The organism is Streptomyces sp. SID13666 (assembly GCF_010548325.1).
In the GTDB taxonomy this organism is placed as follows: domain Bacteria; phylum Actinomycetota; class Actinomycetes; order Streptomycetales; family Streptomycetaceae; genus Actinacidiphila; species Actinacidiphila fildesensis.
This window is the reverse complement of record NZ_JAAGLX010000031.1, coordinates 1-56,295: the sequence shown is the minus strand read 5'-3', so window position 1 is coordinate 56,295 and position 56,295 is coordinate 1. Positions and strand designations below refer to the sequence as shown.

The window sequence follows — 56,295 nt, the reverse complement described above, 5'->3', positions numbered from 1 at the left end:
CACCGCCCTGTGGCTGTCCATCGTGGGATTCGGCTTCGGCTTCGCGGTGGTCCCCGCCATGACGGCGGCGCTCAGCGCACTGCCCGCGGACCGGGCGGGCAGCGGCTCGGGACTGCTGAGCACCGTACGGCAGGTGGGCGCCGCGATCGGGATCGCGCTGCTCGGCTCGCTGCTGGTCGGCGCCTACGCCGACCGGCTGCCCGCCGGGGCGCCGCACGCCGCCGCCGACTCCGTGGTCGCGGCCCACGTGGTGGCCGGCAGGCTCGGCGACACCCGCCTCGCGGCCGCGGCGGACGCCGCGTACGTGCACGGCATGACGACGGTCCTGCTGGTCTGCGGCCTCACCGCCCTCGTGGCGGCGCTGCTCACCGCGACACTGCTCCCCAGGACCGGTGCCGACGCCACCACCGGGTCCGGAACCGGAACGGACGGCGAGGCGCTTTCCGAGACGGGCGCCGAGACGGGTGCCGAGTCGAGTGCCGGGGCGGGCGCCAAGGCCGGAAACACATCCGGGGCCGTACCGCCGGTGGCCGCGCTGCCCGCCGATGCCGGACAATGACGGGCATGTCCGCACGTACGACGGCCGCCCCGACCACCGCCCCCTCCGGCACGCCGAAGATCGGCCTGCGGGAGCGGAAGAAGATCCAGACCCGCCAGGCGATCCGCAGGGCCGCGTACCGGCTCTTCGACGAGCAGGGCTACGACGCCACGCCCGTCGACCGGATCGCCGAAGCCGCCGACGTCTCCCCCAGCACCGTCTTCCGGTACTTCCCCACCAAGGAGGACATCGTCCTCACGGACGAGTACGACCCGCTGATCGAGGCGGCGATCCGGGCCCGGCCGGCCGACGAGTCCCCGCTCCGGGCGATCCGGCACGCCTTCCTGGAATCGCTGCGCGCCGTCTGCGAGGACCCGCAGGAACGGGCGGACCTCAGCGCGCGGGCCCGGCTGCTCCGTGACGTGCCGGCCGTCCGCGCCCGCTCCATGGAGAGCATGTCGGCGACCGGCCGGATCCTCGCCGGCGTCCTCGCCGAGCGCACCGGGCGCCCGGTGGACGACCTGGAACTGCGGATCTTCACCGGGGCGGTGCTCGGCGCCTTCCAGGAGGCCACCATGCACTGGGGCGAGCACGACCAGCAGGGCGAACTCCTGGACGTCGTCGAACGCACCCTGGACGTGCTGGAGCGCGGCCTCACCCTCTAGGCGGTCTCACGCTCCGGGCGTGTTTCCCACCGACGCGGCCAGTGCGGCCGGATCGGTGGTCGGGGCGTCGCACACGAAGTGCCGGCAGACGTAGGCGGCCGGGCGGTCCCCGACGAGCGGGCGCTCGTGCAGCAGGGGGAACTCGTCGCTGCCGGGCGCGCCGGGCGCCACCACGGCGCCGGGGGCGGTGGCCAGCAGCGCCGTCCGGTGCAGGGCGGCAGTGGCCGGATCGTCGGGCGCTCCGACCACGGCGATCTCGCGGGGGCCGTCCAGGGCCGCCTCGGCGACGGCGAGCCCCCAGCCGATGAAGCGCGGCGCCCGCGGCGCCAGCGCCCCCACGACGCCCAGGGCGCGCTCCGCGGCCTCGCGGTGGGCGCTCGACCCGGTGTGGGCGGCGTACGACAGCAGCGCCCCGGCGGCGGCGGTCCAGCCGGACGGGGTGGCGTTGTCGGTGGGGTCCTGGGGGCGGCGGATGAGCGTCTCGGCGTCGTCGGCGGTGTCGTAGAGCGTTCCGTCGGGGGCGGTGAAGTGGTGCAGCACCGAGTCGAGGAACAGCCCGGCGAAGTCCAGCCAGACGCCCTCGGCGGTGACCGCGGCGAGCGCGAGGAAGCCCTCGGCGACATCCGCGTAGTCCTCCAGCACCCCGGAGTTGTCACCGGCGACGCCGTCGCGTGACGTGCGGGCGAGGCGGCCGGAGTTGTCCATGTGGACCCGCACCAGCACGTCGGCCGCGTCCAGGGCGGCCCTGACCAGGTCCGGGCGGTCGAAGTACGCGCCGGTCTCGGCGAGCGCCGCGATGGCCAGGCCGTTCCAGGCGGCGACGACCTTGTCGTCACGGCCGGGCCGCGGCCGCTCCTCGCGCGCCGCCAGCAGCCGCTCGCGGACCGACGCGACACGGTCCGCGTCGCCGGGCGCGCCGTCCGCCGCCAGTTGCAGTACGGAGGCGCCCTCCTCGAAGGTGCCCTCCGGTGTCACACCGAAGTGCGCGGCGGCGAACGCCGCGTCCTGCTCGCCGAGCGCCTCGCGCAGCTCCGCGGGCGTCCAGGCGTAGAACGCCCCCTCGGCGTGCGTCCCGTCCGCGCGATCACTGTCGGCATCGAGGGCGGACGCGAACCCGCCTTCGTTCGTGCGCAGTTCGCGCACCATGAAGTCGGCGGTCTCCAGCGCGACGCGGCGCGCGAGCTCCGAGCCGGTGGAGCGCCACAGGTGCGCGTAGACGCGGCACAGCAGCGCGTTGTCGTAGAGCATCTTCTCGAAGTGCGGCACGGTCCAGGTGCGGTCGACCGCGTACCGGGCGAAGCCGCCGCCCAGTTGGTCGTAGATGCCGCCGCGGGCCATCGCCTCGCAGCTGTCGGCCGCCATCCGCAGGGCGTCCTCGGAGCCGGTGCGGGCGTGGTGGCGGAGCAGGAACTCCACGGCCATGGACGGCGGGAACTTCGGCGCCCCGCCGAAGCCGCCGTTGTCGGCGTCGTACTCCCGGACCAGACCGGCCAGCGCGGCGTCCAGCTCCTTCGCGCCGGGTGTCACCGACGCCCCGTAGGCGCTCTGCCGCTCGCCGAGGTCCTTGACGATCCGCGCGGCGACCTCGTCCACCTCGTCCCGGCGGTCCCGCCAGGCCGCGTGCACGCCCTCCAGCACCTGCTGGAACGAGGCCATGCCGTGGCGCGGCTCGGGCGGAAAGTAAGTGCCGAAGTAGAACGGCTCGGCGTCGGGGGTCAGGAACACCGTCATGGGCCAGCCGCCCTGCCCGGTCGCCGCCTGCACCGCCTCCATGTAGACGGCGTCGACGTCCGGCCGCTCCTCGCGGTCCACCTTCACCGGCACGAAGTGCTCGTTGAGGTACGCCGCGACCGTCTCGTCCTCGAACGACTCGTGCGCCATCACATGGCACCAGTGGCAACTGCTGTAACCGACGCTGAGCAGCAGCGGTACGCCGCGCTCACGGGCCTCGGCGAACGCCTCGACACCCCACGGCCACCAGTCCACGGGGTTGTCGGCGTGCTGCAGGAGGTAGGGCGATGTCGCGGTGCCGAGTCGGTTCACGGCACCCACTCTGCCACGCGGGGCCACCGGTGGCGCGGCACGAAATCCCGGACCGTCCGACGCCTGGTCCGCCGGCCCTCACGCCAGGCCCTGTTGATCCGGAGCCCGTGAACAATACTTACGCAACCATGACGGATTCCTGCCCGGTTCCGCGCTCCTGACCACTCGCGGAATCCCTGCTTCTGCCGGCGGCGCACCCAACTGTGTGAGTGAAGAAACCTCAGTTCAGGCCGGGTTGAGGCGATGTCAGGGCCATAGGGCCACGGGAGGGCCGGTGCGCACGGCATCAGGCTCTGTGGCCACCGGCCCGTGCAGCGGTGCGCCCAGTCCGGCGCAGGCCGGCAGCGGGCAGGCCGACAGCGCCAGGAGCTGGCGGACCGCGCCCGGCAGCGGCCAGTTCTTGCGGGTCGCGTACCAGGCGAGCAGCGCCGACGCGAGCGCGGCGAAGACGAAGAGCGGCACGGCGGGACCGGCCGACCGGCGCGCCCCGAGCCACCCGGCGGCGACGACGGTCACCAGCAGGCCTGCCCCCAGCACCGCCTGCGCGCGCAGCCGGGCGCTCCGCACACCGCCGTGCTCACGTGCCGCGGTGACCTGTTCGTCCAGGTCGGTGACGGTCAGCTCGCCCCACTCGCCGTCCCGGTGGTCGCGCAGGTAGAGCGTGGCACCGTCCACGATGCCCGCGCCGGCCGGCGAGTCGCCGGGGGCCGGCGGGGAGCCCCCGGACTCGGCCGGCGACCACCGCCGACGCTCACAGAAGGCTGGTCAGCCATGGCGGGGTCCGCCCCTCTCGCTCGACACCTGCGCAGTCAAACACCGCCGCGGCCCCGGCCGGACGGTCGCGAACCCGAGTGAGCAGCGATTGAGCAGGTTCTGAGCTGGGGAGAGACACCCGGCGCAGCACGGCTCCCGCCCGGCCCGGGTCACCACTGACGGCTCGCCAACTCCCGCGCCCGCACACGGGAACAGGGTTGTCGGCCCGCCACCCGAGGTAAGGAGAGGTGGAGCGGCTGAGTGGATCGGCCGGGTATCCACCTCCTGCCCGGCTCCGCCCCGCGAGACCCACCGGAGGACGCCGGTGACGGGTGAGTGACCGCGAAGGGGAGCACCTTGAAAGAAGCGCCAGAGCCGGCGAAGCCGTCCGGGAGGGACCGGGCGGAGGTCGAGAGCCGGCTGAAGCTGGCCGTGGTCGAGGAGGCACGCGGCAGTACGCCGGCGGACGCGGAGCGGCTGCTGCAGCGGGCGCTGGCCTCGCTGGACGAGATCATGGCGCAGGCCGCCGGGGAGTACGCGCTGTATCTGCGCGCCACCGGTGACGGGCCCGCCGGGCAGCCGGGGTTCGCCGGGCGGTTCCCGCGCGGGACGGTGGCCACCGCCGCGATCACCGCGGGCGCGGTCGGGGTGACGGCGTTCGCGGTGGACGTCATCGGCCAGAACCTGTCGGCCGGGGCGTCCCTCACCACCGGGCTGGCCGCCGGGGCGGTCGGAGCGGTGGCCGTCGGACTCAGAGGCACGGCCACGCCCCTTCCCGACTCCCCCGCGGCGGCCGACGACCCGGCCCCGTACCGGCTGCGCTGGCTGGACGCGGTGGAGCAGCGCGGCATCCGGCCCTTCCTCGAACAGCACCGGAGCCGGGCGACGGCGGAGTCCGCCGCCTCCCGGGCCGCCTCCCCCGCCACGGCCAACGGCCGGCACCAGGTTCCGGCGCCGCGCCGCACCGACCGCAGCGCCGCCGCCAGGACCCGGGCCGTGCTGGAGCAGTCGTTCGGCCAACTACCGTCCGCGGACGGGCCGTTCGCCGGGCGCCGCAAGCAGGTCGCGCAGATCGCGCAGTGGGTGCACCAGGCCCGGGTGTCCACGGAGAGCAAGCCGACCGTCGTCGTCCTGCACGGACCGGCCGGCGCCGGGGCGACCACCCTCGCGGTGCGCGCCGCCCGCCAGCTGCGCGACCAGTTCCGCGGCTCGTGCGTGGTGGACCTGCGGGGCGGGGCCCTGGACGAACGCCCGCTGCCGACCCGGGACGCGCTGCTGCACCTGCTCAACCGGCTCGGCGCGCCCCGCGAGCAGCTGCTGTTCCGGGAGCGCCCCAACCACGAGCAGCATCTGCGGCGGCTCGCCGACCAGTACCAGAAGCATCTGACGGGCACGCCGGTGACGATCGTGCTCGACGACGCCTCCGACGCCGAACAGGTGCGGATGCTGGTCCCCGAGCGGTCCGAGGCGCTGGTGCTGGTCACCGCCCGCGAGCCGCTCTCCCTGGACCTCCCCAACGCGTGGGTGCACAGCCTGCCCGTCGGCCCGCTCGGCGCCGCCGACACCCATGAGCTGCTGGGCGAGCTGGCCAGGACCGCGAAGGCGCCCGAGCCCACCTCGGTGGAGTCCGAGCGGCTGCGCGGCCTGTGCGACGGTCTGCCGATCGCGCTGCGGATAGCCGGCGCGGCGCTGCAGGAGCACGGCACGGCCGCCGGGCTCGCCGCCGACCTGGAGGCCTACGGCCCGCAGGAGGCCGTCGAGCGGATCCTCGCGCTGCGCTACCACGACCAGCCCGAGCCGTCCCGGCGGCTGCTGCGCCGGCTCGCGCTCGCCGGGCGGGCCAGCTTCGGCGCGGCGGCCGCCGCCGCACTGCTGGCCACCGACGAGCAGGAGGCCGGCCGCCGGCTGGAGGAGCTGGCGCGGGCCGGACTGATCGAGCACATCCGCGGCAGCCGCTACCGGCCGCACGACCTCGTACGCCGCTTCGCGCACGCGCGGCTGCTCGACGAGGAGGACCCGGCCGAGCGCGCCGCCGCCCATGAGCGGCTGATCCGCAGCTACGCCGAGCTGGCCAACGCCGTGATCCGCCTCGTCGAGGGCAAGACGTCCACCCGGGCCGGGCGCTTCGGCGCACACGGCTTCGCCTCGCTCGAAATGGCGCTGCGCTGGCTCGACGACGAGTCGAGCTTCATCACCGCCGCGCTGCGGCACGCCGAGGGCGTGGACCGCACCGTCGTCCAGGCCCTGCTCGGCGCGCTGTGCGACTACTGCCTGCTGCGCGGCGACCTGTACCGGCTCGGGGAGATCAGCGAGCTGGCGCAGGCGTCCAAGGCCGCCCCGGACGAGGAGCAGAACATCCTGGTGCGGTCGGTGCAGTGGCGCACCGGCATCGCGGCCCGGCAGCTCGGCGAACTCGACAAGGCGCGTTCCACCCTCAGCTCCGTCGTCGACCTGTACTTCGAGGCGCAGCACCCGGCGGGCGCCGCCCGCGCGCTCGGCAGCCTCGGCATCACCCTGCACCACCAGGGCAGCCTGCGGGAGGCGGAGAGCAAGCTCCGCGAGGCCCTGGAGCTGCAGGCCGCACCGGAGCTCGGCGAGGACCGGGCGTGGACGCAGCACGCGCTGGCGGCCGTGCTGCGCGACATGGGCCAGCTCGGCAAGGCCCTGCCGCTGCTCCTGGAATCCCTCGAACTGCACCGGCAGAACGAGAGCGTCAGCGGGCAGGCCTGGGCCCACCTCCAGCTCGGGCAGGTCCATCTGCGGCTCGGCGCGGTCGACGAGGGCGAGGCCGAGCTGCGCAGCGCCGGCCAGTGCTACGCGCTGACCCGCGACCCGCGCGGCGCCGCGTGGACCCGCACCCAGCTCGCCCGCGCCACCCTCCAGCGCGGCAACGCCCAGGAGGCCGCCCGCGAACTGGACGAGGCACTCGTCCGCCACCGGGCCTGCGAGGACGCCCGCGGCGAGGCCTGGACGCTGTACTACCTGGGGCACGCGCTGGAGGAGTCCGGCAACGGCGACCAGGCGCTGCGCACCCTGGAGCGGGCCCGTTCCATGTTCAGCCGGATGCGGGACGTGTACGGGCTGGCCTGCGCCCGCCACCACTCGGCCCGGGTCACCCGCGACCAGCGGGCCGTCCGGACCGGCAACCTCCGCAACAGCGGCTTCGCCCGCCAGCTGCTCCAGGACGCCCGGCAGGACTTCCGGCGGATCGGCGTCGAGCACGGCGAGGCCTGGTCCTGCCTGGAGCTCGCCGTGATCGACGCCGGGAACAACCGTTTCGTCGAGGCCCTCACGCTGCTGGACGAGGCCCGCGAGCTCTTCCACGGCCTCGGCGACCGGCGCGGCCAGGACTGGGCGGTGTTCCTCCGCTGCACCGTCCAGCCCCTGCTGTCCGACGACGGCGCCGGGCAGGCCGCCGACACGCTGCGCGCCCTGCTGGCCGCGCACTACCCGGGCCGGGACCCGGATCTGGAGGAGTACGCCGAGGCCTACACCGTCCTGCTGGAGCGCGGTACGGCCACCCACGGCGGCAGCTGGGAGGCGTGGCGGCTGGGCATGATGCCGCGGCGCTCCGCGCGCATGGTCATGGACCTGCTGCCGGCGGCGCCCTGAGGGCCGCAGGCAGGACAGCCCGCCGGGCCGGTGTGCGGCCGGCCCGGCCGGCGCCCGGGCGCGTGACGAAGCCTGGTGGTCCTGGGACGCCCGGGCGCGTGACGAAGCCTGGTGGTCCTGGGACGCCTGGGCGCGTTACGAAGCCGGGTTGTCCTGGGAGGCCCGGGCGGCGGCCTGCGCCTCCCGGTGTGCCCGCAGACCCCGTGACGGCTTCGGGGCCGCCGCAGCGGGGTCCGGGGCCTCCTCGAAGTCGATCTTCTTGAACTGCTTGCCCATGTTCTTCATCAGCGCCCACAGCGACAGCGCGATCGCCGCGAAGATCACAAAGCCGATGAGACCGGGCGTCACCTTGTTGTTGTCCAGCTCCTGAGCGGCGAGCGGGACGTACTGGGTCAGTGCGTGGGAGGCAATCACGGTACCCATTGTGCGCTAGGCGGTGCGGATGCCCGCGAAGAGGTCGTCCTCGGGCAGTGAGGTGTCCACGAGCGACTTGGCGAGCTCGTAGTCCTCGGTCGGCCAGACCTCCTGCTGGATCTCCATGGGAACGTGGAACCAGGCGCCGTCCGGGTCGATCTGGGTGGCGTGCGCGAGCAGCGCCTTGTCACGGATCTCGAAGAAGTCGGCGCAGGGCACATGGGTGCTGATCTGCCGCTCGGGGCGGTCGAACTGCTTCCAGCGCTCCAGCCACTCCGCGTACGGCGACTCCAGGCCGCGGGAGAGCAGCGCCTCGTGCATGGCGACGGTGCGTGCCTTGTTGAAGCCCTGGTTGTAGTAGAGCTTCTGCGGCGTCCACGGCTCGCCGGCCTCGGGGTAGCGCTCCGGGTCGCCCGCCGCCTCGAAGGCGATCATGGAGATCTTGTGGGTCATGATGTGGTCGGGGTGCGGGTAGCCGCCGTTCTCGTCGTAGGTGGTGATCACCTGCGGCTTGAACTCACGGATCAGCTTCACCAGGGCGCCGGCTGCCTCCTCGACGTCCTGCACGGCGAAACAGCCGTCGGGCAGCGGGGGCAGCGGGTCGCCCTCGGGAAGGCCGGAGTCGACGAAGCCGAGCCAGGACTGCTTGACGCCCAGGATCTCGCGGGCCTCGTCCATCTCCTTGGCGCGGACCTCGTGGATGTGCTCCTCGATATAAGGGTCACCCTGGAGCTTGGGGTTGAGCACCGAGCCGCGTTCTCCGCCGGTGCAGGTGGCGACCAGTACGTCCACCCCCTCGGACACGTACTTGGCCATGGTGGCCGCGCCCTTGCTCGACTCGTCGTCAGGGTGGGCGTGGACGGCCATCAGTCGCAGCTGCTCAGTCAAGGCTGGATCCTCTAGTCATCGGTAGTAGCCCCCTCGTTCCATGTAAAGGGCGCCTCCTATAGTGACCGAAGCGAGGGGGCAATTAATTCCATGGCCCCACCGGAAGGAACGATCATGGCTGCGGTGCGCGAGGGGCTGCCCGAAGGGCGCTACGGACGCGGCGCCGATGCGCGGGCCGACCGGCGACTGAAGATCATCGGCCTGGTGCTGGGCGTGCTGGCACTGGGCGGGGTCGGCTGGTTCGGCTGGCACTCGGTCGCGGGCACGGACGTGAGCGGCGAGGTCATCAAGTCCCGGGCCGTCTCGGACCAGGCCGTGGAAATCCATCTGGAGGTCCGTAAGGACGCCGGAACGGTCGCCGTGTGCACGCTGCGCTCGGTGGACAAGGACCACACTGAGGTGGGACGCATGGACGTGACCATGCGCGACCACAAGAAGCAGGTCGATACCGTGGTCACCATGCGGACCACCCACCGCGGGGAGACCGCTGAGCTGCTCGGCTGCAAGCCGGCGGACCAGGGCTGACCTGCCACGACGACACACTGACGATTTCCCGCTCCCGTGTGGGTGCCGGAATTGTTAAGCTCCAGGTTTCGCCCGGCCACGCGATGGCAAGGCACTCGACGCAGTCCCACGCAGTACCTACGAGGAGCACCAGTGACCCAGACCAGCCAGACCAGCGAGAGCGTCACCTGGCTGACCCAGGAGGCGTACGACCAGCTGAAGGCCGAGCTGGAGTACCTGTCGGGTCCGGCACGCGCTCTGATCATCGCCAAGATCGAGGAAGCCCGCCAGGAGGGCGACCTCAAGGAGAACGCCGGCTACCACGCGGCGCGCGAGGATCAGGGCAAGCAGGAGCTGCGGGTCCGCCAGCTGACCCAGCTGCTGGAGCGTGCCAAGGTCGGCGAGGCGCCGGCCGACACCGGCGTGGTCGCGCCCGGCATGGTCGTGACGATCGCCTTCGACGGCGACCCGGACGACACCATGACCTTCCTGGTGGGCTCGCGTGAGTACGTGAGCGACACCCTGGAGACGTACTCGCCGCAGTCCCCGCTGGGCAAGGGCGTGAGCGGCAAGAAGGCCGGCGAGGACGCCGTCTACGAGCTGCCGAACGGCAAGAAGTCCTCCGTGAAGATCCTCTCGGTCAAGCCGCACCGCGGCTGACCTTCCGGGACACACCTTCCGGGACACACTTTCCGGGACACACCTTCCGGGACACCGCAGAACGGGCTCCCCGCCGTGGGTACGGCGGGGAGCCCGTTCCGCGTTACGGGTCAGGTCAGGCGGTCGTCCGGGTCAGGCGGTCGCGGAGCGGTACTTGCGCACCGCCAGGGTGCGGAACACCACGAGGATCAGGACGGACCAGAGCAGCGACGCCCACACGGCGTGCTGCATCGGCCAGGCGCTGGACTGCGAGACGCCCGGGTTGCCGAACAGCTGCCGGCAGGCCTGCACCGTGGCGCTGAACGGATTCCATTCGGCGATGTGGCGCAGCCAGGGCGTCATGTTGGTGGTGTCCGCGAACGCGTTGGAAATGAACGTCACGGGGAACAGCCAGATCAGACCGCCGGAGGTGGCCGCCTCCGGGGTGCGGACCGACAGGCCGATCAGCGCGCCGATCCAGGAGAAGGCGTAGCCCAGCAGGAGCAGCAGCCCGAAGGCGCCGAGCATCTTGGGGATGCCCTCGTGGACGCGCCATCCGACGATCAGGGCGACGACGGCCAGCACGACGACGGTCAGCATCGTCTGCACCAGGTCGGCGAGAGTGCGTCCGGTGAGGACCGCGCCGCGCGACATGGGCAGTGACCGGAAGCGGTCGATGAGGCCCTTGTTCATGTCGTCGGCGATGCCCGCGCCGGCGCCCGCCGTGGCGAAGGTGACGGTCTGGGCGAAGATGCCCGCCATCAGGAATTCCTTGTACGTGTTGGGGTCGGTGCTGCCGCCGACCTTCATGGAGCCGCCGAACACGTAGGTGAACAGCACCACGAACATGATCGGCTGGATCAGCCCGAAAATGATCATCTCCGGGATGCGGGTCATCCGGATCAGATTGCGCTTGGCGATGACCAGCGAGTCCCGGACGGACTGCATGACCCCGCCGCCGGACCGCGGGGCGAGCGTGGTCGTGGGCTTCGCGTCGATGACGGCCATCACTTGGCCTCCTCTTCCGGTGCGGCGACCTCGGCCTCGTGGCCGGTCAGCGAGAGGAACACATCGTCCAGGGTCGGGCGGCGCAGCCCGATGTCGTCGATCTCGATGCCCCGGGCGTCGAGATCGCGGATGACCTCGGCGAGCAGCTTGGCACCGCCGTCGACCGGGACGGTGATCCGGCGGGTGTGATCCTCGGTCTTGGTGTCGCCCTTGCCGAAGCCGCGCAGGACGCCCTCCGCCTCGGCGAGCCGCTCCCGCTCGTGGACGACGACCTCGACGCGTTCGCCGCCGGTCTGCGCCTTGAGCTGGTCGGAGGTGCCGCGGGCGATGACCTTGCCGTGGTCGATGACGCAGATGTCGTGCGCGAGCTGGTCGGCCTCTTCGAGGTACTGGGTGGTGAGCAGCAGGGTCGTGCCGCCGGCCACCAGGTCCTGGATGACCTCCCACATGACCTGCCGGTTGCGCGGGTCCAGGCCCGTCGTGGGCTCGTCCATGAACATCACGGGCGGCTTGACGACGAGCGCGGCGGTGAGGTCCAGCCGGCGGCGCATGCCGCCGGAGTACGTCTTGGTGGGCCGGTCGGCCGCGTCCGCGAGGTTGAAGCGGTCCAGCAGTTCGGCCGCGCGGAGCTTCGCGTCACGACTCTTCATCTGGTAGAGCTGGCCGACCATCTGGAGGTTCTCACGGCCGGTCAGATACTCGTCGACCGCCGCGAACTGGCCGGACAGGCCGATGTGGCGGCGGACTTCGTTGGGGTGCTTGAGCACGTCGATACCGGCCACGACGGCGTTACCGCTGTCCGGTTGCAGCAGGGTGGTGAGAACCCGTACGGCGGTGGTCTTGCCGGCGCCGTTCGGGCCCAGCAGTCCCAGAACCGTGCCTTCCGGGACGTCGAAATCCACTCCGTCCAATGCCCGTACGTCACCGAAGGTCTTGACCAGACCTTCGGCGTAGATCGCGCCTGGCATGTGACTACTCCCAATCCGGGGATAGGTCTCTGGTGTCGGTGTTCGCGAGGTTCGCGGGCGGCCGCGAGCCGTTTCGGCCGGCGTCCGGGCCCGCACACACAGAGTCCAAACGCGACACATCGCGAGCATGGCGCATGCGATATATCGCGTCAAGACCAGGGTTCCCGAAATCTTCGGGCACCTCGGCCCGGAGCGGACGTCAGATGACCATGTAGCCGGCCCCCAGCAGAGCGGCCTCGACCGCCTCGCAGTGCTCCGGCCCCTTGGTCTCCAGGTGCAGTTCGACCTCCGCCTCCGTGAGTCCCAGCCGCGGGTCGGTCCGCACGTGGCTCACGTCCAGGACGTTAGCGTCCGCCTCTGACAACACCGCCAGTAGCGTCGCCAGCGCACCGGGACGGTCCGTCACCCGCAGCCGCAGGGACAGATAGCGGCCCGCCGCGGCCATCCCGTGCCGGAGGATCCGCTGCATCAGCAACGGGTCCACGTTCCCCCCGGACAGCACCGCCACCACCGGGCCCTCGAAGGAGTCCGGATCGGACAGCAGCGCCGCCACCGGGCTCGCCCCGGCCGGTTCCACGACCATCTTCGCCCGCTCCAGGCACAGCAGCAGCGCGCTGGAAAGAGCGTCCTCGGAAACGGTACGGACTTCGTCGACCAGTTCGCGAATGATTTTGAACGGGATGTCGCCGGGCCGGCCGACCATGATCCCGTCGGCCATCGTCGCCACCGCGCCCAGCGCCACCGGCTCGCCGGCCGCCAGCGAGGGCGGATACGCCGCCGCGCCCGCCGCCTGCACGCCGATCACCTTCACATCCGGACGCAGCGCCTTCACCGCCAGCGCGACACCCGCGGCGAACCCGCCGCCGCCGATGCCGACCACGATCGTCCGCACCTCGGGGCACTGCTCCAGGATCTCCAGGCCCACCGTGCCCTGGCCCGCGATGATGTCCGGGTGGTCGAAGGGGTGGATGAAGACCGCGCCGGTCTCCTCCGCGTACGCCTTGGCGGCGCGCAGCGTCTCGTCCACCACCTGTCCGTGCATCCGCACCTCGGCCCCGTAGTCGCGGGTCGCCGCGATCTTCGGCAGCGGTGCGCCCACCGGCATGAAGACCGTGGACCGCACACCGAGCAGTGACGCGGCCAGCGCGACGCCCTGCGCATGGTTGCCGGCACTCGCGGCGACGACCCCGGCGGATCGTTCCTCCTGCGTCAGGCCGGCGATCCGCACATACGCGCCGCGCACCTTGAACGAGCCGGTGCGCTGCAGGTTCTCGCACTTCAGATGCACCGGGGAGCCGACCAGACCGGTGAGGTACCGGCTGCCCTCCATCGGGGTCACCCTGGCCACCCCGGACAGCATCTTGTGGGCCCCGCGCACGTCGTCGAGCGTGATCGGGTGGGGTACTGCGGGCGCCGCTCTGTCCATGCGCCCAGTGTCCCAGTTCCGGTCCCGTGTCACCGCCGGAGCACGGTTTGTGCGGGATGGGTCTCATGGTGACCCTCTCCGCGTACTCTTCTCCCAACCTCCGCAGGACCGACAGAACGCGAGCTTCCGGCCATGCCCAATCCATCGGAGTCGCCCTCCTCTCCCCCCCTCGACGAGGAGGGGCCCACCGAACTCTTCGAGCGGCTCCAGCACCAGGTCGCTCTCTTCGCCCGGCGCGCGGAGCAGACCCGCCTCGGCGGTGTGGGCAAGGCCCGCAACTCCATGGACCGGGCCGCTTACCTGCTGCTCAACCGGCTCGACCGCGAAGGCCCGATGGGCGTGAAGGCGCTCGCGGAGGGCATGGGCATCGACTCCTCCACCGTCACCCGCCAGGTCGCGCCGCTCGTCGACACCGGCCTCGTCAAGCGCACCTCGCACCCCGAGGACGGCCGCGCCGTCGTGCTCGCCCTCTCGCCGCGCGGCCTCGGCCGGCTCGAAGAGGTCCGCAGCTCCCGGAAGCAGCTGATGGCCCAGGTCACCGAGGGCTGGAGCGAGAACGAGCGGGAGATGTTCTGCGATCTGCTCGGGCGTTTCAACCTGGCGCTGTCCGAGTGGCACGCGACGACGGTGCAGTCGGGACCGGCCGACGAGTAGGTCCCGACGCCCGGGCCGGCGCTCGAGCCGGTCCTGCCCGGCCGCCGCGCGCACCCCGCACCCGCAGAGCTCTTGACCTGAACCGCCTGCTTGACGTCCACTGGCGGCGTGGGCACGCGCCGGGCGGCAGCGGAGTACCAACGGGACGTCGAGTTTCAGGCGTTCACCGCAGGAGCGGCAGGACGGCTTCTGCACGCCGCCACCCTGCTCACCGGTGACCCGGCCGCGGCCGAGAAACTGCTGGGAACCGTCCTGGCGCACACGTACGCGAACTGGTTCCGGATGCGTTCCGAGGACCCGTACGACCAGGCCCGCACCGAGCTCGTACGGCGCTTCGCGTACCGGCCCTGGTGGCGCCGGCCGCACGGCGGGGCGCTGGACCGGCTCACCGCACAGGAGCGGCTGGTGGTCGTTCTGCGGCTGTTCGAGGGCGTCGCCGAGGAACAGGCCGCCGCGCAGCTGGGACTGCCTGTGGAGCGCGTACGGGCCATCTGCAACCGTGCCACGGCCACCCTGCGCAGCCGCCCGGCGCCGGCTCCCGCCCGGTCGGTGACCGAGGCCCGTGCGGCGGCGGAGAAGGCCAGGAAACAGGCCGCGGCGGAGAACTCGCGCGAGAACCCGCCGGGGGGTCCACCCGGGGGATCGGCGGGGGGTCCGCCCGGGGGATCGGCGGGGGGATCGGCGTCCTCGTCGGACACTCCGGCCGAGAGCTCTTCCGCGGCCGACGAGATCCAGGGAGCGGCGTCATGATGCCCCCGGACCGCAAGGAGGAGGAGGTCCGCCGGGTCCTCGACACCCCGCACCCCTACGTCCCCGCCGACCTGGCGGAACGGGCCGCCGAGCGCGGCCGCCGCATCCTGCGGCGGCGCCGCTTCGTGCACCAGCTGCTGTGGCTGCTGCTCGTCGCGGCGATCGTGACGGGCGTGGTGTTCGCGGTGCTGGAGTGGCCCGACCCGCAGCCGCTCGACACCACGCCGCCGGTGGACACCTGGTAGCGGCTCGGCCGGCCACCAGGTGCCCTCACGACGGCTCGGGCACCAGGTGCCCACAGCGACGGATCAGCCGGTTCGGACGGATCAGCCGAGCGCCTGGGTCAGGTCCGCCAGCAGGTCGTCGACCGACTCGATGCCCACCGAGAGCCGTACGAGGTCCGCCGGGACCTCCAGCGCGGAGCCCACCACCGAGGCGTGCGTCATCCGGCCCGGGTGCTCGATCAGCGACTCGACGCCGCCCAGCGACTCACCCAGCGTGAACAGGCCCGCGCGGTTGCACACCGCGACGGCCGCCTCCTCGCCACCGTTCACCTGGAACGAGATCATGCCGCCGAACGCCTTCATCTGCTTCGCGGCGATCTCGTGCCCCGGGTGCTCGGCCAGCCCCGGGTACAGGACCCGCGACACCTTCGGGTGCGACTGGAGCATCTCGGCGATCCGGGTGGCGTTGGCGCTGTGCCGGTCCATGCGCACCGCCAGCGTCTTGATGCCGCGCATGACCAGCCAGGCGTCGAACGGCCCGGCGATCGCGCCCATCGCGTTCTGGTGGTAGGCCAGCTCGTCGCCGAGCGCCGCGTCACCGGTGATCAGCGCGCCGCCGACGACGTCGGAGTGCCCGCCCATGTACTTCGTCGTCGAGTGCAGGACGACATCCGCGCCGAGCGCGAGCGGCTGCTGCAGGTACGGGCTCGCGAACGTGTTGTCCACCACCAGCCGCACGCCGGTGCCGGCGCCGCGGGCGATCTCCGCCAGCGCCGCGATGTCCGTGATGCCGAGCAGCGGGTTCGACGGGGTCTCGACCCAGATCGCCTTGGTGTTCGGCCGCAGCTGCGCCCGCACGGCCGCCGGGTCGGACGTGTCGGCCACCGACCACTGGACGCCCCAGCGCTCGACGACCTTGGCGAACAGGCGGAACGTGCCGCCGTACGCGTCATTCGGGATCACCACGTGGTCGCCGGGCGACAGGATGGTGCGCAGCAGGCAGTCCTCCGCCGCCAGTCCGGACGCGAAGGCCAGCCCGCGCCGGCCGCCTTCCAGTGCCGCGAGGTTCTCCTCCAGCGCGGTTCTGGTCGGGTTGGCGGAGCGGCTGTACTCGTAGCCGCCGCGCAGCCCGCCCACTCCGTCCTGCTTGTACGTCGACACCTGGTAGATCGGCGTCACCACGGCGCCGGTCTGGGCGTCCGCCGCCTGACCGGCGTGGATCGCGAGGGTTTCGAAATTCTGGTGCTGCTGGTCGTGGTCGCTCATTCCGCCGAGCGTAGTCGCCCGGGCCCGGTAACCGCCTGGTCCGGGTGCTGCCCCGCGCCGTATGATCCCGCTTCGAGTTCGAACTCTTGTCCTGTGGGGGGACCTTCTTCAATGGGCGCAACCTTGCGCGCGCTGCGCGCTCTCGTGCTGCTCGCGGGCTTCTACGTCCTCAGTACCGGCCTGCTGGCCGTGCTGGCCGGCGTGTTCGGCGTGATCGTCTACGAGTCCTTCCAGGGGCACCTCGCCCTGCTCTTCCTCGGCAAGCTGCTCGTGGTGCCGCTGCTGCTGACCTTCCCGATCATTCGCAAAGTGTTCATGTTCCGCGGCGGCAAGGGCGACGAGGGCCCCCCGGGGCTGACCGTGGACGACACGCAGCAGCCGGAGCTGTGGGCCGAGGTGCGTGACCTCGCGCGGCAGGCCGGCACCCGCCCGCCCCGTGACATCACCCTCACCGGCCAGGTCAACGCGGGTGTCTCGGAGCGCGCCCATCTGCTCGGCCTGCTGCCCGGACGGCGCCGGCTGTTCCTCGGCGTACCGCTCATGACCGGGCTCGGCGTCCCCCACCTGCGCGCCGTCCTCGCCCATGAACTCGGCCACTACAGCAACCGCGACACCCGCCTCGCCGGCATCACCATGCGCGGCCGGGACAGCGTCGTCCGCACCATCGAGTCCTTCCACGTACAGGCCGCGGCGAACGACAGCGCCTCGCACGCGGTGCTGGCCAGGATCTACACCGGCTACGCCAAGCTCTACATGCGCGCCTCCCAGTCCGTCGGCCGCCGCCAGGAGCTCGCCGCCGACCGTGCCGCCGCACGCATCGTGGGCCGCGACGCGGCGGCCGGCGCACTGCGCGAGATCCCGGTCCTGGACGCCGCCTTCGACTTCTACGTCAGCCGCTACGCGACCCTCGGCTGGGACGTGGAACTGCTCCCGCCCACCGGCGAGTTCTACGGCGGGCTGCGGCATCTGCTGGCCGACCCGGACCGCCGCACCGAGCTGGCGGGACTGCGGGCGGAGCTCCCCGAGCCGGAGCACTCCCCCTACGACTCGCACCCGCCCATCGCCGAACGCGTCCGCCTGCTCGAAGCGCTCCCCGACGACGGTGTGCGCGACGATCCCGACGCACCGTCCGCCCTCACCCTGCTGCGCGACCCGGACGGGGTACTGGCCGCCCTGGAGACCGCGACGCTCGCGGCCGGCGCGGCAAGGATGCGGCACGTCAGCTGGGAATCCCTCGCGAGCCAGGCCGGGCTCGCCGCCTTCCGGGCCGGCGCGCGGCCGCTCCAGCAGGCCGCGGCGGGGGCCGGTCACGCCGCGGAGCGCGGCCTCGCGAGCCTCGACGAGATCCTGGACGCCATCGACGCCGGCCGGCTGTGGGCCATCGCCGACCGGCTCCCCAAATCCCCCGAAGCCGCCGCCGTCACCGGCCGCGCGGCCCGCGAATTCGCCCGGCCCGCGCTGCGCTCGGGCCTGTCCATGCTGACCTGCGTCACCCTCGCCGACGCCGGCAAGGCCGACTGGACGCTCTCCTGGTCCACCCCCGCCCGCCTCACCCTCCCCGACGGTTACGACGAAGCCCTCCCCGAGGCCCTCGACGCCGCCGTCACCGACGACCCCGACACCGGGCCGCTGCGCGAGCTCCTGGCCGGCGCACTTCCCCTCATCCAGGAGCCCTGAACGCATGGCACGACTGCTGTTGCTCATCCCCGTCCTGCTCTGGGTGACCCCCTGGCTCGTCCGGCGCTTCAAGGCGTCCCGAGCCGGAGGCGTGTCCACCACGCCGCCCGAGCCCGGCCTGCTGCCGCAGGATCGGCAGAACACCAAGCGCTCCGGCCCGGACCCGGAGCTGGACGCGGTCCTGGCCGCCGTACGGTCCGGCGACTGGGTGCCCGCCGCGCAGCTGCTCGACGACACCGGTGACGACTGGGAGCGGCGGGACAGCCTCGCGAACGCCCTGGGCAAGGACGCCGCCGATGACGACACCTGGCTGAAGGCCTGGCAGGCCGAACGGCCGGACGACCCGACTGCGGCGGTCGTCGAGGCGTCGGCACTGGTGAGACTGGCTTGGAACATTCGCGGCGGGCTCCTCGCGAGCCAGACCACCCAGCAGCAGTTCCAGGGGTTCCACGGCGTTCTGCTCCGGGCTCAGACCGCGGCCCGCGAGGCTGTGCGGCTGGCTCCAGAGGACCCCTGCGCGCACATGAGCGAGCAGTGGGTCGCGATCGGTCTCGGCTACTCGCACAAGGAATTCCGCGCGCTGTGGGCGGAGATCGACAGCCGGGCGCCGCACCACTTCTCCGCGCATCTCTCGGCTCTTCAGTACTGGTGCGCGAAGTGGCGGGGCTCCGAGCAGCTGGCGAACAGCTTCGCGGCGGACGCGGACGCGGACGCGGACGCGGTCGCCGCGGCCCCGGCCGGCAGTCTGCTGACGGTGCTGCCGCTGATCAGCTGGTTCGAGCACCACAACAGCGACGCGGTGGACAAGGACTACCGCACGCCGGAGATGAGGTCCCTCGTCGACGCCCTGCTGGCCGATGTGGCCGCCGCCCCGGCCGGCCACCTGAAGCTGCGGTACGCCCGCCATCTGCTCGCGTACTTCCTGTACAAGCAGAACCGTTATCAGGAGGCCGTCGTCGAGTTCCGGCTGGTCGACGGCTGGGTCGACGCCTACCCCTGGCGCAACCACCCGGACCCGGCGAAGTTCTACTGCGCCATCCGGAACCTGTCGTTCGCGCGGGCGAAGTAACCGGCGCACGGAATCCTGCGGCCCGCTCAGACGTTCTCCGAGAGCGAGCCGACCCCGGAGGAGTAACCCCCCATGTTCCTGAACCGCCACAAGAACCACCTGCCCTCCGCCGACGAGGCCCTCAAGGGCCGCCCGGAGCCGGAATTCGACGTGCCCGCGCGGCACACCGTGCTGGGCAAGCAGCTGACCGGCCCGTACCCCGCCGATCTGGCGGTCGTGGACTTCGGGATGGGCTGTTTCTGGGGCGCCGAGCGCAAGTTCTGGCAGACCCCGGGCGTCTGGACCACCCTCGTCGGCTACCAGGGCGGCCACACCCCGAACCCCACCTACGACGAGGTCTGCAGCGGTCTCACCGCCCACACCGAGGCCGTCCGCGTCGTCTACGACCCCGCGCTAGTGTCCTTCGCCGAGCTGCTGAAGGTCTTCTGGGAGTCCCACAACCCCACCCAGGGCAACCGCCAGGGCAACGACTCCGGCACCCAGTACCGCTCCGCGGTCTACACCCACTCCCCGGACCAGCTCACCGGCGCCCAGGCCTCCCGCGACGCCTACCAGCAGATCCTCACCAAGGCCGGCTACGGCGACATCACCACCGAAATCCTCCCGGCCGGCCCCTTCTACCCCGCCGAGCCCTACCACCAGCAGTACCTCGACAAGAACCCCGACGGCTACTGCGGCATCGGCGGCACCGGCGTCAACCTGGACTCCCCCTCGGAGACGAACTGGGGCCGCTCCTGCCCGACCGGAATCGCCCCGGCAGATGGCTGACCCACTCCCGCCCGGCGCGGATGTCGGTTTCGACAGCGAAGCCCTGTCCGCGCTGTGGCGGGAAAGACGGCCGCTGGGCCCGCCGGTCGCGCACCGACTACGAAGCGTCTACAACGACCGGTGGGTGCGCTTCCACAGCCTCCCCGGGGGGAAGCGCTACCCGGAGAACGAGCACGAGTACACCACCGTCCTGGACCGGTACAACACGGTCCTGGACGGGTTGTTCGCCGGCGGCGACGTGTTCGTGGTGACGATGGCTTGGTCAGCACCGCCCGCTGAAGCGGAGCACCCCGCAAGCCGCCGCACAGCAGACCCAGGCGCCTCCCACTGGATGACGCTCACGGACGTGGACGATCCCGACCTCGACTCCGACGTTCACGCGCACCTCTACGTCAGCCGGCGCCCGTGGCAGAGCGGCTGCATCGACACGCTGCTCCGGCACGTGGCGGATGACGAACTGGCCGGCGTGCTCGTAACCGATACGGATCTCCGCCGGATCCACCACCCCTACGACGGCGGGGCCGACGTCATCCTGGCAACGCCCCAGGAGCGGGACGCCCTACGCGACGAGCACAGGAACTGGCTGTCCAGCCATCCCTCAGGCTGCTGAGACGACGTGTTCGAGTACCACGGCTGGATCACGCTCGTAGGGAGTCCCGACCCCGAGGACGAGACTCCCTGCGACGCGTTCCTCGGCCAGGTGCGGACACTCCTCGATCGCATGGACAGTCCCTACCTGGCCGACCTGCGCGCGATGAACGGTCGCTGGATGCTGCACATCGCCGGCCACCCCAACCGTTCCGGACTGCACGGCCCGGAGATCATCGACCTGTTCACGGAAGTCGGCCGCATCGCGCCCGGCTCCTACGGTCTGCTCCACACGTACGACGACGAAGACCCGCAGAACCCCAACGCCTTCCGAGTCCACCGCCTCGCCCGCGGCGCCCTCACCGAGCAACCGGACCCGTTCCTGTCCCCCGTCCGGCCCACCATCGAAGATCCGTGACCACGATCACGGCTGCGCTTGTCCCGCACCACCGCCAACGACCCTCGCGATCCGGACGACCAGCGGTACCTTGACCGCAACGTTGACGGGTACTGCGGGCCGGGAGGCACGGGTGTTTCCATCCCCATCGGAGTCGTCACGACCGACAGACGACCCTCCGTGCTCCGATCCGATCTTCGGCGGCCGCTGGATCCATGAGGCCAATCTGCGGCCGTTCTGCGAGTCGGTTGCGGAGTTCTCAGGCTACCGCTTCGACGACTCGGACTGGGGGGCTATCGAGGGCGCCCTCCCAGGCACGGACGTGGAGAGGCCCGGGGCTGGTACGACTACCCGTTGGCGGGCCGAATACCGCTGACACTGCTGGTCGCGGCCGACCCTGGTTCCTCCGTCGTCTTCGTGCGACTCGAAGGGGAAGCCGACGACCGCACGAAAGCACAGATCGACGCGGCACTCCACATCTTCAGCAGGTACAACGCAAGCTGATTCTGTCAGTGCCAGGCACCAGAATCGTGACTATGGATGTGAGATCTGACTTCGCGTTGAAGTTGCAACTGGAGCGCGTGGCCGAGCAAGCCATCGATCCTGACGTCAAGGACGCGCTTGCATCGGTCTTCAAGCATATGAGCAGCGGAAAGGTCCCCTACAGAGGAGGCCAAGCACTCGTCACCGTACTGAAGAACGTGCGCTCGGCAGCGGCAGCGGCAGACGAGTGGCACATCGTGCGACTGATACAAGACTCTCTGGACTACGCGGAAGGTCGGATCCTCCGACCGGACTTCGAAGAGCGATACCACCTCTTTCAACGGTCGACACAACCGCTGAGCTCGCACCAGGACTTCCTGGCACGAACGATAGCCGCGAGTCTTGCCTTCTTCGCTCAGCTCGGCGATCAGTACCTCAGCGAGTATCCCGACGCGAGCCCGAGCGAGGTGCTTACTCACGTAGGGTCCGTCGCCCGGGACGCCCGTTACATGCAACAGTCGCAGGAGCAACCCAGCCGGTATCGAATAGTCCGTGGCTCTGCCGAGGTGGCCGCGTGGATGGAGCAAGTCCTACGCGAAAGAGTCGATTTGGAAGATCCGGAGAAATCTGCCCGCCACATCGTGATGTCTCCTGGCTCCTTGGCAATTTTGGCAGCGGACGAGGAGGGGCAACTGCTACTCCGGGCCGCCGAGATTCAAAAGCGTCGGAAGGATCTCAAGGCGTTGCGCAAGGTGGTGGAGGATCCGGAGGCGAGTGAGCTCGACTTGCAACGCGCGCTGGACGGTCAGCACTGGATCTTCGGTGGCCAGTTCGCGAGCCAAGCGGTCCAGCGCCGATTGGTACCGGGCGACGAGGTGGATATCCCCCTCATACGCGGGGATGGCGCACTACATATCGTCGAGTTGAAGCGTTCCATGAGCCTGCGCGGCCGCCTGGTCAAGGAACACCGAGGGTGCTGGGTACCGACGGCCGAAGTACACGACGCAGTGAGCCAAGCGGTCAACTACCTTGTCGGCTTGGATGAACACCGACTCCGCATTCGAGATGAACTGGGCATCGAGACTCGGCGAGCAAGCGCACTCGTGTTGATTGGACACCCTGCCGCGCAACCCGTTGTTGCCGAAGACGCGATCAACGAGGCCTTCCGCACCCTCAACACACACATCAGTCGCGTTGAGGTCATGACCTATAAGGAACTGGTCGACAACGCAGAGCGTGCATTGGACGGCTGGCAATGAAGGTACGCGCCACTGAACATGCACCTGCTCCCATGCCTGCGCTTCGCGAACCTGCTCGTGTACGCCGCGGAGGTCTCCTTGCCGACCGCCGTGTCGGGGCCGGGCCCTCGTCGGGTGGCCCGGCCCCGGCTTCCGGCTAGGTCGCCGGGACCCGCTCCGTCACTGTGACGCGGCCCTTGCGGATGGTTGCCAGGCGGGGGGCGCGTTTGGCGATGGCGGAGTCGTGGGTGACGAGGATGAAGGTCAGGCCACGTTCTCTCCAGAGGCCTTCGAGGAGGCCCATGATGTCGTCGCGGGTGGCCTCGTCGAGGTTGCCGGTGGGCTCGTCGGCGAGGAGGACCTTGGGCTTCTTGACGAGGGCGCGGGCGATGGCGACGCGCTGCTGCTGACCTCCGGAGAGCTCGGAGGGCAGGTGGCTCAGACGTTCGTCGAGGCCGACGGACTCCAGGGCCTCGACGGCGAGGCGGCGGCGTTCCGCGGGCTTGACGCCCATGGGGACGAGGGCCGTCTCGACGTTCTCCTGGGCGGTGAGCGTCGGGATGAGGTTGAAGCTCTGGAAGATGAAGCCGATGTTCTCGGCGCGCATCCTGGTGAGCTTGGCCTCGCCGAGCCGGGCGAGGTCGACGCCGTCGAACTCCACCGAGCCCTCGGTCGGGCGGTCGAGGGCGCCGAGCATCTGCAGCAGGGTGGACTTGCCGCCGCCGGTGGGGCCCTGGATGACGAGCTGGTCGCCGTCCTCGATGGTGAGATCGACACCCCGCAGGGCCTCGACGGTGTCCTTGCCGCGTCGGTAGTGCTTGGTGACGCCGGTCAGCTGGTACATGGTCAACTCCCTTGAGACTGAAGGTGGGTGGCTATTCGACGCGGCGCAGGGCGTCCGCCGGGCGGAGCCTGGAGGCGCGCCAGCCGCCGAAGGTGCCCGCGATGAGGCCGCCGGCGACGGCGAGGCCGACCGACAGGCCGATGGTGCCGAGGCTGACGGGAGCGGTCAGCGCGATGTCCAGCGCCTTCGTCGCGGCCTGCCGCCCGGGCCCGCCGCCGAAGCCACCACCACCACCGCCACCGGAGGCGACCGACGCGGTCAGCGTCGGGCTGATGGCGGTGATGAGGTACGCGCCGCCGAGGCCCAGCGCGATACCGAGGACGCCGCCGATGAGGCCGTTGACCAGGGCCTCGCCCATCACCTGACCGGTGACCCGGCGGCTCTTCCAGCCCAGCGCCTTGAGCGTGCCGAACTCCCGCACGCGCCTGCTGACGGCGGAGGAGGTGAGCAGTCCCGCGACCAGGAACGCGGCGATCAGCACGGCGATGGAGAGCCACTTGCCGAGGTTCGTCGCCAGGTCGGAAGCGGTGGCGAGCGAACCGGAGACCGTGGAGGCGAGATCGGCGGAGGTGGTGACCGTCGTGCCCGGGACGTTCTTCTGGATGGCGGACTTGACGCCGTCGATCTGCTGCGAGTCCGTGGCCTTCACATAGACCGTGGTGACCTTGTCCTTGGCGCCGGCCAGCGTCTGGGCCTGCGTCAGCGGGATGTAGACGTTGGCGGCGGAGTCGCCACTGTCGGCGGTCGCGATGCCGATGACCTTGTACTTGACGGCCTTGATGGTGAGCGTGCCACCGACCGCGAGCTTGTTCTCCTTGGCGTAGGAGCTGTCGAGGACGGCCACGGCGGTGTTGGACTGCGCGCTCGTGAAGGACGTACCCGAGGTGATCTTCGAGGAGGTCAGCGGCCCGAGCGCCGGCTTGGCGACGTCCACGCCGTAGACCGAGTAGTTGTTGACGTCGAACTGCGCGCCACCGCCCTGCACCTCACTCGGCGGCTGCGCGCCGCCACCACCGCGCCCGCCGCCGGTGGTCTGGCCCTGCTTGACCTGCCCCCGGTCGAACTGCCCGCTCACCTTCAGCACCCGCAGGCTCAGCCCGCCGACGGCGTCGTCCACCCCCTTCTGCCCGGCGACCTGGGACACGACCGTGCTGGGCAGCGACTCGAAGCCCTGCACCATCACCTGGTCGCTGCTCTGCTCCTTGGAGTCCGTGGTGGCACCGAAGTTGAACTTCGGACGCCCGGTGGCCCCGGTACTGCCCTGCGCGGCGGCGGCCTTGGTGACCGTCATATCGGTCCCGAGGCCGTACAGGGACTGCAGGACCTTGCCCTGCGCCACCTGCATCCCCGCCGAGGCCGAGTTGACGGTGATGACCAGCCCGATACCGAGGGCCAGCCCCAGCGCGATGACCAGCGCGGCCTTTCTGCGACGTCGCAGCTCGCGCCTGAGATACGTAAAGAACATGCGATTCCTCGCCGTTGCCACCCCGGCCAGGATGCGGGGGGATGAATGGGGACGGCGGAAGTACGAGTGGATCGGAGGTCCCTCGTACTCCCGCTGCGCCGTCACGGTAGGAACCAGCGGTGATGAACGGGTGAGGCCGGACTGAGAGCCGGATGAGAAAGGTCAGCGGGCGCCGAGCAGGTGGTCCATCGCCAGCTGGTCGAGCTGCTCGAACGCCATGCCCTTCACCGCCGCCGCCTCGACGTCGAAGTCCTCGAACGACGCCCGGTCGCCCAGCAGATCACTGAGCGTCTCGCCCTCCCCCAGCGTCGGCCGGGCCAGCTCGTCCAGCCGGGACGCCCTGAGCGCCTCCTGCACGACCGGATCGGCACGGAACGCGGCGGCGCGCTCCTTCAGCAGCAGGTAGTTGCGCATGCACCCGGCGGCCGAGGCCCAGACGCCGTCGGAGTCCTCGGTACGCGGCGGCTTGAAGTCGAAGTGCCGGGGCCCCTCGTAACCGGCGGTCTCCAGCAGATCGACGAGCCAGAACGCGTCCCGCAGATTGCCCGCGCCGAAGCGCAGGTCCTGGTCGTACTTGATGCCGGTCTGGCCGTTGAGGTCGATGTGGAAGAGCTTGCCGTGCCACAGCGCCTGCGCGATGCCGTGAGTGAAGTTGAGCCCGGCCATCTGCTCGTGCCCGGTCTCGGGGTTCACCCCGACCAGCTCCGGGTGCTCCAGCTCGTTGATGAACGCGAGCGCGTGCCCCACGGTCGGCAGCAGGATGTCGCCGCGCGGCTCGTTCGGCTTGGGCTCCACGGCGAACCGCAGGTCGTACCCCTGCCCCAGCACATACTCGCCGAGCAGGTCGAACGCCTCCTTCATCCGGTCCAGCGCGACCCGCACGTCCTTGGCCGCCCCGGACTCCGCCCCTTCCCGGCCGCCCCACGCCACATAGACCTGCGCACCGAGCTCGACGGCCAGATCGATGTTCAGGACCGTCTTGCGCAGCGCGTACCGCCGTACGTCACGGTCGTTGGACGTGAAGGCGCCGTCCTTGAAGACCGGGTGCGTGAAGAGATTGGTGGTGGCCATGGGCACCACCAGGCCGGTCGCGTCGAGGGCCTGCCGGAACCGCTTGATGTGCGTCTCGCGCTCGACCTCCGTGGCGCCGAACGGGATGAGGTCGTCGTCGTGGAACGTCACGCCGTACGCGCCCAGCTCGGCGAGCCGGGTGACGGACTCGACCGGGTCGAGGGCGGGGCGGCTGGCGTCACCGAACGGGTCGCGGCCCTGCCAGCCGACCGTCCAGAGGCCGAAAGTGAACTTGTGCTCGGGGGTGGGGGTGAGACTCATGGCGCCGGCTCCTATTCGTAAGACCGTTGAACAAATTAGTATGCGAGGACCGCGATGGGAAGAGAAGGGGGTCGCTCAATGGAACCGACGGTCGTGATCGGGGTGGACAGCTCCACCCAGTCGACGAAGGCGCTGGCGGTCCGGGTGGACACCGGCGAAGTGCTGGCGCGGGCCAGATCGCCCCACACGGTCAGCGAGGGCGGAAGGCGCGAAACGGACCCGGAGGTCTGGTGGCAAGCCCTCAGAACAACCCTCGAAGCCCTATCCCCACACCCGGCCTCGGCCATCTCCATCGGAGGCCAACAACATGGCTTGGTCACCCTCGACGCATCGGGTAAGGCCCTGCGCCCGGCCCTCCTCTGGAACGACGTGCGATCAGCCCCCCAGGCAGAGGCACTCGTCGCACGCTTCGGAGCCAAACACTGGGCCGAGCGCTTCGGCTCCGTACCCGGAGCCAGCTTCACCGTCGCGAAATGGGCCTGGCTGCGCGAGAACGAACCGGCCGTCGCCGCCGCGACCGCCGGAGTGCGCCTGCCGCACGACTTCCTCACCGAACGGCTGACGGGCCAGGCGGTCACGGATCGCGGCGACGTATCGGGAACCGGCTGGTGGGCCTCGGACACCGAGACCTACGACAACGCCGTCCTCACCACCGTCGGCCTCGACGAAGCCCTCCTCCCCCGCGTACTGGCCCCAGGAGAACCAGCAGGGACCACGCTCCCCGGCCTCCCCCTCCCACCCGGCATCCCGGTCGCCTCCGGCACCGGCGACAACGCGGCGGCCGCCCTGGGCCTCGGCCTGACCCCCGGCCGCGCCGCCCTCAGCCTGGGCACCTCGGGAACCGTCTACACCCCCTCGACCAACCGCCCCACCGACCCCACGGGAACGGTCGCCGGCTTCGCGGGGGCACACGGCGGCTGGCTCCCGCTCGCCTGCACCCTGAACTGCACCCAGGCGGTGGACAAGATCGCCGGCCTCCTCAGCCTCACCAGAGAGGCCGTGGAACCCAACCGAACGATCACCCTCCTCCCCTTCCTCGACGGAGAGCGCACCCCCAACCTCCCCCTCGCCTCGGGCACCCTCACCGGCCTGCGCCACGACACCACCCCCGGCCAGATCCTGCAGGCCGCCTACGACGGCGCCACCTACACCCTCCTCGCCGCCCTGGACCTGGTCCTGGCGGTCGACGACCGGCCCTCCGACGAGCCCCTCCTCCTGATCGGCGGCGGCGCCCGCGGCACCGCCTGGCGGCAGACCGTCCGCCGGCTGTCCGGACGAGCGGTCCAGATCCCCGACGCGGACGACCTCGTCGCCCTGGGCGTCGCCGCGCAGGCGGCCGCCCTCCTCACCGGGGAAACACCCACCGACATCGCCGCCCGCTGGGGCACGTCGGCGGGCCCGGTCTACGATCCGATCGAACGGGACGAAACCACGCTGGAATCCCTGAGAGCGGCGCTGACCACCACCTGACGAACGACACGCAGGAGGCCAGGGCCCCCACCCCCCCGGGTGGCTCGAACCGGAGGGGGACGGGTCCGCAGGGGTGGGGTTTCGAAATGCCGCCGAGCTATTTGTGGGCCCCTGGGGGCACCCCCGGCCGAAGGTTGGGGGATCGTGAACAGTCGATTTCGAAGCCCCGCCCCGGAGGGCCCGGCCCCCGCCCCCACAGACCACAGAACGGACCGACCGTGGCAACCGGCACCAACCCCCAAGCCGCCCTGCGCCGCCGCAACCTGTCCGCCGTCGTGCACGCCGTCGCCGCCGGCGACAACATGTCCCGGGCAGCCGTCGCGGCCGAGGTCGGCCTCACCCGGGCCACCGTCTCGACGCTCGTCGACGAACTCATCGCGGCGGGCCTCGTCACCGAGCTGGGCGCGCAGCGCCCCGGCACCGTGGGCCGCCCCGGCACCGCCCTCGCCCTCAGCCCGCGCGGCCCCGCCGGGATCGGCGCCGAAGTGGGTGTGGACCACCTCGCGGCCTGCGTCGTGGACCTGCGCGGCACCGTACGGGCCCGAGCGACCGTGGAGGCCCGCAACCGCGGCCGGGCCGCCGCGCAGACGCTCGGCGAGCTGGACGGACTCGTCCGGCAGGTGACGGAGGAAGCGGTGGCGCTCGGGCTGCGCCCGGCGGGGCTGACCGTCGCGGTCCCCGGCCTGGTGGGGAGGGACCAGCACACGGTTCTGCGGGCACCGAACCTCGGCTGGAAGAACGAACGCACCGAACTGACCGTGGAGAACGAGGCGAACCTAGGGGCACTGGCAGAACTGTGGCTGGCCGGCAGGGAAAAGGTGCTCCCCGCCACCGACACCCCACAAGGCGCCGCCCAAGCCCCCCTCACCGACTTCATCCACGTCTCGGCAGAGATCGGCATCGGCGCCGCCCTCGTCATCAACGGCAGCCTCTTCCGCGGAGCGCGCGGCTTCGCCGGCGAGCTCGGGCACGTCCCCGTCTACCCCGACGGTCCGCGCTGCTCCTGCGGCGCCCGCGGCTGCCTGGAGCAGTACGCGGGCGAGGAGGCGGTGCTGCGCGCGGCCGGCATCGCCCCGGAGCTGCCGGGGCGGCTCAAGGCGCTGCGGACGGCGGCCTCGGACGACGACGCGCCCGCGCTGGCGGCCCTGGAGGCCGCCGGCCGGGCGCTCGGGATCGCGCTGAGCGGCGCCGTGAACCTGCTCGACCCGCAGGCGGTGGTCCTCGGCGGCCCGCTCTCCGAGCTGGCCCCGTGGCTGCTGCCGGGGGTGCGGCGGGAGCTGGGGCGACGGGTCACGGGCGGCGGCGCGCTGGTGGTCGAGTCACGGCTGGGCCGGGACGGGGTGCTGCTGGGCGCGGCGTACAGCGCGGTGCGGGCGGTCCTGGACGACCCGTCCGAATGGACCGCCCGCTAGGGCGTGTTGCGAAAGGAGCGCCGTTCGCCCGGAGGGCGTGGCCCACGGCGTCCGGTGCGTGCGCTCGCAAGGCGGAGGGTCGTCCTCGTACTGGACGTACCCGGACGAGCTCCGACAGCGCAGCGAGGGCGCGTGCCAGACGCCGTGGGCCAGGCGGGACTTTCGCAACACACCCTAGAGAGGGGCCCGCCGGGCCCCCGGCTCAAGCCGGCCGCAGGCAAACCCGCAGGATCAGGAAGTGGCACCCAGCGCGGACCCGGCGGTCCAAGCGCTCCACGTCATGTTCCACCCGTTGAGCCCGTTGTCCGGCTTGATCGTCTTGTCGGGCGAGTTCTTCATCACGACCACGTCGCCGATCAGCGACTGGTCGAAGAACCAGGCACCCAGCGTGTCCGGGTCATTGGCGCCCTTGGCGTCGCTCAGGCCGATGCAGCCGTGGCTGGTGTTGGCCGAGCCGAAGATCGACTTGTTGCCCCAGTAGTTGCCGTGGATGAACGTGCCCGAGGAGCTCAGCCGCATGGCGTGCGGCACGTCGGCGATGTCGTACTCACCCTTGAAGCCGACCGAGTCACCGTTCATCCGCGTCTGCTTGTACTTCTCGGAGATCACCATCTGACCGTTGTAGGTCGGGTGGTCGGCGGAGCCGGCCGAGATCGGGATGGTCTTGATCGTCTTGCCGTCGCGGACGACCGTCATCGTCTTGGTCGTGGCGTCGACCGTCGAGACCTGGGACCGGCCGACGGTGAAGTTGACGTCCTTGTTCTGGACGCCGTAAACGCCGTTGGAGCCCTCGACGCCGTCGAGCTTCAGCTTGACGCTGACGTTCGAGCCGGCCTTCCAGTACTCCTGCGGACGGAAGTCCAGCCGGGTGGAGTCGAACCAGTGGCCCACGACCGTCTGGCCGCTGCTGGACGCCACCTTGATGGCCGACTCGACGGCCTTCTTGTTGGTGACGGCCTTGTCGAACTTGATCGACACCGGCATGCCGACGCCGACCGTGGAGCCGTCCTCCGGCGTGAAGTAGCCGATGAAGCTGTTGCTCGCGGAGACCGTGCCGAAGGTGGAGGTCTCGGTGACGACGCGCCCCTTCGCGTCCTGCGCGGTGGCCGCGACCTTGTACTTCTTGCCGCGGTCGAGGGAGGCGTCCGGCTTCCAGCTGGTGCCGTCGGTGGCTATCGCGCCCTTGACGGCCTTTCCGCTCACGACCTCGGTCATGGCGACCGCGGTGAGTTTGCCGTCGGTCACGGCGATCTTGGTGCCGCTGCTGATGCTCGCGTTGCTCGTCCCCGTCTTCGGGGTGATGGCGATCTTGGCGTCCGAGGAGACGTCGGCGGCGGCCGCGTCGACGTCCGCCTGTGTCTTGCCCTTGTCCGTCGCGGCGGCGCCCTTGTCCGAGCCGCTGCCGCCGCACGCGGTCAGCGCGACCGCGCCGCCGAGCACGACCGCGACGGCCGCCAGGCCGGTGCGGCGCCTGCGCCGCGAGCGCGCGCGCTGGTCGGGCGTCATGCCGTTGACGGGGCCGGTTGCGGTGCCGGGGTCGGGCGACTTCACACAAATCTCCAATGCCTGCGGGCGCACGTTCCCTGCTCGCGTTCCCGCGAGTCCTGCCCGCGTCCCTGCGAGCGACGGATCCGGACGAGATGGATCCGGAAACGAGCCTCATCCATAACCAGAGGAACATGCGGGGCCGGAAGTCCGTTCCCTTTGTCCGGAAAGTGTGTCGAGGCACACGTGCGGAACCCCGGGCCGCGAAACGGCCCGGGGTCGGGGAAAAATGCAGGTCAGACCAGGATCAGGCGGAGCCGGACCGGGATCAGGCCGGCGTGGTGGCCTCCTCGACGTCCTCCTCTGCGGCATCGTCGTCGTCGTACATGTCCCACTCCTCGGAGTCGGGGTCGTACTCGGTGTGCGCGCAGGACCACGAGGCCTGCACGAGTTCGATCCCGGGGACCGTCGTGACCAGGTCGAACGGGTCGATCAGATAGGCCAGCGCCTCGGACTCGTCCTGCTTCACAGCCGCCTCGGCGTGCGTCCGCTCCTCGGCGGGCATCTCCGCGTCGGCGGCGATGTGCTCCAGTGCGGCGGCGGTCACTTCCTGCTGTCCGGTGACCTCGAGAACGAGCTCGACCTGGAGTCGGACATAGCGCGGGCCGCTGTCGCCACGGGGAATCTCAGTAGTGCTCATGCGACGGAGCGTAAACGCCGGAGCGCCAGCTTCCCACCAGGCACACCAGGTCACTAACATCGGCGTCTACGGTCAAGTCGCCGCACCCAATGGGGGATCCGTTGACCTCGCCTCTGGCTTCTCCACGCCCGTTCGTCGCCGCCGCCGCGGCTTCCGTACTGGCAGCGCTGTATTTCGTGCCGTCCGCCACCGCCAGCCCGGATCATGCCCCCGCTTCGCAGGTCAAGGCACCCGTGACGACATCAGGACCGACGACGTCGACGACCGGGACGCTCCATCTCGCGGCCACCGGAACGGTGCACACCACGCCGTATCTGATCGGCGGGGCCGCGTTCCTCGTCGGCGGTGCGGGGCTGGTGCTGAACGCAGGGCGGCGCTCCCGCGCGCAGGCGCTCTGAAGCACCGAGGGACGCACACCCGCGGGTGTGCGCCCCTCGTCATCGTCACGCTCAGCAGCGGCTCAGCAAGCGCTCAGCCATCGCCGCTCAGCAGTCGCGCGGCGCGCGGCGCCGGCCCCGCTGATCCGGCGTCAGGCCAGCGGCCCCGTCACCGATTCGGCCGCCGCGTTGAGCTTTCCGGCCCGGACGAACGCGTACGCGGCCTCCAGGTCGGGCGACAGGAAACGGTCCGGGCCGACTCCGTCGATGCCCGCCTCACGGACCGCCGCCACGATCGCCCGAGTGGCCGGGGCGGGCCGCAGACCGCCCGCGGTGAGCTTCTCGCGCATCTCGATGGCGCGGGTCGCGGCGAACAGCTCGACGGCGATGATCCGCGCCAGGTTGTCGACGGTCGTCCGCAGCTTGCGGGCCGCGGACCAGCCCATCGAGACGTGGTCCTCCTGCATCGCGGACGACGGGATCGAGTCCACGGAGGCCGGCACGGCCAGCCGCTTCATCTCGCTGACCAGCGCGGCCTGCGTGTACTGAGCGATCATCAGGCCCGAGTCCACGCCCGGGTCGTCGGCGAGGAACGCCGGCAGCCCGTGCGAGCGCGACTTGTCGAGCAGCCGGTCGGTGCGCCGCTCGGCGATGCTGCCGAGGTCGGCGGCGGCGATCGCCAGGAAGTCCAGGACGTACGCCACGGGCGCGCCGTGGAAGTTGCCGTTGGACTCCACGCGGCCGTCGGGCAGCACCACGGGGTTGTCGACGGCGGAGATCAGCTCGCGGTCGGCCACCAGCCGGGCGTGCGCCAGGGTGTCCCGGCCGGCGCCCGCGACCTGCGGGGCGCAGCGGATCGAGTAGGCGTCCTGGACGCGCGGGGCGTCGTCCTGGTGGTGCCCGGTGAAGCCGGAGCCCTCCAGCACGCGGCGCATGTTCTCGGCGCTCGCGGCCTGGCCCGGGTGCGGGCGGATGGCGTGCAGCTCGGGCGCGAGGACGCGCTCGGTGCCGAGCAGTGCCTCCAGCGAGAGCGCGGCGGTGATGTCGGCGGCGGTGAACAGCTGCGCGAGGTCCGCGCAGGCCATCACCAGCATGCCGAGCATGCCGTCGGTGCCGTTGATGAGGGCCAGGCCCTCCTTCTCGCGCAGCTCCACCGGCTCGATGCCGGCCTCGGCGAGCAGCTCGCCGGCCGGACGAATCGTTCCGTCGGGGCCTTCGGCCACGCCTTCGCCCATCAGCACCTGCGCGCAGTGCGCGAGCGGTGCGAGGTCACCGGAACAGCCGAGCGAGCCGTACTCGTGCACGACGGGGGTGATTCCGGCGTTCAGGATCGCCGCCATCGTCTCGGCGACGACCGGACGCACGCCGGTGCGGCCGGACGCGAGCGTCTTCAGCCGCAGGAACATCAGGCCGCGCACGACCTCGCGCTCGACGCTCGGGCCCATGCCGGCGGCGTGCGAACGCACCAGGGAGCGCTGCAGCTGTGCGCGCAGCTCCGGGCTGATGTGGCGGACGGCCAGCGCGCCGAAGCCCGTGGACACGCCGTAGACCGGCTCCGGCTTGGCCGCCAGCGCCTCGATGACCTGCCGCGACGCGGCGATCCCGGTCAGTGCCTGCTGCGACAGTTCGACCTTCGCGCCGCCGCGAGCCACGGCCAGGACGTCGTCCGCGCTCGCGCCGTCGGCGCCGATGACCACGTTATGCATATTCATATTCACGCACCCTAGAGAGTGAATCGCCGCCTGTCACTCCTTACCTTCGCAGGCGATCTTCGATGGCCCGCCCCGGTGATCTTCGCGGGCCCTACCCGACAACCGCTCGGGGCCGGGCACAGCAAGGCAACCGGGCCCGCCGGCAGGCCCGCCCGTCAGGACCCGTGGCGCCCGCGAATCCGCCGGCGTTCGCCCTCGGGCGCGGGCGGCTGGTCCGCGAGGCGTACGACGGGGTCGTCCGGGCCCCCGCGCCCCGCGACGACCGGAGTGGCCGAGCGCAGCGCCTTGGCCCGGTACTGGGCGGCGTCGGCGAGGCGGAAGAGCCGCCGGGCGGTCCGTACCGGCCCGATCGGGTCGCCCGTCGAGGCGACCCCGCACGCGACGCCTTCGCCCACCTCCAGCTCGGTGGCCCGCCGGCACAGCTCGTCCGCCGCGCCCACCACCTCGTCCGGGCTCTGGCCGACCGCGACGAGGCAGAACTCGTCGCCGCCGAGCCGGGCCGCCAGGCTGCCCGGCAGCAGCGCGCCGCACAGCGACAGGACGGAGCCGAAACGTTCGAGCAGTTGGTCCCCGACCGCGTGCCCGAGCCGGTCGTTCACCTTCTTCAGACCGTTCAGATCGCACACCACCAGGCTCACCACGGTCCCCGACACCCGGTGCAGCTCCAGCGCCTCGTCCAGCCGGACGTCGACGGCGCGCCGGTTCCCGAGCCCGGTCAGCGGGTCGCTGAAGGCCAGCCGCTGGACCTCGGCGAGCCGTTCGGTCTGCGAGATCCCGGCCGCGATCACGGCGGCCAGCACCGTCGCGAAGTCCGCGTCCGCCCGGTCGAAGACCGGCTCGCCCGCGCCCCGGGCCACGTACAGCTCGCCCCAGGCGCGCCCGTGCAGCACGATCGGCGCGACGACGCAGCAGCCGCGCCCGCGCCGCCGCAGGGCGGCGACCCGCTGGTGGCAGTACGCGCCCGGCCCCTGCGGGCCCTCCTCGGCCGTCTCGACCCAGGCGTGCGGTTCCCCGCCGCCGGCCCATTTCCCGTGCAGGAACTCGACGATCTCCGGGAAGTCGTTCACGGGATAGGTCTCGTCCCGCGGCTCCGGGTCCTCGCCGGGCGCCAGGTCGCCGTCGTTGACGAGCACCTTGAGCTGGCCCGATCCCCGTTCCCACGACGACAGCGCCGCGAAGGACCCGCCCATCGCGAGCCGCGCCCTGGTGGCGGCCGCCCGCACCGCCTCGCGCGGGTCCTGGGCGGCCGCCATCGCCTGCGCCAACTCCACGACCGCTCGCAGCCGTCGATCGGCCGTCCCGTCACCCATCCCACCAGGTTAAGAACAAATGTCGCACTTGGGGCTGTTTGACTACTCCCTGGACGAATTTACTGTTCCCCCGTCAGCCGCCCGCCGCCACCCGGGCCGGCGTCACTCCCCCGGCCAGTCCGGCGTCCGCTTCTCGTTGAACGCCGCCACGCCCTCGGCCCGGTCCCCCGAGAAGGCCACCGTCCGCCACGCCGCGTCCTCGACGTCGAGACCGGCCCGCAGATCCAGTCCGTGCCCGAGCCGCAGCGCCCGCTTCGCGGCCCGCAGGCCCACCGGCGAGTTCGCGGCCATGCGCTCCGCGAGCGCCAGCGCGTCCGCGCGGTCCTCGCCCGCGGCGGCCAGGACGTCGACGAGGCCCAGCTCACGGGCCTCCTCCGCCGCCACCCGCCGCGCCGTGAAGATCAGCTCGGCGGCCCGTGCCGCGCCCACCCGGCGCGGCAGCAGCTGGGTGCCGCCACCGCCGGGGATCACGCCCACCGAGACCTCCGGCAGCCCCACCACCGCGGTGGCGTCCGCCACGATCACGTCGCAGGACAGCGCCAGCTCGAAGCCGCCACCGAGCGCGAAGCCGTGCACCGCGGCGATCGACGGCATCGGAAGTTCCAGCACCGAGGTGTACGCGGCACGGGTGTCCGGCCGCTGCCGGCCGAGGTCGGCGTCCGTGAAGGAGTTGCGCTCCTTCAGGTCCGCGCCGACGCAGAACGCGCGCTCGTGCGTGGACGTCAGCACCACGACGCTGACCGTCCGGTCGGCGGCGAGCGCGGCACAGGCCGCCGCCACGTTCCCGGCCATCTCCGTCGAGATGGCGTTCATCGCCTTGGGGCGATCCAGCACCAACTCCGCGACGCGCGCGCCGTGCCGCCGCACCGCGACCCATTCCCCGAACCGCATTTCAGACTCCGTCATGCCCCGGATCATGCCAGCCGCGCCCGCCGCGCGGCAGGGGAGGTGGGGTCAGCTACGGCGTGTCAGCAGCCACGGCTCGACGACGCCGAGCCCACGCACCGGGCGGCGCCACATCGGCTGCAGGGCGAAGCGGTACTTGTCGTCCTCGGACGCGTCGACCTCGGAGACGGGGGCGTCGCCCGCCGCGCCGAGCGCCTGCGCGAAGTCACCGTCGACGAGGACGGCGTCCCGTGGCGCTATCGACGTCAGCCGGCTCGCGAGGTTCACGGTGGTGCCGAAGACATCGCCCATCCGGGTGGTCACGGTCCCGAAGGCCATCCCGACGCGCAGTGCGGGCATGGACTCGTCGCCGGTCATCGTCTCGATGAGCCGCAGCCCGATCTCGGCGGCGCTGCCGGGGTCGTCGGCGACGTACAGCACCTCGTCGCCGAGCGTCTTGATCAGGCGCCCGCCGTGTGCGGCGACCTGGTCGGCGCAGGTGGTCTCGAAGGCCTCGACGAGCTCGCCGAGTTCCTCCTCCTCCAGCCGCCGGGTGAGCCGGGTGAAGCCGACGAGGTCGGCGAAGCCCACGGCCAGCCGGCGGTCGACGGCCTCCTCGTCGTCGGACTGGACGACGCGGCTGGTGGCGGCGGCCAGCTGGCGCCGCCAGACGTAGATGAGGAACTCCTCCAGCTCGGGCAGGAGCAGTTCGACGAGCGGGTAGGCGACCTCGGCCCGCGTCATGCCGGGCTCGGGCGGCTCGGTGAGCCCTTCGAGGAAGGAGTCGGTCTGCCAGTCGGCGAGGCGGGCGGTGGTCTGGCCGGTGGAGCGGGCCACCTGAATGGCCATCGACTCGCTCAGCAGCCCGGCCTCGACGAGCCCGGCGAGCCGGCGCAGCGCCAGCACGTCGGCCTCGGTGAGGGCCTTCGCCTGGCCGATGTCGGCGAAGCCCATGGCACGCCAGAAGCGGGAGGCGAGATCCATGGAGACGCCGGCGGTGCGGGCCGCCTGGAAGGGCGTGTACTGGCGGCCGGCGCCGAGGATGAGGTGTTCGAGGCGCAGTGCGAGCGGATGCTCGGCGGGATCGGTGGAATCCGTGCCGGCACCGGGATCGGCGGGCGTCCCGGGGTCGGCGGAGCCGGCCGGATCGGCCGGCTGATCGGGGTCGATGCCGTCCGGGTCCGGGCCGGTGCCCGGATCCGTCGCGTACGGGGGAAGGTCCGCGTCGTCCACGCTCACCCTCCGCCCCCTGTCAGATCCCTGCGCAATGCCCGTCCGAGCCCTTCCGATCATCAAGCCGACGCGCCGCCTCAACGATACGGCAGGTGTGCCGTAGCTCACGTCACCTGCCCGTGCCTACGTCAACGGGTCTCCTCCACGCCCCCGCGGACGGGAGATCCGCAAGGGAGGACCGGGATCCGGACGGGCTGCCTCCACCGCCCGGCCCCGGTCCTACGCGCGGCGGATGTGGACGACGTCCCCCGCGCCCACCGACTGCTCCCCTTCCGGGGTGGCGAGCACCAGCCGGCCGTCGTCGTCCACGCCGACCGCGGTGCCGACCAGCTCACGCCCGCCGGGCAGCTCGGCGCGGACCTCACGGCCGAGCGTGGCGCAGCCGGCCGCGTACGTCTGCTGGAGACGGGAGGCGGCCGGGTCGCCGCCGGCCGCCCGCCACTCGCCGTACCAGTCGGCGAGGGAGCGCAGCACGGCACGCAGCAGCGGGTCGCGGTCGGTGCCCTTGGCGCCGGCGAGGACGAGGGAGCCCGCGGCGGGGACGGGCAGTTCGTCGGTGCGCAGCGACACGTTGATCCCGATACCGATGATCACGGCGTCGGTGCCGGCGCGCTCGGCGAGGATGCCGCCGGTCTTGCGCTCCTCGCCGTCGATGGTGACCAGCAGGTCGTTGGGCCATTTGAGTGCCGTGTCGACGCCGGCGGTCCGGGACAGCGCCGTGGCGGTCGCGACTCCGGCGAGCAGCGGCAGCCAGCCCCAGCGCTCCACCGGTACGTCGGCGGGCCGCAGTAGCACCGAGAAGAACAGGCCGGAGCGGGGCGGCGCCGACCACTGGCGGTCCAGCCGGCCGCGGCCCGCGGTCTGCTCCTCCGCGACGAGTACGGCGCCTTCGGGGGCACCGGCGTTGGCGCGTTGTGCGAGGTCACTGTTGGTGGAACCGGTGGCCTCGACGACGTCGAGGGACGTCCAGGGGCTGTCCGGCGCGATGACCGCCCGGCGCAGCGCGGCTTCGCCGAGAGGGGGGCGCTCCAGGTCGGACCAGCGGTTGGGAGTCGTCATCCGCCCAGATTAGGAGAAGACCTGTGAGCGGAGTGTGTCCAACGCCGCACTGCTCGGGAACCAGTCGCGCCGTTACGCTACGAAACAGCGTTACTCGCCAGTCAAGTAGGACCCGACAGGACCCACGAGAGCAGGAGAGCCGCCTCCATGGCCGAGCCGGAGCACGACATCCACACCACCGCGGGCAAGCTCGCGGATCTGCGCCGCCGTATGGAGGAGGCGACGCACGCCGGCTCCGCGCGCGCGGTGGAGAAGCAACACGCCAAGGGCAAGCTGACCGCCCGGGAGCGGATCGAACTGCTCCTCGACGAGGACTCGTTCGTCGAGCTGGACGAGCTCGCCCGGCACCGGTCGACCAACTTCGACCTGGAGAAGAACCGCCCCTACGGCGACGGCGTCGTCACGGGCTACGGCACGGTCGAGGGCCGCCCGGTGGCGGTCTTCTCCCAGGACTTCACCGTCTTCGGCGGCGCCCTGGGCGAGGTCTACGGCGAGAAGATCGTCAAGGTCATGGACTGGGCGATGAAGACCGGCTGCCCGGTCATCGGCATCAACGACTCCGGCGGCGCCCGCATCCAGGAGGGTGTGGCCTCGCTCGGCATGTACGGCGAGATCTTCCGCCGCAACACCCACGCCTCCGGTGTGATCCCGCAGATCTCGCTGATCGTGGGCCCCTGCGCGGGCGGCGCGGTGTACTCGCCGGCCATCACGGACTTCGTGGTGATGGTCGACCAGACCTCGCACATGTTCATCACGGGACCCGACGTCATCAAGACCGTGACCGGCGAGGACGTCGCCATGGAGGAGCTGGGCGGCGCCCGCACCCACAACACGACGTCCGGGAACGCGCACCACATGGCGGGTGACGAGAAGGACGCCATCGAGTACGTGAAGGCGCTGCTGTCGTACCTGCCGTCCAACAACCTGGCGGAGGCCCCGGCCTACCCGGTCGAGGCGGACCTGGCGACCAGCGCCGAGGACCTGGAGCTGGACGCGCTGATCCCGGACTCCGCGAACCAGCCGTACGACATGCACAAGGTCATCGAGCACGTGCTGGACGACGGCGAGTTCCTGGAGACGCAGGCGCTGTTCGCGCCGAACATCGTCGCGGGCCTCGGCCGGATCGAGGGCCGGCCGGTCGGCATCATCGCCAACCAGCCGATGCAGTTCGCGGGCTGTCTGGACATCGACGCGTCGGAAAAGGCCGCCCGCTTCGTCCGTACCTGCGACAGTTTCAACATCCCGGTCATCACCTTCGTGGACGTACCCGGCTTCCTGCCCGGCACCGACCAGGAGTGGAACGGCATCATCCGGCGCGGCGCCAAGCTGATCTACGCCTACGCGGAGGCGACGGTCCCGCTGATCACCGTCATCACCCGTAAGGCGTACGGCGGCGCCTACGACGTGATGGGCTCCAAGCACCTGGGCGCCGACCTGAACCTGGCGTGGCCGACCGCGCAGATCGCGGTCATGGGCGCGCAGGGCGCGGTGAACATCCTGCACCGCCGCACGCTGGCCGAGGCGAAGACGCCGGAGGCGGTCGAGGAGCTGCGCCAGCAGCTGATCACCGATTACGAGGACACGCTGCTGAACCCGTACGTGGCCGCCGAGCGCGGTTACATCGACGCGGTGATCATGCCGTCCGAGACCCGCTCGCACCTCGTCAAGGCGCTGCGAACGCTGCGCAACAAGCGCGAGAGCCTGCCGCCGAAGAAGCACGGCAACATCCCCCTGTAAGGAGCCGTCCCGTGGTGATCAAGGTAGAGCGGGGAAATCCGACCCCGGAGGAGCTGGCCGCCGTCGTGGCACTGGTCCAGGCGCGGGCCGCCGCGACGTCGGGCAGCGCCGACGGCCCGCACCCGACGGAGCAGTGGGCCGACCCGGCCCACAACGTGCCCCGCCCTGTCCCCGGCCCGGGACCCGGCGCGTGGCGCACGTCCTTCTGGCCGCGCTGAACGAGCCGGCCCAGCCGCATCAGCGGAGCAAGCCGAACAAATAGTCATCTCCCGGCCCGCGCTTGAGTACCCGTACTCAGGCGCGGGCCTTTTCCCGGGCGCAACCTGGAAGACATGTTGTGGTCGGACCGCGACCGGCGCGACGAACCGCCGGAGGACATGCGGCAGGTGCAGGCGATGCTGCGGCGCGCGATGCTCGTGATCGCGCTGACCATTCCCCTGCTGATGCTGCTGGTCGGCTGGCACAGCTGACCGTCCGGCAGTGTCCCGCCCCGGCGCCGCAGCGGCCGCGGCCCGAATTACGATGGCCCGATGAGCACCCGTCGCCCTCTCGTCCTGGCCTCCGCATCCCCCGCCCGGCTCAACCTGCTGCGGCAGGCCGGACTCGATCCCCGGGTCGTGGTCAGCGGGGTCGACGAGGACGCGCTGACCGCCGCGAACCCGGCGGAGCTGGCGCGGGTGCTGGCCGAGGCGAAGGCGGCGGCGGTCGCGGCCGGCCTGACCGGCGGCGAGCTGGTGATCGGCTGCGACTCCGTACTGGACCTGGACGGCGAGGCGCTGGGCAAGCCGGCGGACGCCGCGGAGGCGACCGCCCGGTGGGTGTCGATGCGCGGCCGCTCCGGCGTACTGCGGACGGGTCACTGCGTCATCGACACCGCGAACGGCAAGCAGGTCTCGGCGACCGCGTCGACGACGGTGCGCTTCGGCTCGCCGGACGACGCCGAGATCGCCGCCTACGTCGCCAGCGGCGAGCCGCTGTACGTCGCGGGCGCGTTCACCCTGGACGGCCGCTCGGCCCCGTTCGTCGACGGGATCGACGGGGACCCGGGCAACGTCATCGGCCTGTCCCTGCCGACGCTGCGGCGGCTGCTGGGCGACCTGGACGTGCGGATCACCGACCTCTGGACGGCGTAGCCGCCGGTTTCCGCCCGCCCCTGCCCGTAACGTCCTAGGCTGCGGCCGGGGCGGTCGGCGGCGGGACCTCGTTGCCGTTGCTCCCGGCGGCGGGTGCGCTGTCCTCGGTGTCCGGGTACAGCAGCAGAGTGCCGACAAGGAGCGCCAGGACGACCATCATGAAGACGAAGGCGGCCCAGCCGACGAGGCCGACCACCAGCGCACCCAGCAGGCCGTGAACGACCGCGCACACGATGAGCAGGATCTGCCCGAACCGGCCGGGCGGGCGGCCACGCAGCGCTACCCGCGCCGGGATGAGGGCACAGCCGATGAGGAAGAGCCCGAACAGAGCACCACCGACCCAGGTGCCGATGGCCATGCCGTCGGAGTCGAGTCCCGCGACGGACATGTTCTGGTTGCGCACGGCGAGGCCGAGCACCACATGGATGAACGCGATGACGAACGCCTCAAGGACGAGCACTACAGCCGTGGTCGCGGCCAGACCTCTGCGCACCTTTCCCCCTTCAACCTGCAACCGTTACCCCGGGTATCACGCATCGCGAACGCTACTAACGGGTACGCCGCGCGGCAAGGTCCATGACCCCACCACCCTTTCGGGGTGGCGGACCAGCAAAGATTCCACCCCCTATTCGTGGAGAACCCACAAAGGATCCGGCATCCTGCCCTTGGTCACTCAGAGAGACATGGGCCACACCAAGGCCCTTGGGGCACCCGGACGAATGGGGTCGTACCGTGGATTTAGCAGGCACTCGGGCGCTCGACCGGCGCTCGAATCACCCTCCGTGTGGGCAAGCTCACCTGTAGGGGTGACTCGGCATGAAGTGTCGTCAGTAACTAAACTCGGCTTGTTTCAAGGAGGGAGCCATCGTGCGCAAGGTGCTCATCGCCAACCGCGGTGAAATTGCAGTCCGCGTCGCCCGCGCCTGCCGGGATGCCGGGATCGCCAGCGTAGCCATCTACGCAGACCCGGATCGGGACGCGCTGCATGTCCGCGCGGCCGACGAGGCCTACGCGTTGGGCGGTGACACGCCGGCGTCCAGCTATCTGGACTACGCCAAGGTGCTGGCCGCCGCAGCCGAATCAGGGGCGGACGCGATCCACCCCGGATACGGATTCCTGTCCGAGAACGCCGAGTTCGCCCAGGCGGTGCTGGACGCCGGGCTGACCTGGATCGGCCCGCCGCCGCAGGCGATCCGCGATCTCGGCGACAAGGTGGCGGCGCGTCATATCGCGCTGCGTGCCGGTGCCCCGCTCGTCGCGGGCACCCCGGACCCGGTCTCGGGTCCTGACGAGGTCGTCGCGTTCGCCCAGCAGCACGGCCTGCCGGTCGCCATCAAGGCCGCCTTCGGCGGTGGTGGGCGCGGTCTGAAGGTCGCGCGCACCATCGAGGAGATCCCGGAGCTGTTCGACTCAGCGGTCCGCGAGGCGGTCGCCGCCTTCGGTCGCGGCGAGTGCTTCGTCGAGCGCTACCTGGACCGCCCGCGGCACGTCGAGACGCAGTGCCTGGCCGACAGCCACGGCAACGTCGTGGTCGTCTCCACCCGTGACTGCTCGCTGCAGCGCCGCCACCAGAAGCTGGTGGAGGAGGCTCCGGCGCCGTTCCTGACCGATGAGCAGAACGCCGAGCTGTACCGGGCGTCCAAGGCCATCCTCAAGGAGGCCGGCTACATCGGCGCGGGCACCGTGGAGTTCCTGGTGGCCGTGGACGGCACGATCTCCTTCCTGGAGGTCAACACCCGTCTGCAGGTCGAGCACCCGGTCACCGAGGAGGTCTCCGGTATCGACCTGGTCCGGGAGATGTTCCGGATCGCGGACGGCGAGGAGCTCGGCTACGGCGACCCGGTGCTGCGGGGTCACTCGATCGAGTTCCGTATCAACGGCGAGGACCCGGGCCGCGGCTTCCTGCCCGCTCCCGGCACCGTCACCACCTTCCAGCCCCCGTCGGGCCCCGGTGTGCGGCTGGACGCGGGCGTCGAGTCCGGCTCGGTCATCGGCCCGGCCTGGGACTCGCTGCTCGCCAAGCTGATCGTGACCGGCGCGACGCGGCAGCAGGCGCTGCAGCGTGCGGCCCGTGCGCTGGCGGAGTTCCGCGTCGAGGGCATGGCCACGGCCATCCCGTTCCACCGCGCGGTCGTGGCCGACCCGGCGTTCGCCCCCGAGCTGGGCGGATCCACCGAGCCGTTCACCGTCCACACCCGGTGGATCGAGACGGAGTTCCAGAACACCATCACGGCGTTCGCGCCGGTCGGTGGCGAGGACGACGAGGCCCCGGCCCGCGAGACGGTGGTCGTCGAGGTCGGCGGCAAGCGCCTGGAGGTCTCCCTCCCGGCGTCGCTCGGTGTCGCGTCCATGCCGGTGGGCCTGAACAAGAAGGCGCCGCGCCGCGCCACCACCAAGAAGGCCGGTTCGGCCGCTTCCGGTGACTCCCTGGCATCCCCGATGCAGGGCACCATCGTCAAGGTCGCGGTCGAGGAGGGCCAGGAGGTCAACGAGGGCGACCTCGTCGTCGTCCTGGAGGCCATGAAGATGGAGCAGCCGCTCAACGCGCACCGCTCCGGCACCATCAAGGGCCTGACGGCCGAGGTCGGCTCCTCGGTCACCTCGGGCGCGCTGATCTGCGAGATCAAGGACTGATCTCCGGTCGGGTGAACTGACGATGCCGGGCGGGCCCGATCGGGCCCGCCCGGCATTTCGCTGTCCCGCACCCTCAGCGTTTCGAGGGCGCCCGTACGGCCAGGACGAGCAGCAGCGCCAGGCCGGTGAAGACGGCGGCCGCCGCGAAGGCCGCGGTGGCGCCCGCCGTGAAGACCTCCCCCGCGCCCCCGTCGGCGTGCCGGGCCGCGGTGCCGAAGACGGTGACGAGGATCGACAGGCCCAGGCTGCCGCCGATCTGCTGCATCGTCTGCAGCAGTCCGGACGCCGAACCGGCGTCACGCGGCTGGACGCCCGTCAGGATGAGGGTGTTGAGCGGCATCATCGTGAAGCCGACACCCACCCCGATGAGGGCCAGCGGCCCGAGCAGCGCGCCAACGTAGCCGGTGCCCGCGTCGAGCTGCGAGAGCCACAGCGTCCCGCTGAGCGAGAGCAGGGCGCCGGCCGACGCGACGCGCTTGGCGCCGAAGCGGGCCAGTGCGCGCGGGGCGGTGCGGGCGGCCACGAAGAGCGGGGCCGCCAGCGGGAGGAAGGCGAAGCCAGTGCGCAGCGGGCTGTACCCCAGTACGCCCTGCAGGAACTGGGTGGAGAAGTAGAAGACCCCGAACATGCCCGCCGGAATGAGCAGCATGCAGCCGTAGGCGAGGGCCCGGTTGCGGTCCGCGAACAGCCGCAGCACGACCAGCGGGCGCTCGGCCCGTACCTCGTTGAGCAGGAACGCGGCGAGCAGCGCGGCCGCCGCGGCGAAGGTGGTCAGCGCCCGGGTGTCGCTCCAGCCCTGGTCGGCGACGCGGATGAACGCGTAGACGAGCGAGGCCATGCCGAGGGTGCCGGTGAGCGCCCCGGCGACGTCGAACCGGCCGCCGGGGTGGCGGGCCGTCTCGGCGACATAGCGCGGGGCCAGCGCGGCGATGGCGAGCCCGACGGGGATGTTGATGAAGAACACCCAGCGCCAGGAGCCCCATTCGGTGAGCATCCCGCCGACGATCAGGCCGACGGCGGAGCCGGCGCCCGAGATCGCGGAGAACACGCTCAGCGCACGGTTGCGCTCGGTGCCCTCGGTGAAGGTGGTGGTCAGCAGGGCAAGCGTGCTGGGCGCGGCCAGTGCGGCGGCGGCGCCCTGGGCGCCGCGGGAGACGAGCAGCAGCGTCGCGTCGGTGGCGAATCCCCCGGCCACCGAGGCGGCGGTGAAGGCCAGCACCCCGATGATCAGGGCGCGGCGGCGGCCGATGAGGTCGCCGATCCGGCTGCCGAGCAGCAGCAGGCCGCCGAACGCGAGGATGTAGACGTTCAGGATCCAGGACATGCCGGTGGAGGAGAAGCCCAGGTCGGCGCCTATGCCCGGCAGGGCGACGTTCACCACGGTCGCATCCAGCAGCAGCATCAGCTGGGTGCCGACGATGGCGGAGAGAGCGAGTAACGGGTGGTGCCGCCGGGTCGGGGCGGGGGCGGCGACCGGAGCCGTGCTCAAGGATGTGGACATGATGAGTAGACCTCCAGAGAGGCAGAAGCGGAGGGTGCCTCCGTAAACTATACGGAGGACGCCTCCGGTTCTACAATGCCATTCTGGGATCCTGGAATTCCGGGATCGGACCTTGGGAGGCAGGTGGCGATGCGGGCAGACGCGCAGCGCAACTACGACCGGTTGCTGGCCGAGGCCCGACAGGCCTTCATCGTGCACGGCACCGACGCGTCGCTGGAGGACATCGCACGCCACGCGGGCGTCGGCATCGGCACCCTCTACCGGCACTTCCCCGACCGCTACGCGCTGATGAACGCGGTCTTCGAGCAAGAGGTCGAGCTGCTGACCGTGCGCGCGGACGAACTGCTGACGGCAGACTCACCGACCGACGCACTCGTCCGGTGGCTGCGGATGGTCGCCGTCCACTCCACCATGTACCGCGGGCTGGCGGCGGCCATCATGGCCGCGGGCGACGCGAAGATGACCGCGTGCAAGGCACCGCTGCGCGCGGCGGGCGGGGCACTGCTGGAGCGCGCCCAGCGGGCCGGTGAGGTACGTGCGGACGCGACCATCGCCGACCTGCTCAAGCTGACGAACGCCATCGTGCTGGTGGCCGAGAAGGACCCGGAGCGCCAGGCGATCTTCGACCGGCTGATGGACCTGACCCTGCACGGCCTGCGCGCCCCGGCAGGAGTCACCGCGCAGGCGTGATGCCGGAGCTCCCGTGACCAGGCCCTTCCCAACCCCCAGGCCGTTCCGCGACCCGGGCCTGCCACGGCCCGGGCCCAGGTCCGTCGGGATCCCTCCCCGCGGCGTCCCTAACGGCGCCGCAGGTCGGCGATCCTGGCTGCCTGCTGGTCGGCCGCGATCGGCGCCGCGCTGCGCAGCGGCGGCTGTCCCGGGTGCGGGTGCCTCCGGGGCGCGGGCATCGGCATCTCGCGGCGCGGCCGGCCGGCCGCGATGGCGTCGGCCCCCATCAGGGACGCGACGGCGACCTGCACTCCACGGTCCGCGAGGGCCTGGAGCTCGGTCGCGCTGCGGTCGTCACCGGGCGGCGGTTCGTCCGTCACCAGATGCGTGATCAGATCCGTGGGCACGGTCTGGAACATGGTGTCCGCGCCCAGTTTCGTGTGGTCGGCCAGCACGACGACCTCCGCCGCCGCCTGCACCAGCGCCCGGTCCACGCTCGCGGAGAGCATGTTGGACGTCGACAGACCGCGTTCCGCGGTCAGTCCGGCGCCGGACAGGAAGGCCCGCGACACCCGCAGTCCCTGGAGGGACTGTTCGGCGCCGCTGCCGACCAGGCCGTAGTTGGAGCCGCGCAGAGTGCCGCCGGTCATGACGACCTCGACCCGGTTCGCGTGTGCCAGCGCCTGCGCCACCAGTAGGGAGTTGGTGACGACGGTCAGTCCCGGGATCCGCGCGAGCCGGCGGGCCAGCTCCTGCGTGGTGGTCCCGGCGCCGACCACGATGGCCTCGCCCTCTTCGACGAGACTCGCCGCGAGATCGGCGATGGCCGTCTTCTCCGCGGTCGCTAGATGGGATTTCTGCGGAAAACCGGACTCCCTGGTGAAGCCACCCGGCAGAACCGCACCGCCATGCCGGCGGTCGAGCAGTCCTTCGGCCTCCAGAGCGCGCACGTCCCGCCGTACGGTCACTTCGGAGGTCTGGACGACACGGGCGAGCTCACGGAGCGAAACCGCTCCGTTGGCCCGCACCATTTCGAGGATCAATTGGCGACGTTCTGCAGCGAACACGGAACTGACAGTAACGCCAACGACCGTCTGCTTTCAGCACTTTGCGCCACTTAACCGAAGTCGTGCACAAAAGAGACCATCGGGTGGTAGAGCCTTTACGGCTCCACCACCCGGTTACCGTCCGGTCATCTCCCGGCCGCGACCGACACCCGCGAGCGGCGGCCAGGCCGTGGTCTAGAGCTCGCTCGCGGTCTTGCGGGTGTGCAGCTGGCGCGCCACCTCGGCGATCGAGCCCGACAGGGACGGGTACACGGTGAACGCGTTCGCGATCTGCTCGACGGTCAGGTTGTTGTCGACCGCGATCGAGATCGGGTGGATCAGCTCACTGGCCCGCGGCGACACGACGACACCCCCGACGACGATCCCGGTGCCGGGGCGGCAGAACAGCTTCACGAAGCCGTCCCTGATGCCCTGCATCTTGGCGCGCGGGTTCCGCAGGAGCGGCAGCTTGACACAGCGGGCGTCGATCCGGCCGCTGTCGACGTCGGCCTGGGTGTAGCCGACGGTGGCGATCTCCGGGTCGGTGAAGACGTTCGAGGAGACCGTCTTGAGGTTGAGCGGCGCGACCGCGTCGCCCAGGAAGTGGTACATCGCGATCCGGCCCTGCATGGCGGCGACCGAGGCGAGGGCGAAGACGCCGGTGACGTCACCGGCCGCGTACACGCCGGGCGCCGAGGTGCGGGAGACCTTGTCGGTCCAGATGTGGCCGGAGTCCTTGAGCTTGACGCCCGCCTCCTCCAGACCCATTCCGGTGGTGTTCGGGATGGCGCCCACCGCCATCAGGCAGTGCGAGCCGGTGATGACCCGGCCGTCCGCCAGGGTGACCTCCACCCGGTCGCCGACCCGTCCCTCCTCGCCCGCCTTCGGCGAGGAGGGTCCCTGTGTCGTAGCAGGTCCGGGAACACGCTTGGCGCTCGTGGCGCGCGAGCGCGCCATCACGTTCATGCCGCGGCGCCGGAAGACGTCCTCCAGCACGGCGGCGGCGTCCGGGTCCTCGCCCGGCAGCACGCGGTCGCGCGAAGAGACAAGCGTCACCTTCGAGCCGAGCGCCTGGTACGCGCCGGCGAACTCCGCGCCGGTCACACCGGAGCCCACCACGATGAGCTCCTCGGGGAGCTCGTCGAGGTCGTAGACCTGCGTCCAGTTCAGGATCCGCTCGCCGTCCGGCAGTGCGTCCGCCAGCTCGCGCGGGCGGGCGCCGGTCGCGATGAGCACCGCGTCGGCCGTCAGCGTCTCCGACGTGCCGTCCGCCGCCTCGACGACGACACACCGGGTGCCACCTGCGGTCTGGCAGCCCTCCAGCCGGCCGCGACCGCGCATCACCCGTGCGCCCGCACGGGTGACGGAGGCGGTGATGTCGTGCGACTGGGCGAGCGCCAGCCGCTTCACCCGCCGGTTCACCTTGCCCAGGTCCACGCCCACCACACGCGCCGCCTGCTCCAGCGGCGGGGTGTCGTCCGCGACGATGATGCCCAGCTCTTCGTACGAGGAGTCGAAGGTGGTCATCACCTCGGCGGTGGCAATCAAAGTCTTCGACGGGACGCAGTCGGTGAGTACCGACGCCCCGCCCAGACCGTCGCAGTCGACGACGGTCACCTCCGCGCCGAGCTGCGAGGCAACGAGCGCTGCCTCATATCCGCCGGGTCCGCCGCCAATGATCACGATCCGAGTCACGTACCCCATTGTCCCGCACGCGCCAAGCGTTCACTTACAGGGGGCTCACCTCCCTCCCGTACTCTCGTCCTCATGTCGCTCTACGCCGCCTACGCAGGCAACCTCGACGCGCGGCTCATGACCCGCCGCGCCCCCCACTCCCCGTTGCGCGGGACCGGCTGGCTGGACGGCTGGCGGCTCACCTTCGGCGGTGAGCAGATGGGCTGGGAAGGTGCCCTGGCGACCCTGGTGGAGGACCCGCTGCGGCAGGTCTTCGTGGGGCTGTACGACATCGCGCCGATCGACGAGGAGTCGATGGACCGCTGGGAGGGCGTACCGCTCAGCATCTACCGGCGTACGACCGTGCGGGTGCACACGCTGGACGGCGAGGTCGCCGCCTGGACGTATGTGCTGAACGACTACGAGGGCGGCCTGCCGAACGCCCGCTACCTCGGTGAGATCGCGGACGCCGCGGAATCGTGCGGCGCGCCCCACGACTACGTGATGGAGCTGCGCAAGCGCCCCTGCTGAACCGCCGGCACCATGGCCCGTCACCCGTCCCGGCGGTGTCCTAACCTCCCGCCGGCACGGTCGTCAATCAGCGGATCATCCGAAATCCCGGGGACGCTCCGCTGGGACGTCTACGCGCGTAGGCCGGAACCGGATACCCTCGTGCGCGTGAACGCTTCTGTTAACCCCGACCCGTACGGCGCCGCCGATGCCGCCGCCGCCCGCCTGCGCGAGCTCACCGGCGCCGAGACCCATGACGTCGCCCTCGTCATGGGCTCGGGCTGGGTCCCCGCCGCCGACCAGCTCGGCACCGCCGACGCCGAATTCCCGATCACCGAGCTCCCCGGCTTCCCGCCCCCCGCAGTGGCCGGCCACTCGGGCAAGGTCCGCTCGGTCACGATCGGCGGCGTCCGCGCCCTGGTCTTCCTCGGCCGCAACCACCTCTACGAGGGCCGCGGTGTCGCCACCGTCGTGCACGGTGTCCGCACCGCCGTCGCCGCGGGCTGCAAGACCGTCGTCCTCACCAACGGCTGCGGCGGGCTGCGCCCGCACTTCCGCCCCGGCCAGCCGGTCCTGATCAGCGACCACATCAACATGACGGCGACCTCGCCGATCGTGGGCGCCAACTTCGTGGACCTCACCGACCTGTACTCCCCGCGGCTGCGCGCGCTGTGCAAGGAGGTGGACCCCACCCTGGAGGAGGGCGTCTACGTCCAGCTGCCCGGCCCGCACTACGAGACCCCGGCGGAGATCGGCATGGTCCGCGCCATCGGCGGTGACCTCGTCGGCATGTCCACCACGCTGGAGGCCATCGCCGCCCGCGAGGCCGGCGCGGAGGTGCTCGGCATCTCCCTCGTCACCAACCTGGCGGCGGGCATGACCGGCGCGCCGCTCAACCACGAAGAAGTCCTCGAGGCCGGCCGCGAGTCCGCCACGCGGATGGGCAGCCTGCTGGGCCAGGTCCTCGGCCGCCTCTAGGTCGTGCCGGCCCGAACGGGTCGATGCCCCTGACCGCCGGGCAGGCTTGCACCACAGGCCTGCCCGGCGGCACCTCCCGGACCCCGTCCGCGGCAGCATCCGTACGCACCTCCCCCCGATCAGGAGCTCTTATGGGAACCGACAGGATTCAGCTCACGCACGCCGCGCGCACCTGGCTCGGCGAGGACCCGGACCCGGACACCCGGGCGGAGCTGGAGGCGCTCCTGACGGCGGTGGAGGCCGGTGACGAGGCAGCTGCGGCCGGACTGGAGGAGCGGTTCTCCGGGACGCTCCAGTTCGGCACGGCCGGGCTGCGCGGCGAGGTCGGGGCCGGCCCGATGCGGATGAACCGTTCGGTGGTGATCCGGGCGGCCGCGGGCCTCGCGGGCTATCTGAAGGCGCAGGGGCAGACCGGCGGCCTCGTCGTCATCGGCTACGACGCGCGCCACAAGTCGTACGACTTCGCGCGCGACACGGCGGCCGTGATGACCGGCGCGGGCCTGCGGGCGGCGCTGCTGCCCCGCCCGCTGCCCACGCCTGTCCTGGCCTTCGCCATAAGGCACCTCGGCTCGGTGGCCGGCGTCATGGTGACCGCGAGCCACAACCCGCCGCAGGACAACGGCTACAAGGTCTACCTCGGCGACGGTTCCCAGATCGTGCCGCCCGCCGACGCGGAGATCGCCGACCAGATCGCGGCGGTCGGGTCGCTCGCCGACGTACCGCTGGCCGCGGACGGCTGGGAGGTCCTCGGTGACGACGTCATCGACGCGTACCTGACCCGGGCGGCCGGCGTCGTGGCACCGGGCGGACCGCGTGACGTGTCCGTCGTCTACACACCGCTGCACGGCGTGGGCCGCGAGGTCCTGATGGCGGCCTTCGCGCGCGCCGGCTTCCCTGCGCCGACCCCGGTCACCGAGCAGGCGGAGCCCGACCCGGACTTCCCGACCGTGGCCTTCCCCAACCCGGAGGAGCCGGGGGCGATGGACCTGTCCTTCAAGGCCGCGCAGTCCCTCGGCCCGGACATCGTCATCGCCAACGACCCGGACGCCGACCGCTGCGCCGTCGCCGTCCCCGACCGCTCCTCGGCGTCCGGCTGGCGGATGCTGCGCGGCGACGAGGTCGGCGCACTGCTCGCCATCCACCTGGTGAACAAGCACGCGACGGGCACCTTCGCCGCCTCCATCGTGTCGTCCTCGCTGCTCTCCAAGATCGCCGCCGCGGCCGGCGTGCCCTACGAGGACACCCTCACCGGCTTCAAGTGGATCGCCCGCGTCGACGGCCTGCGCTACGGCTACGAGGAGGCGCTCGGCTACTGCGTCGACCCCGGCGGCGTGCGCGACAAGGACGGCATCACCGCCGCCCTGCTCATCGCCGAGCTGGCCGCGTCCCTCAAGGAACACGGCCGCACCCTCGACGACCTCCTGGACGACCTGGCCCTCGACCACGGCCTGCACGCCACCGACCAGCTCTCCGCGCGCGTCGCCGACCTCTCCCTCATCGCGGACGCCATGACGCGGCTGCGCGAGAAGCCCCCGACGGTCCTCGCGGGCCTCACCGTCGCCACCGCCGAGGACCTCGCCGAGGGCAGCGAGCAGCTCCCGCCCACCGACGGCCTCCGCTACACCCTGGCCGGCGACACGGCCTCCGGTGTCGGGTCGGCACGGGTGATCGTGCGCCCGAGCGGCACCGAGCCCAAGATCAAGTGCTACCTCGAGGTCGTCGTCCCCGTCACCACCCTCACCGCGGCCCGCACCACCGCGGACACGGTCCTGGCCGCCCTCAAGAAGGACCTGGCGGCGGCCGCCGGCATCTGAGGGTCAGCCGAAGCGGCCGTTGACGTAGTCGGTGGTGCGCGGGTCCTGCGGGTCGCTGAACATGGCGTCCGTCGGACCGTGCTCCACGATGACGCCCGGCGTGCCCTGCTCGGCGAGGAAGAACGCGCAGGAGTCCGACACCCGCGCGGCCTGCTGCATGTTGTGGGTGACGATCACGATGGTGACCTCGGACGAGAGGTCCGCGATCGTCTCCTCGATGCGGCGGGTCGACGTGGGGTCGAGCGCCGAGCACGGCTCGTCCATCAACAGCACCCGCGGCCGCACCGCCAACGACCGCGCGATGCACAACCGCTGCTGCTGCCCCCCGGACAGCGCGCCACCGGGCTGCCGCAGCCGGTCCTTGACCTCGTTCCAGAGCCCGGCCCGCGTCAGACACTCCTCGACCAGATCGTCCCGCCCGGCCCGGGTGGACTTGATCCCGCCGAGCTTCAGCCCGGCGAGCACGTTGTCGTAGAGCGACATCGCGGGAAACGGGTTCGGCTTCTGGAACACCATCCCGATCTGCCGGCGAGCACTGGTGATGCGGCGCCCCCGGTCGTAGATGTCCTCCCCGTCGAGCAGCACCTGCCCGGCGAGCGAGGCGGACCCGATCAGCTCGTGCATCCGGTTCAGCACCCGCAGGAACGTCGACTTGCCACAGCCGGAGGGCCCGATGAGGGCGGTGACCTGGCGCGCGGGCATGGTCAGCGAGACCCGGTCCAGGACCTTGTGATCGCCGAACCAGGCGGAAACAGCATCGGCCCGCAGCGTGGCGGCGCCCGTCGCGCTGAGAACCGGAAGTACCTCGGTATCGGTCATGGTGCAGATCTCCGTTCTCAGAGCAGATTGGGAAGCAGACAGGTCGCGGCCCCGGACGCGGCGACCCCGAGCGCGGTGAGCACCGGAACGGCGGTGATCCAGGTCTGCCACCGCCCCCAGCGTCGATGCGTCCACACGGTGAGCAGCGCGGCCGCCAGCAGCGCCTGCGACCACAGATAGACCGACAACCAGGCACCGCTCTCGGTCCCGAGCGGCTTCTCGGCGGCATCGATCCACCCCGCCCGGCGCGGCCGGGGCGGACTCGGCTGTGTCTCCGACACCAGATCCGCATCCACCCGAACGACCCCCGACGGCGTATAGGCCCCGCCGGTCGCGGTGACCAACGTCAGCCGCCCCTTGTTCGTACCGAGAACCGCGGGCAGCGGATCGCCGTCCCTGCGGATCCCCGTGACCCGGTACTCAGCGGTGGACTGACCGGTCGTCACCTTGATCACAGCGCCCACCGGCAGCCGGGCAACATCGTTGAACGGCCCCCCGTACCCCCACGCCCGCCCCAAGATCTGACTGGCGCCCGCCTGCCCGGGAAACGGCGTATCCCGCCGGTGCCCCGGCCCGGACCGCAGCACACCCGACGTGGTCCCCTCGAAGACCACCTGCTTCAGCCCGAGCGCCGGAATCCGCAACAACGCCATGGGCGCGCCCGCTTCCAACGGTTTACCGTCGAACGTCGTCTGTCCCACCGGCGCGGTACCCATGGCGAGTTCGGCGCGCAGATCGTCGTACGCGGTGCGCTGGTCGCGCGCATGCTGCAGATGTCCCACGATCGTCAGGTTCGCGGCGAAGCCGAGCAGCAACGCCGCAAGAACACACAGCGCGGCACCCACCAGCGCGATACCGGGCGCGGCCGGCCGTTCGACGACGGGCTCGGGGGACCGGATGGCGGGCGGGGCGGGTGGGGCGAGCACGGTCACGGGGATGCGCTCCAAGTCGTTGAGAGAGGACCTGAGGGGCGGCCCTGAACGGCCACCGACGGAGACCGGCGGCTTGAACGGAAGGGGGACGGGTCCGCAGGGGTGGGGTTTCGAAATGCTGCCGAGCTATTTGCGGGCCGCCAGGCCCGTAAATAGTCGATTTCGAAGCCCCACCCCGGAGGGCCCGGCCCCCGACCCCGACGGCCAGCGGCAAGGTGTCAGCGATGCCGCGGCGCACCGAACGTCAACAACCCACTCCGCCGCGCATGCCGCACGAACACGACACCCGCCACAGCCAGCACACCCGCGGCCACCCCCAACGGCAGCCCCACCCCGGCACCGGTATGCGCAAGGCTCCCGTTGCCACCCGTCGACCCGCCGCCGGAACTACCCGCACCACCGGACCCCCCGCCCGCACCCCCGTCACCAGAAGTACCTCCGGACGTCGGGTCGCTTGTGGTCGCCGTAGGCGTCTCCGTCGCCGTCGGCGACCCCGTTTCACTCGCCGTAGGCGACCCCGTAGGGGTCGGAGACCCCGTATCCGTCGGTGACGGCGACTGCGTCGCCGCCGTGATCGTGTACGTCACCACCGCCGACGTCGACGCCACGAACGCCGCCGGATCCGCCGGCGTGAACCGCGCCGTCAGGTCATGCGCCCCAGCAACGAGCGCGGACGTCTTCACCGTGGCCTGCCCGGAGACCACGTCCGCCTCCCCCAACGCCGTCGCTCCGTCGAAGAACGCGAGCTTGCCGACGGCCCCCGCCGGGTCGACGGCGCCCGTCAGCGTCACCTCGGCGCCCGCGGCGGCGGTGCCCGCCGGGCTCGCCGTCAGGGTGGTGGCGGTGGGCACGGCCTGGGACTTCACCGTCCAGGTGTCACCGGTGCTGGTGATGGTGGTGGAGAAGGCGGCGGGCGCCGCGTCCCCGGTGCCGTTCCAGCACGTGACGCGCAGCTCGTGGTCCCCGTCGGCGACCGGCGCGCCGATGACGTCCGCCAGCGTTCCGCCGATCGCGTCGTAGGTGAGGGTGAACGGCCCGGTGTCGAACCCACCGGACTCCCGGGCGCCGGGGATGGTCACGGCGGAGCCGTCCGGCATGACGAACTGGAGGGCCGCCGACGCGCCGAAGCCCGCCGGGCAGCCCGCGGACGTCCGCAGGGACGTCAGGAACGGGTCGGCGGTGAGGTCACCGCCGGCGGGCGTCGGCGCGAACGTCCCGGCGCTAGCAGCGGACCCGCTCGCAGCGGCTCCGGCGTGCGCCGGCGCGGCCGCGCCGAACAGGGCGGCCGCGGCCGCGAGGAGGACCGCCGCCAGGGCGAACAAGACGGCCGGGACTTTCCGTGGTGCGATGACGATCATGGTGGCGATCCCCCCAAGGGATGTACCGCGGTCAGGACGGAAGCCGGGCGCCTGAGAGGCGCCCGGCCGTCGAACGAGGTGTCAGATCAGCTCCGGCACAAGGTCACTTCTCGCCCTTGACCGTGGTCGAGCCGCACGACGCGCCCAGCGAGCCGAAGCCGTAGTTCTGGATGACGGTGGTCTGGGCGCAGACCTTCGACGTCGTGCCGACGAAGGTGGAGGAGATGAGCGCGTCCGTCAGCTTCGCGGTCGGGACGACGTTGTAGACGTCGCGCACGATCGGGAAGGAGGTGTTCAGGACGCCGCCGGTGGTCGGAGCCACGCCGTTGACGTTGCGCAGCACGGACGAACCACGACGGTTCGGCACGTTCGGCAGGCTCTTGCCCTGCGCGATGTACTGGGCGATCGAGTACGGCATGATCTGGCTGTTGTTGGTAAGGGCCAGGCCGTTGTTCTCCTGGATCGTGCCGTTGACGCACGAGCCGATCGTGGCGTCGGTCAGGCCGAGGGTGTTCAGCCAGAACTTCCGCGTGCCGGAACCGGTCTGCGGCAGCAGCGGCTGGATCGTCACGCCGTTGAGCGACGTCAGCGTGCACTTGTAGATATCGGTCAGCTGGGTCTTGGTGAGGTTCGTCGGCAGTGCGCTGAAGGAGCGCGTGGCGTAGGTGACGCCGTCCTTCGCGAACGGGATGAAGGTCAGGTCCGTGGTGCTGGTGTCCGACGGGCCGCTCGACGAGCGCGCGAAGTCGAGGCAGCCGGTGCTGTTGTCCACGGCGTTGTTCAGGGCGGCGATACCGGCCCCGGAACCGTCGGGGCGGGCGAGGGTGTCACAGCCCACCGCACGCGTCTTGATGGGGGACGTTCCGGTCGCGTCGTAAGAGGCGATGATCTTGCCGCTCGCGTTCGTGACGACGTCGCCGAGACCGTTCACCACGTCCTGGGTGGTGTCGGAACCGACCCCGGCGAGCTGCCGGTACTCGCCGGCCGGCGGGTTGGCCGCGGCGGGGATGGCCATGGCGGCGAGGCTGATGGCGGCAGTCGCGGTGATGAAGCCGATACGAGCGCGGGACTTGACGTTCACTTCTGTTCTCCTCCGAATAAACGGATACCGAATGGACGTGCAAGCAAAATCCGGACTTTCGTGCTGCCGACCCGTCGGCCGGCCACCGCAAACAATTCCCGAATTACGTTGCGGTGGCCACCAATTGGGGCGGATGAAAAGGTTACGGGAGGGTTTCCAAGGCACCCCTTAGGAGATTCGCCACAGCGAATGCGACTGCTGGTATCCCCTTCAGGCACCACGAGTCCCCCGGCATGCAATGGCCCCCCTCAGGACCGCCGGCGCCACACCCCCCACTGGAGCATCGCCGGGCCGGCCAGCGCCGAGCCGCCGCCCGCGACGAGGACCGCCAGCAGCACCCAGCGGATGGCGCCGAGCACCGCGCCCGGCGTGGAGCCGGTGGCGCGGACGACGTTCTGCTTCTGCGGATCGATGTGCTGGGCGCGGTTCACGGGCGGGGTGGCGGACGCCGGTGGCCCGCCGGACGTGCCGGCGGTGCCGCCGCCGGGACCGCCGGTCGTCGCGCCGCCGCCGGTGCCGGACGAGGTCCCGTCCGTGCCGCCCGCGGATCCCG

The 56,295-nt window shown here is 71.4% G+C and carries 52 protein-coding genes and 2 pseudogenes (1 of these 54 only partly in view); 27 read left to right on the top strand and 27 right to left on the bottom strand.

The genetic code is table 11. The features are described from left to right. Both G3I60_RS30665 and G3I60_RS30660 read left to right on the top strand, forming a co-directional pair. Window positions 1–559 carry the final stretch of a DHA2 family efflux MFS transporter permease subunit gene (locus G3I60_RS30665; protein WP_164608023.1) on the top strand. The gene continues 1,070 nt to the left of window position 1, outside the view, so the window shows 559 of its 1,629 coding nt (coding positions 1,071–1,629); its start codon lies off the left edge, out of view; its stop codon occupies window positions 557–559. Further along, window positions 556–1,203, top strand: coding sequence for a TetR/AcrR family transcriptional regulator (locus G3I60_RS30660; protein ID WP_164295379.1), 648 nt, complete (start codon window positions 556–558; stop codon window positions 1,201–1,203). Before G3I60_RS30665 ends, G3I60_RS30660 begins: the two co-directional genes overlap by 4 nt. A 6-nt stretch (window positions 1,204–1,209) precedes the next feature. Here G3I60_RS30660 and G3I60_RS30655 read toward each other — a convergent pair whose 3' ends face one another. Continuing rightward, window positions 1,210–3,246: a thioredoxin domain-containing protein gene (locus tag G3I60_RS30655; RefSeq protein WP_164295380.1), complete on the bottom strand. Its 2,037-nt coding sequence runs from the start codon at window positions 3,244–3,246 to the stop codon at window positions 1,210–1,212. Between the two features lie 246 nt (window positions 3,247–3,492). After that, window positions 3,493–3,921, bottom strand: a complete 429-nt coding sequence (locus G3I60_RS30650) for a hypothetical protein (RefSeq protein WP_164295381.1) — start codon at window positions 3,919–3,921, stop codon at window positions 3,493–3,495. Between the two features lie 435 nt (window positions 3,922–4,356). Between G3I60_RS30650 and G3I60_RS30645 the strand changes: the two genes are divergently transcribed. Beyond that, the gene (locus tag G3I60_RS30645) at window positions 4,357–7,611 is read left to right on the top strand and encodes a tetratricopeptide repeat protein (protein ID WP_164295382.1); all 3,255 of its coding nucleotides are present in this window, start codon (window positions 4,357–4,359) and stop codon (window positions 7,609–7,611) included. Window positions 7,612–7,746: 135 nt separating this feature from the next. On the opposite strand, the gene G3I60_RS30640 is transcribed toward G3I60_RS30645, so the two are convergent. Beyond that, window positions 7,747–8,025, bottom strand: a complete 279-nt coding sequence (locus G3I60_RS30640) for a hypothetical protein (RefSeq protein ID WP_138352155.1) — start codon at window positions 8,023–8,025, stop codon at window positions 7,747–7,749. A 15-nt stretch (window positions 8,026–8,040) separates the two neighbouring features. Next, complete coding sequence (mca, locus tag G3I60_RS30635; RefSeq protein WP_138352156.1) at window positions 8,041–8,913, bottom strand: mycothiol conjugate amidase Mca; 873 nt, start codon at window positions 8,911–8,913, stop codon at window positions 8,041–8,043. A 114-nt stretch (window positions 8,914–9,027) separates the two neighbouring features. On the opposite strand from mca, the gene G3I60_RS30630 reads away from it, so the two are divergent. Continuing rightward, on the top strand, window positions 9,028–9,438 hold the full coding sequence (locus G3I60_RS30630) for a DUF4307 domain-containing protein (RefSeq protein ID WP_138352157.1): 411 nt from the start codon (window positions 9,028–9,030) through the stop codon (window positions 9,436–9,438). 132 nt (window positions 9,439–9,570) lie between these two features. Beyond that, the gene (gene greA / locus G3I60_RS30625) at window positions 9,571–10,077 is read left to right on the top strand and encodes a transcription elongation factor GreA (protein ID WP_138352158.1); all 507 of its coding nucleotides are present in this window, start codon (window positions 9,571–9,573) and stop codon (window positions 10,075–10,077) included. 132 nt (window positions 10,078–10,209) lie between these two features. Here greA and G3I60_RS30620 read toward each other — a convergent pair whose 3' ends face one another. From G3I60_RS30620 to ilvA, 3 genes are all read right to left on the bottom strand, one after another. Beyond that, window positions 10,210–11,064, bottom strand: a complete 855-nt coding sequence (locus G3I60_RS30620) for an ABC transporter permease (protein ID WP_138352159.1) — start codon at window positions 11,062–11,064, stop codon at window positions 10,210–10,212. Continuing rightward, the gene (locus G3I60_RS30615; RefSeq protein WP_164608021.1) at window positions 11,064–12,032 is read right to left on the bottom strand and encodes an ATP-binding cassette domain-containing protein; all 969 of its coding nucleotides are present in this window, start codon (window positions 12,030–12,032) and stop codon (window positions 11,064–11,066) included. The genes G3I60_RS30620 and G3I60_RS30615 overlap by 1 nt, the downstream gene beginning before the upstream one ends. Before the next feature lie 199 nt (window positions 12,033–12,231). Then, window positions 12,232–13,458 carry a threonine ammonia-lyase gene (gene ilvA, locus G3I60_RS30610; RefSeq protein ID WP_138352161.1) on the bottom strand — a complete coding sequence of 409 codons (1,227 nt, stop codon included), beginning with the start codon at window positions 13,456–13,458 and terminating at the stop codon, window positions 12,232–12,234. 132 nt (window positions 13,459–13,590) lie between these two features. Between ilvA and G3I60_RS30605 the strand changes: the two genes are divergently transcribed. The 3 genes and pseudogenes from G3I60_RS30605 (at window position 13,591) to G3I60_RS30595 (ending at window position 15,107) form a co-directional block, all read left to right on the top strand. Further along, window positions 13,591–14,112, top strand: a complete 522-nt coding sequence (locus tag G3I60_RS30605; RefSeq protein WP_138352162.1) for a MarR family winged helix-turn-helix transcriptional regulator — start codon at window positions 13,591–13,593, stop codon at window positions 14,110–14,112. 108 nt (window positions 14,113–14,220) lie between these two features. Continuing rightward, a pseudogene (locus G3I60_RS30600) lies at window positions 14,221–14,646 on the top strand (sigma factor-like helix-turn-helix DNA-binding protein); the annotation flags it as partial. A 212-nt stretch (window positions 14,647–14,858) separates the two neighbouring features. Next, a complete protein-coding gene (locus G3I60_RS30595; RefSeq protein ID WP_164295384.1) occupies window positions 14,859–15,107 on the top strand; it encodes a hypothetical protein in 249 nt (82 codons plus the stop codon). Window positions 15,108–15,188: 81 nt separating this feature from the next. Here the strand turns inward: G3I60_RS30595 and G3I60_RS30590 are convergent, their stop codons facing one another. Beyond that, the gene (locus G3I60_RS30590; protein WP_164295385.1) at window positions 15,189–16,352 is read right to left on the bottom strand and encodes a cystathionine gamma-synthase; all 1,164 of its coding nucleotides are present in this window, start codon (window positions 16,350–16,352) and stop codon (window positions 15,189–15,191) included. A 111-nt stretch (window positions 16,353–16,463) separates the two neighbouring features. Here G3I60_RS30590 and G3I60_RS30585 point away from each other — a divergent pair, with 111 nt between their 5' ends. The 7 genes from G3I60_RS30585 to G3I60_RS30555 all read left to right on the top strand — a co-directional run bounded on the left by G3I60_RS30585 (window position 16,464) and on the right by G3I60_RS30555 (window position 22,593). Beyond that, a complete protein-coding gene (locus G3I60_RS30585) occupies window positions 16,464–18,029 on the top strand; it encodes a M48 family metalloprotease (protein WP_164608019.1) in 1,566 nt (521 codons plus the stop codon). Between the two features lie 4 nt (window positions 18,030–18,033). Further along, the gene (locus G3I60_RS30580; protein ID WP_164295387.1) at window positions 18,034–19,098 is read left to right on the top strand and encodes a DUF4034 domain-containing protein; all 1,065 of its coding nucleotides are present in this window, start codon (window positions 18,034–18,036) and stop codon (window positions 19,096–19,098) included. A gap of 72 nt (window positions 19,099–19,170) precedes the next feature. Next, entirely contained in the window at window positions 19,171–19,866 is a 696-nt protein-coding gene (gene msrA / locus G3I60_RS30575; RefSeq protein ID WP_138352168.1) for a peptide-methionine (S)-S-oxide reductase MsrA, read from the top strand. Continuing rightward, window positions 19,859–20,476: a hypothetical protein gene (locus G3I60_RS30570; protein WP_239070446.1), complete on the top strand. Its 618-nt coding sequence runs from the start codon at window positions 19,859–19,861 to the stop codon at window positions 20,474–20,476. The genes msrA and G3I60_RS30570 overlap by 8 nt, the downstream gene beginning before the upstream one ends. 6 nt (window positions 20,477–20,482) lie before the next feature. Continuing rightward, on the top strand, window positions 20,483–20,872 hold the full coding sequence (locus tag G3I60_RS30565) for an Imm7 family immunity protein (protein ID WP_164295388.1): 390 nt from the start codon (window positions 20,483–20,485) through the stop codon (window positions 20,870–20,872). 333 nt (window positions 20,873–21,205) lie between these two features. Further along, window positions 21,206–21,355, top strand: a complete 150-nt coding sequence (locus G3I60_RS45825; RefSeq protein WP_239070443.1) for a hypothetical protein — start codon at window positions 21,206–21,208, stop codon at window positions 21,353–21,355. 32 nt (window positions 21,356–21,387) lie between these two features. Then, window positions 21,388–22,593: a Shedu anti-phage system protein SduA domain-containing protein gene (locus G3I60_RS30555; protein WP_164295389.1), complete on the top strand. Its 1,206-nt coding sequence runs from the start codon at window positions 21,388–21,390 to the stop codon at window positions 22,591–22,593. 136 nt (window positions 22,594–22,729) lie between these two features. On the opposite strand, the gene G3I60_RS30550 is transcribed toward G3I60_RS30555, so the two are convergent. The 3 genes from G3I60_RS30550 to xylA form a co-directional block, all read right to left on the bottom strand. Then, window positions 22,730–23,416, bottom strand: coding sequence for an ABC transporter ATP-binding protein (locus G3I60_RS30550; protein ID WP_164295390.1), 687 nt, complete (start codon window positions 23,414–23,416; stop codon window positions 22,730–22,732). A gap of 31 nt (window positions 23,417–23,447) precedes the next feature. After that, complete coding sequence (locus G3I60_RS30545) at window positions 23,448–24,881, bottom strand: ABC transporter permease (RefSeq protein WP_164295391.1); 1,434 nt, start codon at window positions 24,879–24,881, stop codon at window positions 23,448–23,450. Between the two features lie 162 nt (window positions 24,882–25,043). Then, window positions 25,044–26,213: a xylose isomerase gene (gene xylA / locus G3I60_RS30540; protein WP_164295392.1), complete on the bottom strand. Its 1,170-nt coding sequence runs from the start codon at window positions 26,211–26,213 to the stop codon at window positions 25,044–25,046. A 78-nt stretch (window positions 26,214–26,291) separates the two neighbouring features. Between xylA and xylB the strand changes: the two genes are divergently transcribed. Further along, window positions 26,292–27,683, top strand: coding sequence for a xylulokinase (xylB, locus tag G3I60_RS30535; protein WP_164608017.1), 1,392 nt, complete (start codon window positions 26,292–26,294; stop codon window positions 27,681–27,683). Window positions 27,684–27,985: 302 nt separating this feature from the next. Next, a complete protein-coding gene (locus G3I60_RS30530; protein ID WP_164294981.1) occupies window positions 27,986–29,095 on the top strand; it encodes an ROK family protein in 1,110 nt (369 codons plus the stop codon). Between the two features lie 231 nt (window positions 29,096–29,326). On the opposite strand, the gene G3I60_RS30525 is transcribed toward G3I60_RS30530, so the two are convergent. Beyond that, window positions 29,327–30,601, bottom strand: coding sequence for an Ig-like domain-containing protein (locus G3I60_RS30525; RefSeq protein ID WP_138352273.1), 1,275 nt, complete (start codon window positions 30,599–30,601; stop codon window positions 29,327–29,329). Window positions 30,602–30,908: 307 nt separating this feature from the next. Next, a complete protein-coding gene (locus tag G3I60_RS30520; RefSeq protein ID WP_138352177.1) occupies window positions 30,909–31,280 on the bottom strand; it encodes a hypothetical protein in 372 nt (123 codons plus the stop codon). 101 nt (window positions 31,281–31,381) lie between these two features. Between G3I60_RS30520 and G3I60_RS30515 the strand changes: the two genes are divergently transcribed. Then, window positions 31,382–31,678 (top strand): hypothetical protein, encoded by a 297-nt coding sequence (locus tag G3I60_RS30515; RefSeq protein ID WP_239070440.1) that lies wholly within the window; start codon window positions 31,382–31,384, stop codon window positions 31,676–31,678. Between the two features lie 131 nt (window positions 31,679–31,809). On the opposite strand, the gene hutH is transcribed toward G3I60_RS30515, so the two are convergent. The 5 genes from hutH to G3I60_RS30490 all read right to left on the bottom strand — a co-directional run bounded on the left by hutH (window position 31,810) and on the right by G3I60_RS30490 (window position 37,856). Then, the gene (gene hutH / locus G3I60_RS30510) at window positions 31,810–33,363 is read right to left on the bottom strand and encodes a histidine ammonia-lyase (RefSeq protein WP_203674280.1); all 1,554 of its coding nucleotides are present in this window, start codon (window positions 33,361–33,363) and stop codon (window positions 31,810–31,812) included. A 161-nt stretch (window positions 33,364–33,524) separates the two neighbouring features. Next, window positions 33,525–34,679: a sensor domain-containing diguanylate cyclase gene (locus G3I60_RS30505; RefSeq protein ID WP_164294912.1), complete on the bottom strand. Its 1,155-nt coding sequence runs from the start codon at window positions 34,677–34,679 to the stop codon at window positions 33,525–33,527. A 102-nt stretch (window positions 34,680–34,781) separates the two neighbouring features. Then, window positions 34,782–35,585: an enoyl-CoA hydratase/isomerase family protein gene (locus G3I60_RS30500; protein ID WP_164294913.1), complete on the bottom strand. Its 804-nt coding sequence runs from the start codon at window positions 35,583–35,585 to the stop codon at window positions 34,782–34,784. A gap of 48 nt (window positions 35,586–35,633) precedes the next feature. Further along, window positions 35,634–36,803, bottom strand: a complete 1,170-nt coding sequence (locus tag G3I60_RS30495; protein ID WP_164608012.1) for an adenylate/guanylate cyclase domain-containing protein — start codon at window positions 36,801–36,803, stop codon at window positions 35,634–35,636. A gap of 213 nt (window positions 36,804–37,016) precedes the next feature. Further along, window positions 37,017–37,856: a biotin--[acetyl-CoA-carboxylase] ligase gene (locus G3I60_RS30490; protein ID WP_164294914.1), complete on the bottom strand. Its 840-nt coding sequence runs from the start codon at window positions 37,854–37,856 to the stop codon at window positions 37,017–37,019. A 147-nt stretch (window positions 37,857–38,003) separates the two neighbouring features. Here G3I60_RS30490 and G3I60_RS30485 point away from each other — a divergent pair, with 147 nt between their 5' ends. From G3I60_RS30485 to G3I60_RS30475, 4 genes are all read left to right on the top strand, one after another. After that, complete coding sequence (locus tag G3I60_RS30485; RefSeq protein WP_138352184.1) at window positions 38,004–39,593, top strand: acyl-CoA carboxylase subunit beta; 1,590 nt, start codon at window positions 38,004–38,006, stop codon at window positions 39,591–39,593. Window positions 39,594–39,607: 14 nt separating this feature from the next. Next, window positions 39,608–39,811: an acyl-CoA carboxylase subunit epsilon gene (locus G3I60_RS30480; RefSeq protein WP_138352274.1), complete on the top strand. Its 204-nt coding sequence runs from the start codon at window positions 39,608–39,610 to the stop codon at window positions 39,809–39,811. Between the two features lie 114 nt (window positions 39,812–39,925). Next, entirely contained in the window at window positions 39,926–40,063 is a 138-nt protein-coding gene (gene mmpB, locus G3I60_RS44720) for a morphogenic membrane protein MmpB (RefSeq protein ID WP_187144992.1), read from the top strand. A 60-nt stretch (window positions 40,064–40,123) separates the two neighbouring features. Next, complete coding sequence (locus G3I60_RS30475; protein ID WP_138352185.1) at window positions 40,124–40,726, top strand: nucleoside triphosphate pyrophosphatase; 603 nt, start codon at window positions 40,124–40,126, stop codon at window positions 40,724–40,726. Between the two features lie 34 nt (window positions 40,727–40,760). On the opposite strand, the gene G3I60_RS30470 is transcribed toward G3I60_RS30475, so the two are convergent. Next, window positions 40,761–41,219, bottom strand: coding sequence for a hypothetical protein (locus G3I60_RS30470; protein ID WP_138352186.1), 459 nt, complete (start codon window positions 41,217–41,219; stop codon window positions 40,761–40,763). Between the two features lie 374 nt (window positions 41,220–41,593). On the opposite strand from G3I60_RS30470, the gene G3I60_RS30465 reads away from it, so the two are divergent. Then, window positions 41,594–43,360 (top strand): biotin carboxylase N-terminal domain-containing protein, encoded by a 1,767-nt coding sequence (locus G3I60_RS30465; RefSeq protein WP_164294915.1) that lies wholly within the window; start codon window positions 41,594–41,596, stop codon window positions 43,358–43,360. Window positions 43,361–43,433: 73 nt separating this feature from the next. Here G3I60_RS30465 and G3I60_RS30460 read toward each other — a convergent pair whose 3' ends face one another. After that, window positions 43,434–44,861: an MFS transporter gene (locus tag G3I60_RS30460; protein ID WP_164608010.1), complete on the bottom strand. Its 1,428-nt coding sequence runs from the start codon at window positions 44,859–44,861 to the stop codon at window positions 43,434–43,436. Between the two features lie 129 nt (window positions 44,862–44,990). Here G3I60_RS30460 and G3I60_RS30455 point away from each other — a divergent pair, with 129 nt between their 5' ends. Next, the gene (locus tag G3I60_RS30455) at window positions 44,991–45,551 is read left to right on the top strand and encodes a TetR/AcrR family transcriptional regulator (RefSeq protein WP_138352189.1); all 561 of its coding nucleotides are present in this window, start codon (window positions 44,991–44,993) and stop codon (window positions 45,549–45,551) included. Between the two features lie 107 nt (window positions 45,552–45,658). On the opposite strand, the gene G3I60_RS30450 is transcribed toward G3I60_RS30455, so the two are convergent. Both G3I60_RS30450 and G3I60_RS30445 read right to left on the bottom strand, forming a co-directional pair. Then, a complete protein-coding gene (locus tag G3I60_RS30450) occupies window positions 45,659–46,597 on the bottom strand; it encodes a DeoR/GlpR family DNA-binding transcription regulator (protein ID WP_138352190.1) in 939 nt (312 codons plus the stop codon). A gap of 174 nt (window positions 46,598–46,771) precedes the next feature. Next, window positions 46,772–48,280 carry an NAD(P)H-quinone dehydrogenase gene (locus G3I60_RS30445; RefSeq protein WP_138352191.1) on the bottom strand — a complete coding sequence of 503 codons (1,509 nt, stop codon included), beginning with the start codon at window positions 48,278–48,280 and terminating at the stop codon, window positions 46,772–46,774. Window positions 48,281–48,343: 63 nt separating this feature from the next. On the opposite strand from G3I60_RS30445, the gene G3I60_RS30440 reads away from it, so the two are divergent. The 3 genes from G3I60_RS30440 (at window position 48,344) to G3I60_RS30430 (ending at window position 51,552) form a co-directional block, all read left to right on the top strand. Beyond that, window positions 48,344–48,781, top strand: coding sequence for a gamma-glutamylcyclotransferase (locus G3I60_RS30440; protein ID WP_138352192.1), 438 nt, complete (start codon window positions 48,344–48,346; stop codon window positions 48,779–48,781). Between the two features lie 147 nt (window positions 48,782–48,928). Continuing rightward, a complete protein-coding gene (locus G3I60_RS30435) occupies window positions 48,929–49,738 on the top strand; it encodes a purine-nucleoside phosphorylase (RefSeq protein ID WP_138352193.1) in 810 nt (269 codons plus the stop codon). A 131-nt stretch (window positions 49,739–49,869) separates the two neighbouring features. Next, complete coding sequence (locus G3I60_RS30430) at window positions 49,870–51,552, top strand: phospho-sugar mutase (protein WP_138352194.1); 1,683 nt, start codon at window positions 49,870–49,872, stop codon at window positions 51,550–51,552. 3 nt (window positions 51,553–51,555) lie between these two features. Here the strand turns inward: G3I60_RS30430 and G3I60_RS30425 are convergent, their stop codons facing one another. The 5 genes and pseudogenes from G3I60_RS30425 to G3I60_RS30405 all read right to left on the bottom strand — a co-directional run. Then, the gene (locus G3I60_RS30425) at window positions 51,556–52,371 is read right to left on the bottom strand and encodes a phosphate ABC transporter ATP-binding protein (RefSeq protein ID WP_164294917.1); all 816 of its coding nucleotides are present in this window, start codon (window positions 52,369–52,371) and stop codon (window positions 51,556–51,558) included. Window positions 52,372–52,388: 17 nt separating this feature from the next. Next, entirely contained in the window at window positions 52,389–53,216 is an 828-nt protein-coding gene (locus G3I60_RS30420) for a sortase (RefSeq protein ID WP_164294918.1), read from the bottom strand. A gap of 305 nt (window positions 53,217–53,521) precedes the next feature. Then, entirely contained in the window at window positions 53,522–54,661 is a 1,140-nt protein-coding gene (locus tag G3I60_RS30415) for an Ig-like domain-containing protein (protein WP_164294919.1), read from the bottom strand. Window positions 54,662–54,764: 103 nt separating this feature from the next. Then, complete coding sequence (locus tag G3I60_RS30410) at window positions 54,765–55,742, bottom strand: substrate-binding domain-containing protein (RefSeq protein ID WP_198357044.1); 978 nt, start codon at window positions 55,740–55,742, stop codon at window positions 54,765–54,767. A 248-nt stretch (window positions 55,743–55,990) separates the two neighbouring features. Then, window positions 55,991–56,295: pseudogene (locus G3I60_RS30405) on the bottom strand (peptidase); the annotation flags it as partial.

What these genes read in the sequence shown, in the direction of transcription:
- G3I60_RS30660 (WP_164295379.1), top strand. Translation starts at nt 556, where the DNA reads ATGACGGGCATGTCCGCACGTACGACGGCCGCCCCGACCACCGCCCCC.
- G3I60_RS30630 (WP_138352157.1), top strand. Translation starts at nt 9,028, where the DNA reads ATGGCTGCGGTGCGCGAGGGGCTGCCCGAAGGGCGCTACGGACGCGGC.
- G3I60_RS30620 (WP_138352159.1), bottom strand. Translation starts at nt 11,064, where the DNA reads ATGGCCGTCATCGACGCGAAGCCCACGACCACGCTCGCCCCGCGGTCC.
- G3I60_RS30615 (WP_164608021.1), bottom strand. Translation starts at nt 12,032, where the DNA reads ATGCCAGGCGCGATCTACGCCGAAGGTCTGGTCAAGACCTTCGGTGAC.
- ilvA (WP_138352161.1), bottom strand. Translation starts at nt 13,458, where the DNA reads ATGGACAGAGCGGCGCCCGCAGTACCCCACCCGATCACGCTCGACGAC.
- G3I60_RS30605 (WP_138352162.1), top strand. Translation starts at nt 13,591, where the DNA reads ATGCCCAATCCATCGGAGTCGCCCTCCTCTCCCCCCCTCGACGAGGAG.
- G3I60_RS30595 (WP_164295384.1), top strand. Translation starts at nt 14,859, where the DNA reads ATGATGCCCCCGGACCGCAAGGAGGAGGAGGTCCGCCGGGTCCTCGAC.
- G3I60_RS30590 (WP_164295385.1), bottom strand. Translation starts at nt 16,352, where the DNA reads ATGAGCGACCACGACCAGCAGCACCAGAATTTCGAAACCCTCGCGATC.
- G3I60_RS30585 (WP_164608019.1), top strand. Translation starts at nt 16,464, where the DNA reads ATGGGCGCAACCTTGCGCGCGCTGCGCGCTCTCGTGCTGCTCGCGGGC.
- G3I60_RS30580 (WP_164295387.1), top strand. Translation starts at nt 18,034, where the DNA reads ATGGCACGACTGCTGTTGCTCATCCCCGTCCTGCTCTGGGTGACCCCC.
- msrA (WP_138352168.1), top strand. Translation starts at nt 19,171, where the DNA reads ATGTTCCTGAACCGCCACAAGAACCACCTGCCCTCCGCCGACGAGGCC.
- G3I60_RS30570 (WP_239070446.1), top strand. Translation starts at nt 19,859, where the DNA reads ATGGCTGACCCACTCCCGCCCGGCGCGGATGTCGGTTTCGACAGCGAA.
- G3I60_RS30555 (WP_164295389.1), top strand. Translation starts at nt 21,388, where the DNA reads ATGGATGTGAGATCTGACTTCGCGTTGAAGTTGCAACTGGAGCGCGTG.
- G3I60_RS30550 (WP_164295390.1), bottom strand. Translation starts at nt 23,416, where the DNA reads ATGTACCAGCTGACCGGCGTCACCAAGCACTACCGACGCGGCAAGGAC.
- G3I60_RS30545 (WP_164295391.1), bottom strand. Translation starts at nt 24,881, where the DNA reads ATGTTCTTTACGTATCTCAGGCGCGAGCTGCGACGTCGCAGAAAGGCC.
- xylA (WP_164295392.1), bottom strand. Translation starts at nt 26,213, where the DNA reads ATGAGTCTCACCCCCACCCCCGAGCACAAGTTCACTTTCGGCCTCTGG.
- xylB (WP_164608017.1), top strand. Translation starts at nt 26,292, where the DNA reads ATGGAACCGACGGTCGTGATCGGGGTGGACAGCTCCACCCAGTCGACG.
- G3I60_RS30530 (WP_164294981.1), top strand. Translation starts at nt 27,986, where the DNA reads ATGTCCCGGGCAGCCGTCGCGGCCGAGGTCGGCCTCACCCGGGCCACC.
- G3I60_RS30525 (WP_138352273.1), bottom strand. Translation starts at nt 30,601, where the DNA reads ATGACGCCCGACCAGCGCGCGCGCTCGCGGCGCAGGCGCCGCACCGGC.
- G3I60_RS30520 (WP_138352177.1), bottom strand. Translation starts at nt 31,280, where the DNA reads ATGAGCACTACTGAGATTCCCCGTGGCGACAGCGGCCCGCGCTATGTC.
- hutH (WP_203674280.1), bottom strand. Translation starts at nt 33,363, where the DNA reads ATGCATAACGTGGTCATCGGCGCCGACGGCGCGAGCGCGGACGACGTC.
- G3I60_RS30505 (WP_164294912.1), bottom strand. Translation starts at nt 34,679, where the DNA reads ATGGGTGACGGGACGGCCGATCGACGGCTGCGAGCGGTCGTGGAGTTG.
- G3I60_RS30500 (WP_164294913.1), bottom strand. Translation starts at nt 35,585, where the DNA reads ATGACGGAGTCTGAAATGCGGTTCGGGGAATGGGTCGCGGTGCGGCGG.
- G3I60_RS30490 (WP_164294914.1), bottom strand. Translation starts at nt 37,856, where the DNA reads ATGACGACTCCCAACCGCTGGTCCGACCTGGAGCGCCCCCCTCTCGGC.
- G3I60_RS30485 (WP_138352184.1), top strand. Translation starts at nt 38,004, where the DNA reads ATGGCCGAGCCGGAGCACGACATCCACACCACCGCGGGCAAGCTCGCG.
- mmpB (WP_187144992.1), top strand. Translation starts at nt 39,926, where the DNA reads ATGTTGTGGTCGGACCGCGACCGGCGCGACGAACCGCCGGAGGACATG.
- G3I60_RS30475 (WP_138352185.1), top strand. Translation starts at nt 40,124, where the DNA reads ATGAGCACCCGTCGCCCTCTCGTCCTGGCCTCCGCATCCCCCGCCCGG.
- G3I60_RS30460 (WP_164608010.1), bottom strand. Translation starts at nt 44,861, where the DNA reads ATGTCCACATCCTTGAGCACGGCTCCGGTCGCCGCCCCCGCCCCGACC.
- G3I60_RS30455 (WP_138352189.1), top strand. Translation starts at nt 44,991, where the DNA reads ATGCGGGCAGACGCGCAGCGCAACTACGACCGGTTGCTGGCCGAGGCC.
- G3I60_RS30445 (WP_138352191.1), bottom strand. Translation starts at nt 48,280, where the DNA reads ATGGGGTACGTGACTCGGATCGTGATCATTGGCGGCGGACCCGGCGGA.
- G3I60_RS30440 (WP_138352192.1), top strand. Translation starts at nt 48,344, where the DNA reads ATGTCGCTCTACGCCGCCTACGCAGGCAACCTCGACGCGCGGCTCATG.
- G3I60_RS30430 (WP_138352194.1), top strand. Translation starts at nt 49,870, where the DNA reads ATGGGAACCGACAGGATTCAGCTCACGCACGCCGCGCGCACCTGGCTC.
- G3I60_RS30425 (WP_164294917.1), bottom strand. Translation starts at nt 52,371, where the DNA reads ATGACCGATACCGAGGTACTTCCGGTTCTCAGCGCGACGGGCGCCGCC.
- G3I60_RS30415 (WP_164294919.1), bottom strand. Translation starts at nt 54,661, where the DNA reads ATGATCGTCATCGCACCACGGAAAGTCCCGGCCGTCTTGTTCGCCCTG.